Origin of the sequence: Cryptosporangium sp. NPDC051539, from assembly GCF_044454545.1 — a bacterium.
Classification (GTDB): domain Bacteria; phylum Actinomycetota; class Actinomycetes; order Mycobacteriales; family Cryptosporangiaceae; genus Cryptosporangium.
In genome coordinates, this window is record NZ_JBITDV010000005.1 from 57672 (window position 1) to 115342 (window position 57671).

At 71.8% G+C, this 57671-nt stretch carries 46 protein-coding genes and 1 pseudogene (2 of these 47 cut by a window edge); 17 read left to right on the forward strand and 30 right to left on the reverse strand.

Annotated features, from left to right (window positions below; translation table 11 throughout):
• From ACIBZJ_RS16780 to ACIBZJ_RS16810, 7 genes are all read right to left on the reverse strand, one after another.
• Nucleotides 1-435 carry the beginning of a lysine N(6)-hydroxylase/L-ornithine N(5)-oxygenase family protein gene (locus ACIBZJ_RS16780; protein ID WP_395930349.1) on the reverse strand. Its footprint begins 861 nt before the window's first position, so only the first 435 of its 1296 coding nucleotides appear in the window; the start codon lies at nucleotides 433-435; its stop codon lies off the left edge, out of view.
• Nucleotides 432-2195 (reverse strand): IucA/IucC family protein, encoded by a 1764-nt coding sequence (locus tag ACIBZJ_RS16785; RefSeq protein WP_395930350.1) that lies wholly within the window; start codon nucleotides 2193-2195, stop codon nucleotides 432-434. The genes ACIBZJ_RS16780 and ACIBZJ_RS16785 overlap by 4 nt, the downstream gene beginning before the upstream one ends.
• On the reverse strand, nucleotides 2192-3829 hold the full coding sequence (locus tag ACIBZJ_RS16790; RefSeq protein ID WP_395930351.1) for a pyridoxal phosphate-dependent decarboxylase family protein: 1638 nt from the start codon (nucleotides 3827-3829) through the stop codon (nucleotides 2192-2194). The genes ACIBZJ_RS16785 and ACIBZJ_RS16790 overlap by 4 nt, the downstream gene beginning before the upstream one ends.
• A gap of 31 nt (nucleotides 3830-3860) precedes the next feature.
• A complete protein-coding gene (locus ACIBZJ_RS16795; protein ID WP_395930352.1) occupies nucleotides 3861-5141 on the reverse strand; it encodes a glutamine synthetase family protein in 1281 nt (426 codons plus the stop codon).
• Entirely contained in the window at nucleotides 5138-6820 is a 1683-nt protein-coding gene (locus ACIBZJ_RS16800; RefSeq protein ID WP_395930353.1) for an IucA/IucC family protein, read from the reverse strand. The genes ACIBZJ_RS16795 and ACIBZJ_RS16800 overlap by 4 nt, the downstream gene beginning before the upstream one ends.
• Before the next feature lie 122 nt (nucleotides 6821-6942).
• A complete protein-coding gene (locus tag ACIBZJ_RS16805) occupies nucleotides 6943-8253 on the reverse strand; it encodes a diaminobutyrate--2-oxoglutarate transaminase family protein (RefSeq protein ID WP_395930354.1) in 1311 nt (436 codons plus the stop codon).
• A gap of 44 nt (nucleotides 8254-8297) precedes the next feature.
• Nucleotides 8298-9692, reverse strand: a complete 1395-nt coding sequence (locus tag ACIBZJ_RS16810) for a hypothetical protein (RefSeq protein WP_395930355.1) — start codon at nucleotides 9690-9692, stop codon at nucleotides 8298-8300.
• Between the two features lie 1444 nt (nucleotides 9693-11136).
• On the opposite strand from ACIBZJ_RS16810, the gene ACIBZJ_RS16815 reads away from it, so the two are divergent.
• Genes ACIBZJ_RS16815 through ACIBZJ_RS16825 form a run of 3 tightly spaced genes read left to right on the forward strand, consistent with a single transcriptional unit; the run spans nucleotide 11137 to nucleotide 13564 of the window.
• On the forward strand, nucleotides 11137-11478 hold the full coding sequence (locus ACIBZJ_RS16815) for a hypothetical protein (protein WP_395930356.1): 342 nt from the start codon (nucleotides 11137-11139) through the stop codon (nucleotides 11476-11478).
• Between the two features lie 11 nt (nucleotides 11479-11489).
• Nucleotides 11490-12242: a response regulator transcription factor gene (locus tag ACIBZJ_RS16820; protein WP_395930357.1), complete on the forward strand. Its 753-nt coding sequence runs from the start codon at nucleotides 11490-11492 to the stop codon at nucleotides 12240-12242.
• A complete protein-coding gene (locus ACIBZJ_RS16825) occupies nucleotides 12239-13564 on the forward strand; it encodes a histidine kinase dimerization/phospho-acceptor domain-containing protein (protein ID WP_395930358.1) in 1326 nt (441 codons plus the stop codon). Before ACIBZJ_RS16820 ends, ACIBZJ_RS16825 begins: the two co-directional genes overlap by 4 nt.
• Here the strand turns inward: ACIBZJ_RS16825 and ACIBZJ_RS16830 are convergent.
• From ACIBZJ_RS16830 to ACIBZJ_RS16855, 6 genes are all read right to left on the reverse strand, one after another.
• Nucleotides 13542-14321, reverse strand: coding sequence for an SDR family oxidoreductase (locus ACIBZJ_RS16830; protein WP_395930360.1), 780 nt, complete (start codon nucleotides 14319-14321; stop codon nucleotides 13542-13544). The two genes, ACIBZJ_RS16825 and ACIBZJ_RS16830, sit on opposite strands and share 23 nt — an antisense overlap.
• Nucleotides 14322-14347: 26 nt before the next feature.
• Complete coding sequence (locus ACIBZJ_RS16835; RefSeq protein ID WP_395931224.1) at nucleotides 14348-16213, reverse strand: hydantoinase B/oxoprolinase family protein; 1866 nt, start codon at nucleotides 16211-16213, stop codon at nucleotides 14348-14350.
• A complete protein-coding gene (locus ACIBZJ_RS16840) occupies nucleotides 16186-18210 on the reverse strand; it encodes a hydantoinase/oxoprolinase family protein (RefSeq protein WP_395930362.1) in 2025 nt (674 codons plus the stop codon). Before ACIBZJ_RS16840 ends, ACIBZJ_RS16835 begins: the two co-directional genes overlap by 28 nt.
• A gap of 87 nt (nucleotides 18211-18297) precedes the next feature.
• Complete coding sequence (locus ACIBZJ_RS16845; protein ID WP_395930364.1) at nucleotides 18298-19143, reverse strand: NAD-dependent protein deacetylase; 846 nt, start codon at nucleotides 19141-19143, stop codon at nucleotides 18298-18300.
• A 15-nt stretch (nucleotides 19144-19158) separates the two neighbouring features.
• The gene (locus ACIBZJ_RS16850; RefSeq protein ID WP_395930366.1) at nucleotides 19159-19860 is read right to left on the reverse strand and encodes a VOC family protein; all 702 of its coding nucleotides are present in this window, start codon (nucleotides 19858-19860) and stop codon (nucleotides 19159-19161) included.
• Nucleotides 19853-20350, reverse strand: coding sequence for an RNA polymerase sigma factor (locus ACIBZJ_RS16855; RefSeq protein WP_395930368.1), 498 nt, complete (start codon nucleotides 20348-20350; stop codon nucleotides 19853-19855). The genes ACIBZJ_RS16850 and ACIBZJ_RS16855 overlap by 8 nt, the downstream gene beginning before the upstream one ends.
• A gap of 81 nt (nucleotides 20351-20431) precedes the next feature.
• Here ACIBZJ_RS16855 and ACIBZJ_RS16860 point away from each other — a divergent pair, with 81 nt between their 5' ends.
• Nucleotides 20432-20872, forward strand: coding sequence for a nitroreductase family deazaflavin-dependent oxidoreductase (locus ACIBZJ_RS16860; RefSeq protein WP_395930370.1), 441 nt, complete (start codon nucleotides 20432-20434; stop codon nucleotides 20870-20872).
• 9 nt (nucleotides 20873-20881) lie between these two features.
• Here the strand turns inward: ACIBZJ_RS16860 and ACIBZJ_RS16865 are convergent, their stop codons facing one another.
• Nucleotides 20882-21490: a TetR family transcriptional regulator gene (locus ACIBZJ_RS16865; protein WP_395930372.1), complete on the reverse strand. Its 609-nt coding sequence runs from the start codon at nucleotides 21488-21490 to the stop codon at nucleotides 20882-20884.
• Nucleotides 21487-22320, reverse strand: a complete 834-nt coding sequence (locus ACIBZJ_RS16870; protein WP_395931226.1) for an NAD(P)H-binding protein — start codon at nucleotides 22318-22320, stop codon at nucleotides 21487-21489. Before ACIBZJ_RS16870 ends, ACIBZJ_RS16865 begins: the two co-directional genes overlap by 4 nt.
• 125 nt (nucleotides 22321-22445) lie before the next feature.
• Between ACIBZJ_RS16870 and ACIBZJ_RS16875 the strand changes: the two genes are divergently transcribed.
• Nucleotides 22446-23162, forward strand: a complete 717-nt coding sequence (locus ACIBZJ_RS16875; RefSeq protein WP_395930374.1) for a hypothetical protein — start codon at nucleotides 22446-22448, stop codon at nucleotides 23160-23162.
• 88 nt (nucleotides 23163-23250) lie between these two features.
• Here the strand turns inward: ACIBZJ_RS16875 and ACIBZJ_RS16880 are convergent, their stop codons facing one another.
• The 6 genes from ACIBZJ_RS16880 to ACIBZJ_RS16905 form a co-directional block, all read right to left on the reverse strand.
• Nucleotides 23251-24600, reverse strand: a complete 1350-nt coding sequence (locus ACIBZJ_RS16880) for a cytosine deaminase (protein ID WP_395930376.1) — start codon at nucleotides 24598-24600, stop codon at nucleotides 23251-23253.
• 96 nt (nucleotides 24601-24696) lie between these two features.
• Nucleotides 24697-25401: a carbon monoxide dehydrogenase subunit G gene (locus tag ACIBZJ_RS16885; RefSeq protein ID WP_395930378.1), complete on the reverse strand. Its 705-nt coding sequence runs from the start codon at nucleotides 25399-25401 to the stop codon at nucleotides 24697-24699.
• Complete coding sequence (gene cutA, locus ACIBZJ_RS16890; RefSeq protein ID WP_395930380.1) at nucleotides 25398-27797, reverse strand: aerobic carbon-monoxide dehydrogenase large subunit; 2400 nt, start codon at nucleotides 27795-27797, stop codon at nucleotides 25398-25400. Before cutA ends, ACIBZJ_RS16885 begins: the two co-directional genes overlap by 4 nt.
• Complete coding sequence (locus tag ACIBZJ_RS16895) at nucleotides 27797-28270, reverse strand: (2Fe-2S)-binding protein (protein ID WP_395930382.1); 474 nt, start codon at nucleotides 28268-28270, stop codon at nucleotides 27797-27799. The genes cutA and ACIBZJ_RS16895 overlap by 1 nt, the downstream gene beginning before the upstream one ends.
• Complete coding sequence (locus tag ACIBZJ_RS16900) at nucleotides 28267-29151, reverse strand: FAD binding domain-containing protein (protein WP_395930384.1); 885 nt, start codon at nucleotides 29149-29151, stop codon at nucleotides 28267-28269. The genes ACIBZJ_RS16895 and ACIBZJ_RS16900 overlap by 4 nt, the downstream gene beginning before the upstream one ends.
• A 74-nt stretch (nucleotides 29152-29225) precedes the next feature.
• A complete protein-coding gene (locus ACIBZJ_RS16905; protein ID WP_395930386.1) occupies nucleotides 29226-30704 on the reverse strand; it encodes a uracil-xanthine permease family protein in 1479 nt (492 codons plus the stop codon).
• A gap of 329 nt (nucleotides 30705-31033) precedes the next feature.
• Between ACIBZJ_RS16905 and ACIBZJ_RS16910 the strand changes: the two genes are divergently transcribed.
• Complete coding sequence (locus ACIBZJ_RS16910) at nucleotides 31034-31948, forward strand: DMT family transporter (RefSeq protein ID WP_395930388.1); 915 nt, start codon at nucleotides 31034-31036, stop codon at nucleotides 31946-31948.
• Nucleotides 31942-32415 (forward strand): OsmC family protein, encoded by a 474-nt coding sequence (locus tag ACIBZJ_RS16915; RefSeq protein WP_395930390.1) that lies wholly within the window; start codon nucleotides 31942-31944, stop codon nucleotides 32413-32415. Before ACIBZJ_RS16910 ends, ACIBZJ_RS16915 begins: the two co-directional genes overlap by 7 nt.
• A 39-nt stretch (nucleotides 32416-32454) precedes the next feature.
• Here the strand turns inward: ACIBZJ_RS16915 and ACIBZJ_RS16920 are convergent, their stop codons facing one another.
• The 3 genes and pseudogenes from ACIBZJ_RS16920 to ACIBZJ_RS16930 form a co-directional block, all read right to left on the reverse strand.
• Entirely contained in the window at nucleotides 32455-33153 is a 699-nt protein-coding gene (locus ACIBZJ_RS16920) for a peptidoglycan-binding protein (protein ID WP_395931228.1), read from the reverse strand.
• 1218 nt (nucleotides 33154-34371) lie between these two features.
• Nucleotides 34372-34575, reverse strand: a pseudogene (locus ACIBZJ_RS16925) (helix-turn-helix domain-containing protein); the annotation flags it as partial.
• Nucleotides 34576-34643: 68 nt separating this feature from the next.
• Nucleotides 34644-36284, reverse strand: coding sequence for a PucR family transcriptional regulator (locus ACIBZJ_RS16930; protein ID WP_395930392.1), 1641 nt, complete (start codon nucleotides 36282-36284; stop codon nucleotides 34644-34646).
• Nucleotides 36285-36368: 84 nt separating this feature from the next.
• Between ACIBZJ_RS16930 and ACIBZJ_RS16935 the strand changes: the two genes are divergently transcribed.
• The 5 genes from ACIBZJ_RS16935 (at nucleotide 36369) to hisC (ending at nucleotide 42426) form a co-directional block, all read left to right on the forward strand.
• Complete coding sequence (locus tag ACIBZJ_RS16935; RefSeq protein WP_395930394.1) at nucleotides 36369-37109, forward strand: DUF2877 domain-containing protein; 741 nt, start codon at nucleotides 36369-36371, stop codon at nucleotides 37107-37109.
• On the forward strand, nucleotides 37096-38598 hold the full coding sequence (locus ACIBZJ_RS16940) for an FdrA family protein (protein WP_395930396.1): 1503 nt from the start codon (nucleotides 37096-37098) through the stop codon (nucleotides 38596-38598). The genes ACIBZJ_RS16935 and ACIBZJ_RS16940 overlap by 14 nt, the downstream gene beginning before the upstream one ends.
• On the forward strand, nucleotides 38595-40004 hold the full coding sequence (locus tag ACIBZJ_RS16945) for a DUF1116 domain-containing protein (RefSeq protein WP_395930398.1): 1410 nt from the start codon (nucleotides 38595-38597) through the stop codon (nucleotides 40002-40004). The genes ACIBZJ_RS16940 and ACIBZJ_RS16945 overlap by 4 nt, the downstream gene beginning before the upstream one ends.
• Before the next feature lie 392 nt (nucleotides 40005-40396).
• Complete coding sequence (locus ACIBZJ_RS16950; RefSeq protein WP_395930400.1) at nucleotides 40397-41338, forward strand: RDD family protein; 942 nt, start codon at nucleotides 40397-40399, stop codon at nucleotides 41336-41338.
• Nucleotides 41339-41349: 11 nt separating this feature from the next.
• The gene (hisC, locus tag ACIBZJ_RS16955) at nucleotides 41350-42426 is read left to right on the forward strand and encodes a histidinol-phosphate transaminase (protein WP_395930402.1); all 1077 of its coding nucleotides are present in this window, start codon (nucleotides 41350-41352) and stop codon (nucleotides 42424-42426) included.
• Here hisC and ACIBZJ_RS16960 read toward each other — a convergent pair.
• From ACIBZJ_RS16960 to ACIBZJ_RS16970, 3 genes are all read right to left on the reverse strand, one after another.
• The gene (locus ACIBZJ_RS16960; protein ID WP_395930404.1) at nucleotides 42423-43469 is read right to left on the reverse strand and encodes a M20 family metallopeptidase; all 1047 of its coding nucleotides are present in this window, start codon (nucleotides 43467-43469) and stop codon (nucleotides 42423-42425) included. The genes hisC and ACIBZJ_RS16960 overlap by 4 nt on opposite strands.
• A 155-nt stretch (nucleotides 43470-43624) precedes the next feature.
• On the reverse strand, nucleotides 43625-47398 hold the full coding sequence (locus ACIBZJ_RS16965) for an ABC transporter ATP-binding protein (RefSeq protein WP_395930406.1): 3774 nt from the start codon (nucleotides 47396-47398) through the stop codon (nucleotides 43625-43627).
• A gap of 60 nt (nucleotides 47399-47458) precedes the next feature.
• On the reverse strand, nucleotides 47459-48400 hold the full coding sequence (locus ACIBZJ_RS16970) for an AraC family transcriptional regulator (RefSeq protein ID WP_395930408.1): 942 nt from the start codon (nucleotides 48398-48400) through the stop codon (nucleotides 47459-47461).
• Between the two features lie 240 nt (nucleotides 48401-48640).
• Here ACIBZJ_RS16970 and ACIBZJ_RS16975 point away from each other — a divergent pair, with 240 nt between their 5' ends.
• The 4 genes from ACIBZJ_RS16975 to ACIBZJ_RS16990 are packed head-to-tail and all read left to right on the forward strand — an operon-like array spanning nucleotide 48641 to nucleotide 54286.
• Complete coding sequence (locus ACIBZJ_RS16975; RefSeq protein WP_395930410.1) at nucleotides 48641-49495, forward strand: carbohydrate ABC transporter permease; 855 nt, start codon at nucleotides 48641-48643, stop codon at nucleotides 49493-49495.
• Nucleotides 49492-50313 carry a carbohydrate ABC transporter permease gene (locus tag ACIBZJ_RS16980; protein ID WP_395930412.1) on the forward strand — a complete coding sequence of 274 codons (822 nt, stop codon included), beginning with the start codon at nucleotides 49492-49494 and terminating at the stop codon, nucleotides 50311-50313. The genes ACIBZJ_RS16975 and ACIBZJ_RS16980 overlap by 4 nt, the downstream gene beginning before the upstream one ends.
• Before the next feature lie 2 nt (nucleotides 50314-50315).
• Complete coding sequence (locus ACIBZJ_RS16985) at nucleotides 50316-53003, forward strand: family 78 glycoside hydrolase catalytic domain (RefSeq protein ID WP_395930414.1); 2688 nt, start codon at nucleotides 50316-50318, stop codon at nucleotides 53001-53003.
• Nucleotides 53003-54286: an ABC transporter substrate-binding protein gene (locus ACIBZJ_RS16990; RefSeq protein ID WP_395930416.1), complete on the forward strand. Its 1284-nt coding sequence runs from the start codon at nucleotides 53003-53005 to the stop codon at nucleotides 54284-54286. The genes ACIBZJ_RS16985 and ACIBZJ_RS16990 overlap by 1 nt, the downstream gene beginning before the upstream one ends.
• A gap of 45 nt (nucleotides 54287-54331) precedes the next feature.
• Here ACIBZJ_RS16990 and ACIBZJ_RS16995 read toward each other — a convergent pair whose 3' ends face one another.
• Nucleotides 54332-54547, reverse strand: coding sequence for a hypothetical protein (locus ACIBZJ_RS16995; RefSeq protein WP_395930418.1), 216 nt, complete (start codon nucleotides 54545-54547; stop codon nucleotides 54332-54334).
• Between the two features lie 167 nt (nucleotides 54548-54714).
• Between ACIBZJ_RS16995 and ACIBZJ_RS17000 the strand changes: the two genes are divergently transcribed.
• Nucleotides 54715-56079 carry a GH1 family beta-glucosidase gene (locus ACIBZJ_RS17000; RefSeq protein WP_395930420.1) on the forward strand — a complete coding sequence of 455 codons (1365 nt, stop codon included), beginning with the start codon at nucleotides 54715-54717 and terminating at the stop codon, nucleotides 56077-56079.
• Here the strand turns inward: ACIBZJ_RS17000 and ACIBZJ_RS17005 are convergent.
• Both ACIBZJ_RS17005 and ispF read right to left on the reverse strand, forming a co-directional pair.
• Nucleotides 56054-57340, reverse strand: a complete 1287-nt coding sequence (locus tag ACIBZJ_RS17005; RefSeq protein WP_395930422.1) for an AAA family ATPase — start codon at nucleotides 57338-57340, stop codon at nucleotides 56054-56056. The two genes, ACIBZJ_RS17000 and ACIBZJ_RS17005, sit on opposite strands and share 26 nt — an antisense overlap.
• Before the next feature lie 54 nt (nucleotides 57341-57394).
• Nucleotides 57395-57671, reverse strand: partial view of a 2-C-methyl-D-erythritol 2,4-cyclodiphosphate synthase gene (ispF, locus tag ACIBZJ_RS17010; RefSeq protein ID WP_395931230.1) — the 3' portion only. The gene runs 272 nt beyond the window's last position; 277 of the gene's 549 nt are visible here — the last part of the coding sequence; its start codon lies off the right edge, out of view; the stop codon is at nucleotides 57395-57397.

Below are 57671 nucleotides of genomic sequence, written 5' to 3' on the forward strand. Positions count from 1 at the left end.
GGTCGTCGTCCGCGCCGTGTGCACCTCGTAGACCTCGGCGACGAACAACTGGGCTTCGGCGTCCCAGGTGACGGAGTCGACCTGACGGCCGAACCGGCAGGACGGCAGCGACTCCGACACCCAGCGGCAGTAGTCGTCGTACTCGGCCCGCGGCACGTGGAAGCGCTCGGCGAAGTAGAACGGGAACAGCCGGTCCCGCTCCTGCAGGTACGACAGGAACGACCAGCGGCTGCGCGGATCGATCAGCGTGACCAGATCGGCGAGGAACGGCACCTGCAGCGTCGCGCCCGGGATCATCATCCCGGGGTGCCAGGAGAAGCCCGGCCGCCCGTCGAAGAACACCGCGTTCACGTCCGGAAGCGGCTCGGCCAGCGCGGCCAGCGAAAGGTTGAACGGCCCGATCCCGATGCCCAACACGTCATACGGCTCGGTCACCTGTGTACCTCCCAGAGCGGATTGGGGATCCGGACATACACCGACTGGGTCTCCACCGGCCCGACCAGCTCGTCCAGCCCGGCGACCCGGGTGAGCAGGTTCGCCTTGCACGGGAGCTCCGGGGCGTCCAGCAGGGTGTTGACGAAGCCGTAGCGGTGCGATTCGAGCGCGGCCACCGCGGCGCGCAGCAGCACGGTTTCGGCCGCGAGCCCGGCCGACCCGACCGCACCGATCAGGCCGAGCAGGTTGTTCACGCCGACGTAGTAGGTCACCCGCTCGCTGATGACGTCGTCGGGGTTCGTCGCGTCGCTGTCGACGCCGAGGCCGGGCAAAAGCGCGCGCAGCGTCCCGGCGCGGCTGGGCGAGAGGTAGTAGCCCTGGTTGTCTCGGTACCAGCCGCCGACCGGCCAACCGGACCCGTCGAGCGTCACCAGGGTGTTCTGCTGGTGCGCCTCCAGACCCAGCCCGTGCACGCCGTGCAGCCAGGCCACCGGTGCGATCACCTCGTCCACGTACCGGCGGATCCATTCCACCGCGACCGCGGCGGCCGGGCGTCCGGTCGCGGCGGCCAGGCCCTCGATCAGCAGCGCCAGCGCCGAGCGGGGATCCCGCAGGTCGGGCCGCTCCGCGACCAGCCCGGCCATGCACGCCACCCGGGCGTCCGGGCCGAACGGGTTGTCCCGCAGGCTCACCGCGAGCGCGACCTGCCCGGACGGGTCCTCGGTCGGTAGCGGCACCGCCACCCAGGCCGGGTCCCCGAGGATCCGGAACCGCGGGTGCGCGTCCGCCAGCATCCGGCCGAGACCGGCCTCCACCAGGCGATACGCCTCCGCCCCGCGGATCAGTTCCGGTATCAGGTGTTCCCGCCGCGAGTTCGTGATCCGGACGCCGAGCGAGAGCTTGAGCATCAGCGGAGCGTCCGCACGGTAGACCGTCCGTACCGACGACGTGGACGACCAGGCCTGGCCGCACGGGCCGAGGTCGTAGAGGCGTCCGTCGCCGATCAGGTCCTGGACGTCGGCGCGGGCCAGCAGTGAGCGGGCCTGGCGGAAATGGGCCGGGACCAGCACGGTGCCGGCCGGTCGGTGCAGGCTCGGCGGCGCGAGCGTGGCCACCAGGTCCAGCGCCGACGTCCCGGTCGCGGAGCCGTGCCGGACCATCGTCCGATCCACCGCGAACCAGTGCAGTGGGGCGGCGCCGCGGAGCTCCGGTGCGGCGCCGAGTTCGTCCACGTCGGACAGGCCGGGCCGGCTCTTCGGAGTGGGGTGCAGCGGGTGGCCGGACACCAGCGCCTGCTCGGCCGCGAGGAACGGCGACGCCGGGTCGCCGTTCGGGGTGGCGGCCCGGGCCCGGACGTAACGGTCGAGGCGGCGGGTCGAATCGATGACCTGCTCGACGAGGTCGCTCGGCGAGCCGTGCGAGCCGGCCTCCGTGGCCAGCAGCGCCGCGAGCACGGTCGCGTCCACATTGGTGCCGGACGGGAAGCGGGCCGGTCCGAAGCGGTGCCAGCCGGTCGCCGACCGGTACCGCACCCCGGCCGCGACCGTGACGCCGGTGGCGTGCAGCGCGATCTCGAGCGTGTCACCGGCGTGTGCGACCGGGACCCGGGCCTCGCGGGTCCAGCAGCGCAGCAGAGCCTGGACGGCGAGCGCGTTGGCGACGCCGTCGGTGGTGGTGGCGCCGGCTCTGGGGGTGAGGGAGGGACGGCTCTGGTCGGGGACGTTCCCGAGTAGCCGGTTGAGAATGTCGGGTTCGGTCATCGCACCGCCTTCAGTTCCGCTGCTCCGGCGGCCACTACCGCTTCGAGCAGCCCGTCGACGTCGGCCGCCGTGGCGTCCGGGTTGAGGAGCGTGAGCTTGAGCCAGACCTGCCCGTCGATCTCGGTGCGGCCGATCACCGCTCGGCCGGACGTGAGCAGCGCCCGCCGGAGGCGGGCATTGACGTCGCCCGGGTCTCGGCCGGTGCCGGCCTCTGGGGTGCCTACCTCCCGGTGAGCCGCATCCGTCCGGCCCGCGGGGCGTCCGTTGGATGCGCCGCGGAGGGCGGCGGGGTCTCGGTAGCGGAAGACGACGGTGGTGAGGGTGGGTGGCTGGTAGAGCTCCAGCTCGGGACGGGCCTCGACCGACGTGGCGGCGTGGCGGGCCAGGTCGGCGCAGCGGTCGACCAGCGCACCCAGGCCGGTGCGGCCCAGGGCCCGGAGGGTGACCGCGATCTTGAGGGCGTCGGGCCGGCGGGTGGTGCGCAGCGAGCGGCCGAGCAGGCTCGTGTAGCCGGCTTCCTCGTCGTCGGCGGGGTTGAGGTACTCGGCCCGGCGGGCCAGCGCGGCGAGGTTGGTGGCCGCACGGGTCAGGAAGATGCCTGCCGCTACCGGCTGCCAGCCGAGTTTGTGCAGGTCGAGGCCGATGGAGTCGGCGCGGTGGAGTCCGTCCAACAGCGGGGCCAGGCGCTGCGAGAACAGCGCGCCACCGCCGTAGGCGGCATCGACGTGGAGCCAGGTCCGGTGTCTGCGGGCGACCTCGGCGATGGCCGGGAGCGGGTCGATCGCACCGAGGTCGGTGGTTCCCGCGGTGGCGACGATCGCGATCGGGGTCTCGCCGTTGGCCTTCGCGGTCTCCAGCGCCTCGTCCAGGGCGGCCGGGTCCAGGCGGTGGTCCCGGCCGGTCCGGACCGGGACGACCGCGTCCTCGCCGAAGCCGAGCAGGCCGGCGGCGCGGTGGACGGAGAAGTGCGTGACGGCGGAGCCGAAGATCCGGTAGGTGCCCGCGGGAAGCCCGGTGCGGACGACGCCGGGGATCGCCGTCTCGCGGGCGAGCAGGAGCCCGAGCAGGTTCGACTCGGAGCCGCCGGTCGTGACGACGCCGCTCGCGGTCGCCGGGTCGTATCCGGCCAGGTCGGCGAGCTCGGCGATGACCGCGGGCTCCAGCGTCGTGCCGATCGGGGCCTGGTCCCAGGAGTCCAGCGACGGATTCAGGGCCGAGGCCGCCACGTCCGCCGCTACCGCCACCGCCAGCGGAGGCGTGTGCAGGTGGGCCGCGCACCGGGGGTCGGCCGGGTCGACCGACCCGGCCGCGAACAGGCGGACCAGCTCCGACAACGCGTCGGCCGCGTCGCCGCGCGCGGATCGGCGGGACGTGGCCGGGCCGGCGGCCGCGGAGGGCGACGTGTCCCCGTCGAAGAGCGCGTGCCGCCAAGCGGCGTCCAGCGCGACCGGCGCGCCCGCCGGAGCGGGGCCGCCACGATCGGCCGCGCCCACGGCCAGCGCGCCCAGCACCACCTGCAGCAGCTCGCCGAGCGCGTCGAGGTCGCGACCGGCGAGCGCGGCCGGGTGCGCCCGGATCACCGCCGGGTGGTCGAGCGCTCCCACCGTCGTGTCCGCGGCCCCGCTCGGCGTCACCGTGGCACCCGGCGTGGCGGCAGGGCCGGGGTCAGAGGCGTTCGAAGGCACGTTGGCGCTCCCAGTCGGTTACCACGGCGGCGAAGGCGGACTGTTCGGCGTCGGCGGCGGCCGCGAGGTGGTCGACGACCTCGTCGCCGAAGGCCTTCCGCGCCACCGCGCTGTCGCGCCAGAGCCGGGCCGCCGACTCCAGCGTCCGCGGCAGCGGCTCACCCGATCCGCCCGGCGGCGGCAACGGCAACTTCCGCTCGACACCGTCGAGCCCGGCTGCGACGATGCCCGCCACCACCAAATACGGGTTGGCGTCCCCACCGGCGATCCGGTGCTCGAACCGCAGTGACGGTCCGGCGCCGACGACCCGCAGCGCCCTCGTCCGGTCGTCGTAACCCCATGCCGCCGACGTCGGTGCGAACGCGTCCGGCGCGAGCCGTTTGTACGCGTTGATCGTCGGGGCGCACAACAGCGTGAACTCCGGCGCGCTCGCCAGCACCCCGGCCAGGAAGTGCTCCCCGAATTCGCCCAGCTGATCGGCGTCCCCCAGAGCAGGCTGATCGGAGGAGTCCCGGAGGGACAGGTGGACGTGGCAGGAGTTCCCCTCGCCGGTGTCGTATTTGGGCATGAACGTGATCGCCCGGCCCGCGGCCTCGGCGATCTGCTTCGCACCGGTCTTGTAGAAGACGTGGCCGTCGCAGGCGGCGAGCGCGTCGGCGTACCGGAACACGATCTCGTACTGCCCGGGGTGCACCTCGCCGCGCGCGGACTCGACCCGCAGGCCGGCGTCGGTCATCCCGCGCAGCAGACGTCCCACGAGGTCGTCGAGCTCGCCGAGACCGGTCAGCGCGTAGTCCGAGTTGTGGCGCGACGCCGGGCGCAGCCCGCCGTACCCGGCGGTGAACGCTTCGCGGTAGGACTCCGAGAACACCAGGAACTCGAGTTCGGTGCCGACCAGCGCGGTCAGGCCCAGGGACGCGAGTTGATCGAGCTGCGAGCGCAGGATCTGCCGTGGCGCCACCGGCAGGTGAGCACCGGCCCGGTCGACGGCGTCCGCCAGCACCAGCACCGTCCGGTCCCGCCACGGCAGCGGCCGTACGGTGGCCGGATCGGGCCGCAGCACGACGTCCCCGTACGAACCGGCGTACGAAGCGAACGCCCGCATGTCGACGTCGGCCGACAACAGGTAGTCGCACCCGCCGTAGCCGGCCGCGGCCACCTCGGCGCGGAAGAAGTCCCCGGCCAGCCGGGTACCGACCAGCCGCCCGTACAGGTCGGGCATCGCGAGCACCACCTCAGCCGCGTCGGCCAGCCCGCTCACCCGTGCACCACCAACGGGTTCGGCACGTGACCGTGCACGATCTCGAACTCCTCCTTCTCGGCCCGGTCGTGGAACCCGCCGCCGGTGAGCTGTTCGCGGTTCAGACAGATCCGTTCGACGTCGGCCGAGGTCAGGCCGTACGCCTCGCGCCGGGCCGCGGCGGCCGGAACGCGCTCGAAATACGCGTCGACCTCGGCGCGCACGAGCCCCCAGAACTCCGGCTCGGGAACGGCGACGAGCACCGCCAGCGGCCGGAACACCCCGGCGAACACCGCGGTGACGATCGAGTGCGCCAGCTCCGCCTCCGACCACCGCGGCAGCAATCGATCCGCCTCGGCCGGCAGTCCCTCGTACGACCGCCCCGGCAGCAGGTTCACGTCCTCGGCGAAGTCCTTGAGCATCGTGCGGACCGGAACGTCGTCGGGGCCGAAGACCACCACGGTGTTCTCCCCGTGCGGGCAGAACGCCAGGTCGTGGACGTGCAACGCGTGCAGCGGAGCGGCCAGCACGACGCGCAGCAGCGTCCGCACCCACTCCCGCTCGGACCACCCGGAACGGCGCACCAACTCCGCCACCAGCGGCACGCCGTCCGAGCCGGTCACCAGTAGCGACGCCAGCGATCGGGCCCGCTCGCCCGGGTGCAGGTACGTCTGCACCGGCTCGCGCCAGACCGCCGCGAGCAATTCGTGGTACCGGTAGGGCGCGTCCGGGATCCGATCGAACAGCGGGTGCCGCACCGCGACCGACGCGACCTCGCCGAGCAGGTCCACGTGCGCGCTCAGGAACTCGTCCGATGCCCGCAGCGCGTGCAGCCAGGACGAGACCGCGGGCGCCCCGGCCGTCGGACCGGCCGGCAGCCCCCTCCACACCAGCGTGTTCCGGATCAGCAGCGGCACCTTGACGTTGCGTTTCGCCGGGTGGTCGACGTTCACCAGCGTGCGCACCGACGCCAGCGCCCGGTACCGGTCGGGCGCCTCGCCCAGCTCGACGATCCGCCCGTCGGCCAGGTACGGCGCGAACAACGTGCGCACCGCGGCGTCCAGATGGAAAGGGTGAACCGGGAGCCAGACGTACCCGTCCGGCGCTCGGGACGCGAACGCGGCCGTCGTCGCCTCGTCGAGCTCGTCCTCGAGCGGGACGCCGTGCGCGGAGGCCAGCGACGGGTGCACGGCGATCCAGGTCAGCCGTAGCGTCCGGGCCGCCTCCGGCGCGTACGCGGACGCGTCGGAGGCGGTGAAGCCGAGCCGTCCCTTGTTGAGGACCATCGCCGGGTGGCCGCCCTGAGCGGCCTCGAGCTCGACGTGGGACGCGTCGGCGAGCTCCTTGGCGGTCGGCAGCCGCCGGCGCAGCAGCGCGTCCGCCGACCAGGTCGCGACCAGCTCGCGCAGCGCCTCGGCGGTGGTCGGGCCGTCCAGGCCGAGCGCGCCACGGGCGTCGACCAGGAACTCCATCGGGTCGGACGCCTGCTCGCCGTTGCGCCGGATCGAGCCGGGGTCGATCCGCCAGCTCTCGAAGCCTCCGCGGGCCGCGCTGAACGTGTACTCGACGTCGTCCGCGAGCGTCACGCGGTACCGGCCGTCGCCGAGCGGTACGGGGGTGAGCATGTCCTCGTAGGACAGCTCGGCGAGCGCGCGCACGAGCAGCGCGTGGCCGGAGTCACGCCAAGCTCGATCAGTCATCGCATTCCTAGGGTTGGCGGAATAGGCCTGCCGCGTCGCAGGTCATCGCATGTGACGAGCGGCGCGGCGCCACTCCCTACACTCCCTCGCCACCACCCCGGTCTGGCAAGGGGTGATCGCGCTCACGCGCAGGCGCTCAGGGCGTCGGCGAGCCGATCGAGGACGGCGTCGGCTTCGTGATCGGTGATGGTCAACGGCGGCAACAGGCGCAGCACCGCGTCGTGCCTGCCACCGAGTTCAACGAGCAGACCGCGTTGTAGACACTCGTTCCGCACACGTTCGGCCAGCGCGGACGCCGCCGGGCGCGCGCCGAGGTGGTCGGGTTCGGCGTCCGCCTCGACGAGTTCGACGCCGAGCATGAGGCCGCGGCCACGGATGTCCCCGATCGCGGGGTGCCGGATCTGCTCGAGTCCGTCGCGGAGCCGGCCTCCGATCCGCGCGGCGCGCCGGGGCAGATCGTTCTCGCGGACGAACCGCAGCGTCGCCGCTCCCGCGGCCATCGCGAGCGCGTTTCCGCGGAACGTCCCCGCGTGCGCCCCCGGCTGCCAGACGTCGAGGTCGTCGCGGTAGAGGATCACCGCGAGCGGCAGTCCGCCGCCGATCGCCTTCGAGGCCACGATGACGTCCGGCACGATGCCGGCCCGCTCGTACGCCCACGTCGTCCCGGTCCGGCCGACCCCGGTCTGCACCTCGTCCACCACCAGGGGGACGCCGTGCAGCTGGGTGACCGTACGCAGGCGACGCAGCCAGTCGTCCGGGGCGGGGATCACGCCGCCCTCGCCCTGCACCGGTTCGAGCAGCAGCGCGGCCGGAAGCAGGACACCGCTGTTCGGGTCGCCGAGCAGGCGCTCCACGTAGGAGGCCGCGGCGTGTTCCCCGATGGTCCCGCCGAGTCCGAGCGGACAGCGGTACGGGTACGGATACGGCAGCCGGGTGACGTCGAGGTTCGTGCCGGTACGCGCGGCCACGCCGCCGGACGCGGACATCGCGGCCAGGGTCATGCCGTGGTAGGCGCCGGTGAACGCGGCTACGGAATGGCGGCCGGTGGCGGTCTGGGTGAGCTTGATCGCGGCCTCGACCGCGTCCGTGCCGGCCGGGCCGCAGAACTGGATCTTGAAGCCGTTCGGAATCGTCTCGAACAGTTCGGTGACGAATTCGTCCTTCTCCGGCGTGGCCAGATCGAGCGTGTGCAGCGGGCGTCCGGCGTCCATCGTCCGCCGGATCGCGTCGACGACCACCGGGTGGTTGTGCCCGAGTGCGAGCGTGCCCGCGCCGGACAGACAGTCCAGATAGGTCCGGCCGTCCGCGCCGTGGACCGTCATGCCCTCGGCACGCACCGGGACGATCGGAAAGTGTCTCGCGTACGTGCGGGCCGCCGACTCACGGGCGGTTTGGCGTGCGAGAATGCCGTCGACCCGGCTGAGCACGGTCATGTGGGGGGCTTCCTAGGGGTCGCTTCACTTAGGACAGCCTAACCTCATCGGAGATTGGTCACGTCGTCAACCCGGCTCGCCGGGCGGGGTCTCGGCGTCGCTCCCTCCGGACGGATCAGAGCAGTCCGCCACGCGGGCGGCTGCCCCAGGAACGCGGGCATCGCGAACTCGAACCCGTAGGCGCCCGCGTTCGGGAACAGCAGCAGATCCCCGGCCCGGACCGACTCGACCGTGACGTCGCGGGCCAGCACGTCCTCAGGGGTGCACAGCTCGCCGGAGATCGTGACCGCCGCCCGCTCGGCCGCCGGGCGGGGCAGGCCGACCGGCCAGTCGTCCACCGGGAGCACCGCGAAGTTGTGGCGGATCTCCCAGGAGGTCGGGAGCTGGAAGTGGTTGATGCCCCCGCGGACGACGACGAAGACCTCGCCGTACGAGTGCTTCACGTCCACGACCTCGGTCGCGTACCAGCCGATCGGACCGGCCATCCAGCGGCCGGGCTCGAGGATCAGTTCGGTGTTTTCGGGGACGGCCACCTGCCGGCCGAATCGGTGGACGTCGAATTCCGGTCCGGGTTCGAACGGGATCCCGAGGCCGCCGCCGACGTCGATCGTCCGGAGCTGCAGACCGTGCTCCTCCGCGGTTCGGACCGACCAGTCCACCACACCGCGGACGTAGTCCGCATGCAGGTCAGCGTCCATGTTCCCGCTCACCGCATGCAGATGGAAGCCACTGAAGCGGACGCCCGGCAACGAACCGAGCGCGCGCAGGACGCGCGGGATCTCCGGTTCGGGGATGCCGAACGGGCTGGGGAGCCCGCCCATCGTGAGGCCGGTGGACCGCTCGATCCTCAGCGGGGAGCGCCGAGGGTTGACCCGCAGAGCGACCGGGACCTCGCGTCCGGTGGCGTCGCGGCCGGGGGCGTCGCGGCCGGGGGCGTCGCGGCCGGGGGCGTGGCGGCCGGGGGCGTGGCGGCCGGCCGCGACGGCGGCGCGGGAGAGGCGGTGGAGTTCGAGCAGGCTCTCGACGTTCACCGTGAGCGCGCCGTCGGGGATCTCCGGGCCGAGGAGACCGGCCAGCAGCGTCGGGTTCTTGGCCGGGCCGGAGGCGACGATTCGCGGAGGCACGCCGGCCTCCCGGGCGGCGGCGAGCGCCAGCCGGGCCTCGGAGACGCTCGCGACCTCGAAGCCGTGGATGCGTTCCGCGAGGGCCGCGAGGAGCGGAGGGTACGAGTTGGCCTTGACCGCGAAGCAGACCCGGGCGCCGCCCGGTAGCGCGTCGACGAGGCCGGTGGCGCGGGTCTGGGCCGCGGCGAGGTCGTAGAGGTAGCCGCCGACCGGCTCGCCCGAGCCGCGGCTCGCGAGGGCCGCCGCACGGACGGTCGTCGGTATCGCGTCGATCGGCAGCGCGCCGGCGCCCTCGAACGAGCGGGGCAGGTCCACCGTGTTCCTCCCTCCCGTTGCGGGTTTGGACGGCAGGCTACGCGAATGACGACAGTTCGGACGTCCCGACGTCTGACGTGCGGGAGTGAGTCAGGATGGAGGGGTGAGCGCGAGTAACGCCGAAGTGCCGAGGTGCGGTGCGGCTACTGGTTCTGGCCGGCCGTGCCGGAACCGGGTTCAGCAGGTGGGCGACCGTTGCTCCCTGCACCAGGGTGCTTCGGCGGTTGCGGCCGCGGGCGCGACGGAACCGTCCCCGGCCGGGCCGGTGACGGCTGAGGCGGCGGCAGCCGGGGCGCCGGCGGCTGAGGCGGTGGCGGCTGGGGCGGGCCTGGACGGGGCGGAGTCGGCGGACGTGCCCGGTGGGTCGGCCCCGGCCGACCGGCCTCGGCGGCGGCCGGCGAAGTCTTCGCGCGCCACGAAGGCGGCGGCCGAGCCGCCGAGCCCGGCGAAGGCGCGCCCGACCACGTCTCGGGGGCGCAAAGCTCCCGCTGAGGCGCCGCGGGCCAGGGCGACCCCGGCTGAGCCGGAGTCCGCCGATGTGGCTTCGGCCCAATCGGTCGATGCCGAGCCGGCTCAGGAGGCTGTCGCCGAGGCGCCGACGACTCAGGGCGGTGTCGCTGACGCGGGGTCGGCTGAGGCGGGCGGGCCCAAGCGGGCTCGGCGCGCTCCTCAGCGGCCCGCCCGCACGCCTCGGCGGAACACGCGTCCGCGTGGCCGGTCTCGCTCTCCCGAGCCGCCGCTACCGGGCGCGGAGCCTCCCGGCCCTCCGGCCGCAGCATCGCCGGGGACAGAGACGCCGTCCGCCGGACCCTCCGCAGCCGAGGCGACCCCGCCGACCGCCGATGCCCCAGCCGCAGATGTTCCGGCCCCGAAGGCGCCTGCGGCCGAGGCGTCTGCGATCGAGCCACCACCCGCGGCACCGCCCGCGGCACCGCCCGCGCCGCCTGCCCCCGGAGCGCCCCAGACGGCTACGCCCCCTGCGTCAGCGCCGACTGCAGAGACGCCCCCTTCGGACCCGACCCCCACGAACCCATCCCTCGCGAACACGCCCCCCGCGGACACGACCCTCGCGAACACGACCCCCACGAACAAGACCCCCACGGACACGCCCCCCGCGGACACGACCCCCACGAACAAGACCCCCACGAACAAGACCGCCGCGGACGTCCCTGCGGCCATCATCGACGCGGATCCGGCCCTCGCGAACGCCGCAGACGGTACGGGCAGCGCGGGCGGCGGATCGGCCGCAGCGCCGGAAACCCAACCGCAACCCGAGCCCGAGCCCGAGAAGCGCGACCCTCGGCTCGACCGCGCCGCTCAGCGGTGTGCCACCGCCATCACCAACGGCGCGCTCGACGCCGTCGACAAGCTCGCGACCCCCTACCTCGGCGAAGCCGGCTGGCGCCAGCTCCAGGACGCCTGGCGCCGCGAGAACTGCGTCCTCGTGACCTCGGTCGCCCGCCAAGCGCTCCAGTCCCCCGCGAAACTCCACGACGCCGCGGGCAAGCTCGCCGCCCAGGTCTGGATCTGGCTGGGCCGCCCCTGGGTCGAGCAGATGATGATCCGCGAGGTCGTGAAGCGCCTCCCGATCCTCGGCGAAAGCCAGGTCCGCCCGGTGGCCCGCGCCGTCCAGCTGGCCGCGATCCGCCTGTGCCACCAGACCGACCACGACCTCACCCACTGCCCCGCCTTCGCCGACCTGGTCGAACACGAAGGTGAACGCCGCCCCAAGCAACTTCTCGACGCCGGCGTCAAGGGCTGGGACGCCCTGGGCCGCCTCCGCTGAGCGTGAGCGCCATGGTCGAGAGCGGCCTCGTCCTCGTCGCCGAGGACGAGCCCTCGATCGCCGACCTCATCACGCTCTACCTCGAGCGCGACGGCTACCGCGTGCGGGTCGAAACCGACGGCGCCACCGCCCTCCAGGAGATCCGCCGCCTCCGACCGGTCGCCGCGATCCTCGACATCGCGCTTCCGAGCCGCACCGGCACCGACATCTGCCGCGCATTGCGTGCCGAGAACGACTGGACCCCGGTCCTCTTCGTCACCGCCCGCGACGACGAGATCGACCGGATCCTCGGACTCGAACTCGGCGCCGACGACTACCTCACGAAACCGTTCAGTCCCCGCGAACTCGTCGCCCGCCTCAGATCGGTCCTCCGAAGAAGCCGAACGGCCACCGGCGCCAACCCCCGATCAGCCGGCCCCCTCTTCACCAGCACCCTCCCCACCGGCTCTCTTTCCACCGGCCCTCTTTCCACCGGCACCCTCACCATCGGCACCCTCCGCGTCGACCCCGGAGCCCGCCGCACCTGGGTCGGCGACACCGAGGTCCCGCTCACCGCGACCGAGTTCGACCTGCTCGCGCACCTCATGCGCAGCCCCGGCCGGGTACACACCCGCGAGCAGCTCCTCAGCGCGGTCTGGGGCTACGCCGCGGTGAGCGGCGCCCGCACCGTCGACGTGCACGTCGCCCAGGTCCGCGGCAAGCTCGGCCCGGCCTCCCCGATCCGGACCGTCCGAGGCGTCGGCTACTCCGCCGAACCCTCATGAGAGTCGCCACCCGCCTGACGATCCTCACCAGCGCGGTCGCCACCGTCGCGGTCCTCGTCGCCGCCGTGCTCTCGGCCGGCCTGATCCGCGGAGCCACCGGCGCGGAGAGCCGCCGCCTCCTGGCCCGCGAGGCCGACGCCGCCGCGAACAGCACCACGCCGCGGCCGTGGCTGGCCCGCGCCCTCCGGGCGCAGCAGGTCTCGGTGGTACAGGTCGACGCCGACCAACAGCTCACTACCGACGATCCGGACGCCGCGGCCGCAGCGAAAACCATCCTCCCGACGCTCGCAACCGGCACCAGCGTCTCGACGTCCCAGCAGGTCGACGGCCTCACCTGGCTCCTCGAAGGCCGCCCGGTCGGATCGGGTGCGGTCGTACTCGCCCAGCCCGCCGACGCGAGCCGGACGTTCGGCCGCCAGATCCTCGTCCGGACGAGCCTGTCGCTGGCCGTCGGCCTGGCGGTCGCGATCCTGGCCGGCCTGCTGCTCGCCCGCCGCTCCAGCCGGACGCTGCGCCGCACCGCGGTGGCGGCGCACCGGATGGCCGCCGGTGACCGGGACGTCCGGCTGCCGGTCGAGGGCCCGACCGAGATCGCCGAGGTCGCGGGGGCGTTGAACTCGCTGGCCGGTGCGCTGGACGCCTCCGAGAGCCGCCAGCGCGACTTCCTGCTGGGCATCTCCCACGAACTCCGGACGCCGCTCACCGCGATCAACGGGTTCGCGGAGTCGCTCGCGGACGGCGTGGTCACCGGTGACGACACCGCGGCCGTCGGCGCGACGATCCACGCCGAGGCGCAGCGCCTCGACCGGCTGGTCGGCGACCTGCTCGACCTCGCCCGCCTGGACGCCGTCGACTTCCCGCTCGACCTCACGGACGTCGACCTCACCGCGCTCGTGGCCGAGGCGGCGCGCGTCTGGGGGCCACGGTGCGCGGCCGAGGGCGTCGACTTCCGGCTCGACGTCGTCGACGAGCCACTGGTGCTGGAGACCGACCCGATCCGGGTCCGCCAGATCGTGGACGGCCTGGCCGAGAACGCCCTGCGGGTGACACCCGCCGGCCGCCCGATCGTCTTCGCGCTACGCACCGACGAGGCACACGCGGTGCTCGATGTCCGCGACGGCGGCCCCGGGCTCACCGAAGAGGACTACCCGGTCGCGTTCGACCGCATGGTGCTCCACACCCGCTACCGGGGCGTCCGCCGGGTGGGCACCGGCCTGGGCCTGGCTCTGGTCCACCGCCTGGCCACCCGTCTGGGCGGCACCCCGTCGGCTGGTCCGGCCCCCGAGGGCGGCGCGCGCTTCAGCGTCCGCTTTCCCGCCTGAGAACGGACGCGACCGACGTCGGTGTGCGCTCCAGCAGTGCGGCCAGCACGCGGGGATTGCCCACCAGCCCGTGGCGGTCGTAGTACAGGAACATCGAGCCCAGCGCATCTCTCGGGTAGCCCCGGAGCGGTGTGTCCAGGTACCACTCGTCCGGGTCCTCGCGCTCCGCGGGCACACCCAGCAGACGGGCGACGTCGGCGATCGAGAGGAGTTCCGGGCCGGCCAGCTCGTACCGGGCGTACGAGTGGCCCGGCTCGCTCAGGACCCGGGCGGCCACCGCGGCCACGTCCTCCAGGTCCACGAACGCGAACTTCACGTCGACCGAGTACGGCACGGTCAGGACGTCGGCCGGGCGGATGTTCTGGGCGTACGCACCGGGCTGCAGGATCGTCCAGTCCGTACCGGACGCGACGATCAGCTCCTCGGCGCGCGCCTTGGCCCAGTGGTGCGGCATCGCCTCGATCGCCGGGTGCAGCACCGAGTGGTACACGATCCGGCGCACACCCGCGGCGAGCACGTTCCCGACGATCGACGCTTCCTCCGCGTGCACGTTCGGCGCGATCACGTACACCGCGGAAACGCCGTCGAGCGCGTCGGCCAGTTGCGTGGCGTCCGCCAGATCGGCTCGAACGGTCTCGGTCGCACCGGCCTCGGCCCCACCCGGACGCACGACCGCACGGGTCGGGACGCCGCGGGCGGCGAGCGCCGCCAGCACGGCACGTCCGGTCTTTCCACCTGCACCCGTGACCGCGATCATGGCGAAGGCCTACCCCGCGCGACCGTTCACAGAACGTCGACCTCGGCGAACGTGCGGCCGCCGGCCAGGGCCGGGTAGCCGGGGCCGCGGTCGAAGAACGCCTCGGAGGCCGAGGTCCGCGACCCGCGCAGCGCCTCCGACGCGGCCTCGTCGACCGTTCCGTCGGACGCGACCACGACCCCGTAGTCGTTCCGCGCGCCGGTGACCGAAATCTTGCCCCAGGCCAGGTCCCGCGCGACCTCCTCGTACGGACGCTCGAGCGGATCGCCCCAGCCGCCGCCACCGGTGGTCCGGATCCGGATCACCTCGCCGGCCCGCACCGGCTCGGCGTCGGCCAGCGCGTCCACGACCCGCTCGTTCGGCCCCTCCGGGTCGATGACGACCTCGAACGGACGCCCGGCGCGACCGCCCCTGACCCCCCAGCAGGCCAGCAACGACCGGTCGGCGATCGACATGAACGACGCGTCCCGCAGCATCCGGATCCGCTTCTCGTACCCGAGCCCGCCCCGGTACCGCCCGGCGCCCCCGGAGTCGACCGCCAGCCCGAGCGACTCGACCACGAACGGCCACCGCGACTCGGCGAACTCGACCGGGATGTTCCGCGAGTCCGGCACGACGTGGATCGTGTCCTCGCCGTCGGCGTAGTACCGGCCGCCGGACCCGCCGCCGAGCACTTCGCGCATGAGATACGGGTCTCCGGAAGCGTCGGACCCGTAAACCCCGGTGTACCGGATCGTCTCCTGGTCGGCGGGCATCCGGCCGTCGACGGCCTTCGCCACCACGCCGGCCAGCACCCCGAGCAGACGCAGGATCACGAACGTCCGGGCATTCGTCGGCGCCGGGAAGATCGGCGTCAGCAGCGTCCCGGGCGGCGGGAACTTCATCTCGATCAACGGGATCACGCCCTCGTTGACGTCGAGCTCGGCTGCCCGTTCCGGCGAGTCGGCCAGGTTGCGCAAGATCGGCGCCAGCCATTTGGCCAGGAAATTGCCGTCGGAATAGTTCGCGCAGTGGTTGATCGGGCCCTTGGCCTGCGGTGACGTCCCGGTGAAGTCGAGGATCAGCTTGCCGTCGGTCACCCCGTCGCCGGCCGAGACCTTGGTCAGCGTGATCCGTTGCGCGTGCAGCTTGGGCTCGTCGACGCCGTCGTGCTCGGCGTAGTCCTCCCAGACGTACGTCCCGTCGGGAATCTTCGAGAGCAGTTCGGCCCGGAACACCCTGGTGGTGTTGGCCAGGATCGCGTCGAAACACTCCTCGACCATCAACCGGCCGTACCGGGTGAACAGCTCACCGAGCCGGCGCGCGCCCATCAGGCAGGCCGAGCACTCGGCGTCCAGGTCGGCGGCGAGCGAGTCGGGCATCCGCGAGTTGCGGGTCATGATCTTGAGCGCGGCCTCGTTCGGCACGCCGGCGTCCCAGAGCCGGATCGGCGGGACCATCAGGCCCTCTTCGAACACGCTGGTCGCCGCGGACGGCATCGACCCCGGAACCGCGCCGCCGATGTCGTCGTGGTGCCCGAACGCCTGGACGAACGCCACCACGTCCCCGTCGTGAAAAACGGGAACCGTGACGCAGAGGTCCGGCAGGTGACCGATCCCGCCCTCCGACAGGTAGACGTCGTTGTGGAAGAACACGTCCCCCGGGCGCATCGAGTCCAGCGGGTAGTCCCTGGCCACCGGCTGCACGAGTGCCGAATACGACCGGCCGGTGAGTTTGCGCAGCTTGCGGTCGTGGATGCCGGCCCGGAAGTCGTGCGCGTCCCGGATCATCGGTGACCGCGCGGTGCGCCCGATCGCGGTCTCCACTTCGAGCTCGATCGCCGCGAGCGTGCCTTCGACGATTTCCAGAACGATCGGGTCGACGCTCACTTGGAGATCACCAGGTTTCCGAATCGGTCGACGACAGCGGTGAAGCCCGGGTGCAGCGGCACGGTCGAGCCGTACTCCTCGATGATCGCCGGGCCGTCGACGCGGTTGCCCGGCGAGAGGTCGGGCCGCCAGTAGATCGGCGTGTCCTCGTAACCGGCGTCGAACCACACTCGTCGTGTGCCGGTGGGCGAAGGCGGTCCGCCGGGCGAAAGCGGCACCAGCTCCGGACGGCGGATCGGGCCGACGCCGGTGACCCGCAGGTTCACCCACTCGACCTGCTGCTCCGGCTTGTCGCGGAAGCTGTATCCGTAGGTCTGTTCGTGCGCCGCGTGGAACGCCTCCCGGGCCTGGTCGAGGTCGACGCCGTGCACCGGGACCCGCACCTCGAACGCCTGCCCGTAGTACCGCAGGTCAGCGGTGCGCACGTACTGCTGCTCGGCGCGCGGGAAGCCCTCGCCGTCCAGAGCCTCGGCCGCCGAGGCCTCCAGTGCCGAGTACACGGAGGCGACCCTCGACGCGTCCAGGGACGAGTGCCGCGCCACCAGCGTCTGCACGTAGTCGTTCTTCACGTCGACGGTGAGCAGCCCGAACGCCGACAGGTTGCCCGGATCGCGCGGCACCAGCACCGACGCGCACCCCAGGATGTCCACCAGCCGGCACAGCAGCAGCGACCCCGAGCCGCCGAACGTCACCAGCGTGAAGTCACGCACGTCCAGCCCGCGCTTCACGGTGACCTGCCGCAACGCGTTGGCCTGGTTCCAGGCCGAGATCTCCAGCACGCCGGCCGCGACCGAGGGCAGGTCCAGCCCGAGCGCGTCGCCGAGCTCTTCCAGACCCGCGGTGGCCGCCGAGACGTCCAGCGGCACCTCACCGCCGAGCAGGTGCGGAGGGATCCGCCCGAGCACGACGTGCGCGTCGGTCACCGTCGGCTCGGTGCCCCCGCGTCCGTAGCAGAGCGGTCCCGGGTCGGCTCCGGCCGATCGCGGCCCCACCTTCAGAGACCCCTCGCGCGAGAGCCACGCGACCGACCCGCCGCCCGCGCCGACCGTCACCACGTCGATCATCGGAATCTTCGACGGGTACACGCCGACGGTCCCCTCCGTCGTCAGCGTCGGCTCACCGCCCAGAACCACGCTGACGTCGGTCGACGTGCCACCGCCGTCGCACGTGAGCACACGTTCGAACCCGGCCGCACCGGCCACCAGGGCCGCGCCGAGCGCACCCGCCGCCGGACCGGACAGCACGGTCGTGATCGGCTGGTGCACGACCTCCTCCGCCGAGAGCACCCCGCCGTTGGACTTCATGACGTAGAACGGGGTTTTCTCCGGCAGTTTCGACGCGATCCCCCGCACGTAGGCGCCGACCCGGGGCTTCACCGCGGCATCCACCAGCGTGGTCATCGCCCGCTCGTACTCGCGGTATTCGCGGAGCACGTCACTCGAGAGCGACACGACCGCTCCGGGGTGCTCGGCCGCGAGAACGTCCCGCATTTTCCGCTCGTGGGTGGCGTCCGCATAGGCGTGGAGGAAACAAACGCCGAGGGTGTCGACGCCCTGCTCGCGGAACCACCGCGCGACCTCGCGCGCTTCGGCCTCGTCGAACGGACGGATCTCCGCACCGGTGTGGTCGAGCCGGCCGCCGACGGTCTTCACCAGGTCGGCCGGCACGATCCGCGGTGGCTTGACCCAGAAGTAGGAGTTCCCGTAGCCGTCGGGAACGCTCTGCCGGGCGATCTCCAGGAGGAAGCCGAAGCCCTCGGTCGTGATGAACCCGAGGCGGCCGACCTTCCCTTCGAGCAACTGATTCGTGGCGACGGTCGTCCCGTGCACGAACGCGGTCACCTCCGCGTCCGCACCGATCAGCGACAGAACCTTGCGGACGCCGTCCAGGAAGCCTTCGGCGGGGTCCGACGGGGTCGAAGGCGTTTTGGTCGTGACGAGGCGACCGCTCTCCTCGTCGATCGCCACCACGTCGGTGAACGTGCCACCGGTGTCGATGCCGATCCGCAGCCGTCGCGCCATACGAGAGCCTCCCTGATGGTTCCTACCCGAATTGAACGGGCAAGATCCGCCAGGTTCGCCGTCAAGTTCTGCTAAGGCAGCGACCCCTCAGGTGGTGGCCGCTGCCAGCGCGGCGAGGGTCGGGCCGAGAGGTGAATCCAGGCGGACCGCGGCACATTCGTCGCCGCGGGTCGGGCCCTGGTTGACGATCGCGACCGGGATCCGGGCCTTGGTCGCCTGCATCACGAACCGGCGGCCGGAATACACGGTCAGCGAGCTGCCCAGCACGAGCAGTAGACCGGCGCGGTCGACGGTCGCGTGGCAGTCGACGACCCGGTCCTTCGGCACGTTCTCGCCGAAGAACACGACATCGGGCTTGAGGACGCCACCGCAGTTCACGCAGTCGACGACCGCGAACCCGTCGAGCAGTTCCTCGGCCAGGTCGACGTCGCCGTCGGGGTTGACGGTCTCCGGGTCGGTTTCTCCCCCGAAATGCGGGTTGGCGCCGCGGAGACGGTCGTCGAGCTCCAGGCGTCCGGACAGGTCGCCGCAGTCGAGGCAGATCACGCGGTCGAGCGAGCCGTGCAGCTCGATGACGTCGTCGGCGCCACCGGCCTGGTGCAGGCCGTCGACGTTCTGGGTGATGATGCTGTCGACCAGGCCGTTGCGCTGGAGCCGGGCCACCGCGCGGTGACCGTCGTTGGGGGCGGCACGGCTGATCGTGCGCCAGCCGAGGAAGCTGCGCGCCCAGTAGCGGCGCCGGGCGGTCTGATCGCGCGTGAACGCCTGGTAGGTCATCGGGGTGTGGTTGCGGGAGTAGGCCCCGGACGGCCCGCGGTAATCGGGGATCCCGGACTCGGTGGAGATACCGGCGCCGCTGAGCACGACGACGCCGCCTCGTCGGACGAGGGCCGTCAGCTCGGCGAGATCCGACTCGGGGAGCGCAAGGGTCACGGGCTCAATCGTGCCTCAGCGCGGCTCGAACAGCAGGAACCAGCGGTGGCCCGAGGGGTCGATGATCGTTCCGGCGCGCCCGTACGGGCCGTCGGCGACCTCGCGGTCGAGCGTGGCACCGGCCGCGACCGCACGCGCCACTCCCGCGTCCACCTCGTCCGGCGTCTCGAGCGACAGGTGCAGCGTCACGCTGACGCCGCCGGCCCGGGCCGGGGCGACCAGCCCCATCTCGGGGAACTCCTCCGCGAGGAACAGCCGGATCGGGCCGATCTGCAGGGTCGCGTGGCCGACCTTGCCGTCCGGCATGATCACCGGCTCGCCGATCAGCACGGCGCCGAACGCGGCGACGTAGAAGTCGATCGCGCGACGCCCGTCGGCGACCGAGAGGTATGGGGTGAACTGCTTGATCCGGAGCGGAGTCGAGGTGGGAGTGGTCATCGGAACCTCCAGGTCGGTCTCGAGCGTGATGTCGACGATCTCGTCGGTGTCGAGCAGACGCGCGAGTTCGTCCGCGGTGAGCTCGTCGGGGTCGATGAAGCCGGGGTCGATGAAGCCGGGGCGGCCCGGGATCGGGCCGTGGTCGGCGGGACGGCCGTAGCGGGTCGGCCGGGGACGAACGAGCGCCTGCTCCAAGCGGAGGCGGAGAGCCGCGGCGAACATCGGGTCGGGTGTCTCGTCGGGGACGGGGTCGCGAAGGGCGTCCAGCGGGTCAGTCATCGCTGCTCCCTTCCTCGTACGCGGCGCGGAACGCGGCTCTCGCCCGGACGATCAGCGCTTCGGTGGCGTGCCGGGTGCGGCCCAGCAGGCGGGCCACCTCCGGCACCGGCAGGTCGTCGACGTAGCGCAACGTGAGCGCGGCCCGGTTCTGCGGTCCGAGCCGGTACAGGACGTCACGCGCGCGGAGCACGTCGAGCCGCACGTCCCAGGGGTCGTGCACCTCGGGCTCCACGACGTGCAGCGAGCGTTGCTCCCGGGCTTCCCGGCGCCAGTGGTCCACGAGCTTGTTCCTCGCGACGGTGATCAGCCAGGCCACCGTCGGCGCCTTGCCCTGGCGGACCGCGGTCACCGCGGCGAGGAACGTCTCACCGGTGAGGTCCTCGGCGAGCGCGGTACTGCCGCACCGCGACCGCAGGTACCCGTAGACGTCCGGGAGCGCGCGGTCGTACAACGCCAAGAGGTCGGCGCTGCGCTCCGGGTCGCTGCTCATACCTGTTCATCGCTCGACACGTGCGAACTCCGACGGTCGGGTCCCGGAATAGCCCCTGTCCGGCTGCTAGTTGACTGAAGCATGCCACTCACCGGTGAATACGAGCCGAGCCCCTCCGACTGGGCGCGCAAGCAGGCCGAAAAGTTCGAGGCGAGCAACGGCGCCGAGGCCAACGAGCTGCGCGGCGTCCCGATCATTCTGCTGACGTCGGTCGGCGCGCGGAGCGGAAAGCTGCGGAAGACGCCGCTGATGCGGGTCGAGCACGAGGGGGAGTACGCGGTCGTCGCGTCCAAGGGCGGGGCGCCGGAGAACCCGGTCTGGTTCTACAACCTGGCCAAGAACCCGCACGTCGAGCTGCGTGACGCCGACCAGGTGAAGGACTACGAGGCGCGCCAGGCCGACGGCGACGAGTACGAAGCCTGGTGGAAGCGGGCGGTCGAGGTATGGCCCGACTACGCCGAGTACCAGAAGAAGACCGACCGGAAGATCCCGGTCTTCGTGTTGACGCCGATCGAGGCATGAGCCCGGCGCTCAACGCAGGAGCGTGAACGCCGTGTCGGCGGCGGTTACGGCCTCGGGGTAGAGGTCGTCCGCCGACCGGCCGGCGGAGAGCTGCCGCCAGTTGTCCCTCGCGAGTACGCGTTGCACCGCGAGTACCTGGGCCGCCCGCAGCGCCGCGACGAGGTCGCTCCGCGTGGCGCCGCCGTCGGTGGTGGCGGCGAGGGCTCCGGCAAGGGCTTTCTCGTCTTCGTCGATGAAGGCCGTGCGGCGCGCGCTGAGCGCCGGGGTCTCGAACACCAGACGGTGGAACGCGAGGACCTCGGGCACGTCGTTCAGCCCGGTCACCGGGTCGCGCCGGGCGAGACCCTCGACGAAATGGGCGTGCAGCGCCTCGATCGGGTCGGTCGTGGCGTCCCGGACCACCCGCGCCGCCTCGCCCAGGTGATCGCCGATCCGGTGCAGTACCAGGTCTTCCTTCGACGGGAAGTAGCGGAACAGCGTCGGCTTCGAGACCTCGGCCGCCTCGGCCACGTCGGCCACCGAGACCGCGTCGAATCCCCGCTCCAGGAACAGCCGGATCGCCGTACCGGAGATCGTGTCGTGCGTCCGTTGCCGCTTGCGTTCCCGCAGCCCGCTCATGGCTCCACAGTCTCCTGGACGTACTGCCGGAACGTCCGCGGTGCCGATCCGAGCACGTCGGACACCGCCGGGGAGACGAACGCCGGCCTCCCCAGCGTGGCGGCCCACGCCGCGAGCAGCATGTCCACGACCGGGCCCGGCCAGATCCCTGCCGTCTCGCGGCGGAACTCGTCCGGCGTGAGCTCGTCGAACGTGACTTCCCGGCCCAGGACGTCGCCGATGATGCCCACCTGCTCGGCCTGGGTCAGCGATTCGGGGCCGGTCAGCACGTAGTCGTCGTGGCCGCCCTGGATCAGGGCCTGCGCTGCTACGGCGGCCACGTCGCGGTCGTCGACCGGTGCCGTCTCGGCCGACGCGTAGGGCCACCGGACCGCCTCTCCGGCCCGGATCGCGGGGATCCACCAGGCCAGCGCGTTCGACGCGAACATCCCGGGCCGGAGGATCGTCGACTCGAGCCCGGCGTCCGCGATCCGCTGCTCGATCTCGGCGTGCAGCCCGGCCATCGGATTGGGTTGCTGGAAGAACGGGTGCGGCGTCCGGTGCGGCGAGGAGAGGAACACGACCCGACGGGTCTGCGCGGCGAGACGCTCGACCACCGCCGGGACGGTCGCGGGCGCGGCCGTCCACACCAGGAAGACGGCGCTGACCCCGCGCAATGCGGCGTCCAGCGATTCGGGCACCGTGAGGTCGCCGGTGACGACCTCGACGCCCGGCGGCAGCGTCGTCGGCGCCTCGGCGCGGTGGGTGAGGGCGCGAACCGGCACGCCGGCCTCGGCCAAGAGGCCGGCGACCAGGCTTCCGACCCGGCCAGTGGCTCCGGTGACTAGCACTGTCATTTTTTGTCCCTCGGTAAAGTTTGTTACCGAGTAACATTATCAGAGCACTTGCGCTCCCGGCACCGCCCGTGCTCATCGTTGTTCTCGCCCAGAGTCACGCGTCCCCGGAGCGGAGAACCATGGCCGACATCAACTTCTACTTCGACCCGATCTGTCCGTTCGCCTGGATGACCAGCAAGTGGATCCGGATCGTGCAGACGCAGCGCAACTACACCGTCGACTGGCGGTTCATCTCCCTGCGCCTGATCAACTCGCATCTGGACTACGACACCCACTTCCCCGCCGACTACGACGTCCAGCACACCGCGGGGCTCCGCCTCCTGCGGGTGGCCTCGGCCGCGCGCGAGCAGCACGGCCGCGAGGCGATCGGCCCGCTCTACGCCGCTTTCGGCGCGCGCATTCTCGAAACGAGTCCCGACGAGGGTCGCGTCCCCGGCTGGCAGGGCACGCCCGATCTCGCCGCCGACGCGCTCGTCGAGGCCGGGCTCCCGGCCTCGCTCGCCGACCACCTCGACGACAGCGCCCGCGACGCCGAGATCCAGGCCGAGTCCGACGAGGCGTTGTCGCTGACCGGCAAAGACGTCGGTACGCCCATCGTGCACTTCGAGCCACCGGACGGCGTGGCGTTCTTCGGGCCGGTCATCAGCCGGCTGCCCGACGACGAACAGGCCGGCGTGCTCTGGGACCACGTCGTCGGTCTGGCCCGGTTCCCCGGGTTCGCCGAACTCAAGCGCAGCCTCCGTGAGCAGCCGCAGCTCCCGTCGTTCGGCGTCGAGGCCCGGGAGGCCGGCAAGGTCGAGGACTGGCACGCCGGGAGCCGCCGGCTCAAGAAGTAGTGCTGCAACCGTTCGGCGGGTGGTCCGCTGTTCTTCGGCCGGCCGACGCTGGTCGACGATCGGGCGCGCCGGGCCGCGCCCGGCCCGATCACCCGGGTGGGGTCGCCGCTCGTGTCAGCGTCGTGGTCGTGACGGTCTCGGCGACGACGGTGCCGTTCGAGACCACCCAGCGCGGGGCGGCGTGGCGTCGCAGCACGTCGACGACCCGGTCGGCGTCGTGGACGACGAAGTTCGCGGGCGCGTCGTCGGCGAGCACGTGGCCGTGGTGGCCGAGCACCGTGGCGGCCTCGGTGGTGACCAGGTCGAGCAGCGCCTGCTGGGCCGGCCCGGTGCGGAATTCGAGCAGGTGGGCGGCAAGGAACGCGACTTCCCAGAGGTTGGCCCGGCCGAACGGGTAGTACGCGTCCTCGATGTCGTCCTGCCCGAGCGCGACCGGGAGACCCTGTTCGCGGAACAACGCCACCGGCAGGTGCAGAGGCCCGGTCTGGGGATCGCTGACGAAGCCGAGGCGCGCCTTCTTCGCCAGCCCGGCCAGGCGGAGCAGCGACGGCCGGGGATACAGCGCGAGAGCGCGGGCGTGGCAGGCGACACCGCGGCCGGCCAGACCGTGTTCGAGCATCGCGGTGGCCAGCATTTCCGTCGTGCGCAGGTTCGGGTCGCCTGCGTCGTCGGTGAGCATCGCGACGCGCTTGCCGGTGCGGGCGGCCAGCGCGCAGGCCCAGTCGACGTGCGCGCGGGCGTCGGCGTCGGTGTGCTCGATCCAGGGAATGCCGCCGACGACGTCGGCCCCGAGGCGGAGAGCTTCCTCGCAGAGCTCGGCCGCGCCCGGATCGCGGAGGACGCCGTCTTGCGGAAACGCCACGATCCGGACGTCGAGCACGCCGTCGAACTCCGCGCGGGCCGTGTTGACGGCGGCGAATCCCTCCAGGCCGGCGGCCGTGTCGACGTCGACGAAGGCCTGGAGGTGCAGGGTGCCGTGCCGGACGGCCTCGGTGAGCGCCCGCCGGATGTGCGGGAGCGCGTCCTCGCGGCGGTAACCGGTCTTGACCGCGCCGGCGAGCTCGATCGACGTCTGCGCGCCCGCCATCCCGTCGTCGGTGTACGCGGAGAGCGCCGCGTCGCCGACCCGGTTCAGCGTGTGGACCTTGTCGAGGTGCAGGTGGCAGTCGACCGCGGACTCGGTCACGAGCCGCCCCTCCGCCGCGAGCACCCGCGGACCGGCCGCCCCGGCCACGCCGGCCGCCTCGGCCGCCTCGCTGGTGGCGGACGCCCCGCCGGTGGCGGCCGCGTCGCTGGTGGCGGACGCGTCGCTGGTGGCGGAGGCGCGCAGGGCGGCGCGTGCTTCGGTGCGTGGGAGCACTCGCAGACGGCCGGCGTCGACCACCAGGTCGACGACCCGCCCGTCGCGCAGCCGCGCGTCGGTGACGACGAGGTCCATTCCGCCTCCCTCGGGCGGCGAGGACGCCGCAACTACTCGGGGCGCCCGGACCAGCCGCCCCGCCGGAGCAGCCGTCCGGCCGGATCCGGTGCCGGGCTAGGCGCGTCGCCGGCCGACCAGGCCGCCGACGAGCACGCCGAGCAGGGCGATTCCGGCCCCGAACAGCGCGCCCTGGACGAAGCCGCCCGCCAGCACTTCTCCGCCTGCCGGAGCCGCCTTGGCCGGAGCCGTGAACACACGGGCGCCCGTCGCACCCACGCTCACCACGTCCGCGGCCGCGGCCGCGGCCGCGGTCGCCCCGGCCACCTCGGTGGCCCCGGTGGCCCCGGTGGCCTCGCTCGGGCTCACCGCAGCCTCTGCCGGAGCGTTCAGCAGCGAGTCGACCGCCGCGAAGAACTCGCCGGCCGTCTTCTTGGCGACGCCGGACAGCACTCGCTGACCGACACCCCCCACCGCCCCGCCGACGACGGCGTCGGCCGCGTACGACAGCAGCGTCGTGCCGTCGGCCCCGCCCTCCAGCGTCACCAGCACGTCGGCCGACACCGTCCCCGGCGCCCCGGAGCCCTTCGCCCTCAGCACGAACGACGTCGGCTGCTGCTGATCGGTCAGCCGCACGTCGCCGACGTACGAGCCCTTGATCGACGCGACACCCGCCGTCACCGTCATCCGGTACGCGTCGTCCCCGACCTGCTCCAGCTGCTGACAGCCGGGAATCGTCCGCACCAGCACCGACGGATCGTTCAGCGCCGCGTACACCCGCTCCACCGGAGCGTTCAGCGTGGCCTTGCCGTTGACCTTCACTTGGTTCCCTCCAAAGCGTGCTGCTGCCGCAAAGCCCACAACTCCGACGGCGAGATCGGCATCCGGGTCACGAAGAAACCCTCCGCGTCCGAGATCGCCGACGCGAACAGCGCCGCCGACGGGATGACCCCGGCCTCGCCGGCCCCCTTCACCCCGAGCGGGTTGAGCGGGGACGGCGTCTCGAGGTGGTCGGTCTCGATCTTCGGCACCTCGGACGCGTACGGGATCAGGAAGTCCATGTACGAGGCGTTCTGCGGCTGGCCGTTCTCGTCGTAGACGATCCGCTCGTACAGCGCACCGCCGACTCCCTGCGCGACGCCGCCGTGGATCTGTCCCTCGACGATCCGCGGGTTGATCAGCACACCGCAGTCGTGCACCACGCAGTAGCGCAGTATCGTGATCTCCGCGGTCTCCGGATCGGTCTCGACGACCGCCGCGTGCATGCCGCTGGCGAACGTCGAGCGGAGCGGCGAGTAGTAGTCGGTCGCCTCCAGGCCCGGTTCGTCGTCTTCGTCGATCGGCGGCTTGTTCGGGTCGGCGGTACCGGCGAACTGCGTCGCCCGCTTGGCCTCCTCGTCGAACGCGTACCGCAGCGGGTTCGACAGCACCGCGACCGTGCGTAGCGGGATCCCGCCATCGGGAACACCTTTGATGCGCACGACGCCGTCGACGATCTCCAGGTCCTTCGGGTCGGCCTCGAGCGCGTCACCGGCGATGCGCAGCGCCTTGGCGCGCACCTTCCGGGCGGTCAGCGCGACCGCGTTGCCGCTCATCACCGCGGCCCGGGACGCGAACGTGCCGACCGCGTACTTGAACCGCCGGGTGTCGCCGGTGGTCACCGAGACGTCGTCCACCGGGACGCCCAGCTCCTCGGCCGCGATCTGCGCGAACACGGTCTCGTGCCCCTGGCCCTGGGTGGTCAGTCCGGTCGCGACGACGACCTTGCCGGTCGTCTCCACCCGCACGAACGCACCCTCGTATGGCCCCGGCCCGGTGCCCTCGACGTAACAGGCCAGCCCGATGCCGACCCGCCTGCCCTCCGCCCGGGCCTCATCGCGAATGCGCTCGAACGAATCCCACCCCACCAGCGCCTTGATCTTCTCCAGCGACGTCGGGTAGTCGCCGGAGTCGTAGATCAGCGGCCGCCCGTCCTGGAACGTCAGGTGGTGGTCGTACGGCATGTCGTCGACCTGGATGAAGTTGCGCGAACGCACCGCCGCCCGATCCAGCCCCAGGTACGAAGCGATCGCGTCCATCGTGCGTTCCATCGCGAACACGCCTTGCGGACGACCGGCCCCGCGGTACGGCGTGACCGTCACCGTGTTCGTGTACAGCGACCGGAACTCGACCCGGTACGCGCCGGGCTTGTACGGCCCGAGCAACTGCGTCGACGTGACGATCGGGACGATGATGCCGTAGGGGGTGTAGGCGCCGTTGTCGTGCCAGAACTCGACGTCGAGCCCGAGCACGTGCCCCTCGTCGTCGAACCCGACCGTGACCTTCTGCAGTTGCCCCCGCTCGTGCGTCGAGCTGATGAAGTGCTCGCGCCGGTCTTCGACCCACTTGACCTCGCGGTCGAGCTTCACCGCGGCCCACGGGATCAGCACCTCTTCCGGCCACGGGTGCACGATCTTGACGCCGAACCCGCCGCCGACGTCGGGCGCGATCACGTCGATCCGGTCGACCGGCAGGTCGAGTTTCGCGGCCAGCGCGAACCGCACCGACGTCGACGCCTGCGTCGACGTGTAGACCCGCAGCGACCGGTCGTCGGCGTCCCAGCGGGCGTAGACGCCCTTGCCCTCCATCGGCATCGAGGCCGACCGCTCGATGTCCAGGTCGAGGCTGAGCGTGTGCGGAGCGGCGGCGATCGCCGCCCGTGCGTCCCCGACCTCTTGCACCAGGTGCGCCGACACGTTGTCGAGAACACCTTCGTGGACGTGGTGCGCGGCCTCGATCGCGGCCGGGATACCGACCACGGGCGGCAACGTCTCGAACTCGACGACGATCCGCTCGGCCGCGTCTTCGGCGACGTACCGGTCGGTCGCGACGACCATCACCACCGCTTCCCCGACGTGCCGTGCCACCCCGTCCGCTAGCGGGGTGTTGACCCGGGGCGCGTGCAGCGCGGGGTGCGGTATCAACAGCGGCAGCGGCTCGGACACCCGGGGGTTCGGGTCTTCGGCCAGGTCTTCGTACGTGTAGATCGCGACCAGGCCCTCGACCTCGAGCGCCCCGGTGACGTCGACGTCGACGATGCGGGCGTGCGCGTGCGGGGAGCGGACGAACGCCACCGCGAGAGCGCCGGCTCCCAGATCGTCCAAATAACGACCGTTACCGGACACCAGACGCGGGTCTTCGCGGCGGGTCATCGGGACCCCGAACGCACGGGTCACCATTACGCGGTCTCTTTCTGCAGCTCAGCAGCCCGGAGGACGGATTTCACGATGTTCTGGTAGCCGGTGCACCGGCAGAGGTTGCCGCCGATCGCCTCGCGTGCCTCTTCCTCGGTCGGGTCGGGGTTCTCGCGGAGGTACGCGGTGATCGTCGTGACGAAGCCCGGGGTGCAGAAGCCGCACTGGAGGCCGTGACAGTCGACGAACGCCTGCTGGACCGTGCCCAAACCGCCGTCTTCGGCCCGGCAGCCCTCCACGGTCGTGACCTCGGCCCCGTCGACGCCGACCGCGAACAACAGGCAGGACCGCATCGGCGAACCGTCGACCAGGACCGTGCAGGACCCGCAGACGCCGTGCTCACAACCCAGGTGGGTGCCGGTGAGCCCGAAGTCGTGCCGGAGCGCGTCGGCGAGCAGTCGGCGGGGCTCCACGTCCGCCGTCCGGGGCACGCCGTTGACCGTGAGCGTCACCTTCACGCCGGTACCTCCGTTCGAGCCACCGCGTGCGCGGCAGCGGCCTTCAGCGCCCGCCCGGTGAGCACACCCGCCAGGTGGCGGCGGTACTCGGCGGTCGCGTGGATGTCTTCCTCCGGTTCGACGGCTTCCTGGGCGAGCCGCGCCGCGTCGTCCCAGTCGGCGGAATCGTAGGAACGGCCTACGACAGAAGCGGTGAAGTCCACGCTCACCGGCGTCGGACCCATCGAGACGTAGGTGGCTCGCGCCGAGGCGATCCGCAGGTCCTCGTCGAGCGTGACCAGCGCGCCCAGGCCGCACATCGCGTAGTCGCCGTGCCGGCGGGACACCTCGAGCCAGGCCGTCCCGGTGTGCCCGGACGGGATCGGGAACGTGACGCTCGTGGCCAGCTCACCGGCCCGGGTGGCCGACTCCAGCGGAGCCAGGAAGAAGTCGGAAGCCGACACGGTCCGGCTGCCCGACGCCGAGGCCAACTGCACCGACCCGCCGAGCAGCACGAGAACCGACGGCATCTCACCGGCCGGGTCGGCGTGGACGATGCTCCCGACCGTCGTACCCCGGTTGCGGATCGTCGGATGGGCCACGTGGGCCAGGGCCTGCCCGAGAAGCGGCAGGGCACCCGCCGCCTCCCAGTGACGCTCGACCTCGGCGTGCCGGGCGATCGCGCCGACCGTCACCGCGTCCGGCGTGACGTCGATCCGGGTCAGCTCGGCGAGCCGGTTGATGTCGACGAGATGCGCGGGCGCCGCCAGTCGCATGTTGAGCAGAGGTACCAGGCTCTGGCCCCCGGCCAGCACCTTCCCGTCGTGCCCGAGCTCGGTGAGTACATCGAGCGCCTCGGTGAGCGTTTCCGGCCGGTGGTACTCGAAGGCCGATGGTTTCATTCCGCGATAGTCCCTCAGTGCGGTTGCGGACGCCCCTTTGTGAAAGCCGCGCCTTCACAAAGGGGCTCGGCCTCTTACGGCTCCTTGTACGCGCCGGGCTCGTCCACGACCAGCACCGCGCCGCCGGCGTCCCTCCCGGCCGCGGTCTCGGTAGCACCCTCGTCGTCCTGGTCGGGCCGCGGTGAACGCTCGGCCAGCCAGAGTTCTTTGAGGTGCGGCGGGGCGATCGCCTTGGCCAGGTGGAAGCCGAGCACGGTGATGATCGTGCCGAGCGCGATACCCGACAGCGAGAAGTCGTCGGTGAAGACCAGGCTGACGCCGCCGATGCCGATGATGATGCCCGCGGCCGCCGGGACCAGGTTGATCGGGTTCGAGAAGTCGACCCGGTTCTCCCGCCAGATCTTCGCGCCGAGCAGGCCGATCATGCCGTAGAGCACGACCGTGATGCCGCCGAGCACGCCGCCCGGTGTGGCCGAGACGACCGCGCCGAACTTCGGCGAGAACCCGAACAGGATCGCGACGATCGCGGCCACGTAGTAGGCCGCGGTCGAGTAGACGCGGGTGGCCGCCATGACGCCGATGTTCTCGGCGTACGTCGTGGTCGGCGAGCCACCGACGGCGGACGCGATGACCGTGCCGACACCGTCGGCGGCGATCGCGCGGCCCATCACCGGGTCGAGGTCGTCGCCGGTCATCTCGGCGACGGCCTTCACGTGCCCGGCGTTCTCCGCGATCAGCGCGATCACCGCGGGCAGCACGAGCAGGATCGCGGCGACCGAGAACGACGGCGCGTGCCAGCCGACGACGTCACCTTCGGTGTGCGGCGGGAAGCCGAGCCAGTCGGCGGCCTTGACCCCGGCCCAGTCGACCCGGAAGTGGGTGGTCTCCTTGGCGGCGGCGGCGCTGTACGAGGTGATCTGACCGAAGATGCGGTCGAAGATCCACGACAGGACGTACCCGAACACCAGCGCGAGGAAGATCGCGATGCGGCCCAGGAACCCTCGCACCCCGACCGCCACCACGATGACGAACAGCATCGTGAGCAGCGCGATCCACTGGTCCTGCGGCCAGTACGTGCCGGCGACGACCGGGGCCAGGTTGAACCCGATCAGCATGACGACCGCACCGGTGACGACCGGCGGCAGCACCGTGTAGATCGCCCGCGAGCCGACGAAGTGGATCAGCACACCGACCAGCGCGAGCACCACGCCGGCGACCAGGATCGCCCCGGTGACCTCGGCCGAGTCGCCGCCCTGCGCCCGGATCGCGGCGACCCCGCCGACGAACGAGGCCGACGTGCCCAGGTAGCTGGGTACGCGACCGCTGACGATCAGCAGGAAGATGATCGTCGCGATACCGCTCATCATGATCGCGAGCTGCGGGTTGAGGCCCATGATCAGCGGGAAGACGAACGTCGCTCCGAACATCGCGACGACGTGCTGAGCGCCCAGGCCGATCGTCCGGGGCCACGAAAGCCGTTCGTTCGGCCGGACGACCTCACCCGGCGGTGGTGCCTTGCCTCCGTGTACGACACTCCATCCAAAGAGAGCCATCGACCGCACCCCTTCTCCACCGCCCCGCGATGAGGGCGGTCCGGTGCCACCCTCAGGATGACGACGAATATCCGGCCCGAGTGACCTGGGTCTCATGGTCAAGACAGCACCGAGTCGGCGGGGTGCCGTTGGCGATAGCTGCCGAGACCCTGGTCGATCCGTCAGTAAATGTCGCCCGCGTGATGGAACCGCAACCTGAACGACACCCGACGGACCGACGCGCCGCCGATTCCTGCCTAGTCACAGCGGTATCAGCGGAACCGCGAATACGACCTAGCGTTCTTCCCACTATGGGTATTACCGGACGCGCGCCTCTCGTCCGGCTGGCAGTGCTCGCAGCGCTGTGGGGTTCGAGTTTTCTCTGGGCCGCCATCGCACTGCGCGGCCTCCCGCCGGGCGTCCTCACCGTGGTCCGACTGGCGCTGGGGTCCGCCCTCCTGCTCGCGTTCTGCCGCCTGCGGGGGATCCGGATCCCGGCGGAACCGCGCGTCTGGGTGCACCTGGCCGTGGTCGCGGCGATCGGCAACGTCATCCCGCTGCTGCTCTTCGCGTACGCGGTCCGGTCGATCGACTCGCACGTCGGCGGCATGCTCAACGCCACCACTCCGCTGTGGACGGTGTTGATCGGCCTCTGCACGGGGGTGACCGGCCGGATCCGCGGCCGGTACGTCGCCGGGCTGCTGGCCGGCCTGGTCGGCACGCTGCTGGTCGTCGGCACCTGGCCGCCAGGGACGGGGCTACCCGCAGTGCCGACCATCCTCGGACTGTTGGCGGCCGCGAGCTACGGCGCGAGTTACGTCTACATCGATCGGTACATGTCCCGGATCGACCGGCCTCCGGTCGCGCTGGCCGCCGGCCAACTGGTGGCCGGCACCGCGCTGGCGCTGCTGGCACTGCCGGTGACCGGCCCACATTCACTGGACGGCGTCCGGCTCGGTCCCGAGGTCATCATCGCCACGATCACACTCGGGGCGTTCTGTACCGGTTTGGCCACCGTGCTGAACATCAAGCAGGTCGCGGAAGTCGGCCCGGCCGCGTCCGTCGTGCTGTACCTGTTGCCGATCGTCGCCGCGATATTGGGTTGGCTCGTGCTGGGCGAGCAGATCACGCTGGGCACGATCGTCGGCACCGCCGTCGTCCTGGTCGGGGTGGGACTGACCCGGATGAAGCGGCCGGAGACCGCCGACCGCGGCGGGTCCCCACCGACACACAACGTCATCAGAGGAGAGAGCAGCAGGTGGTAGCGCTCCACAACTTCGAACTGGCCCTGGCCTGGACCGGCAATCAGGGCACCGGCACCAGCGCCTACCGGGCGTACAGCCGGTCACACGAGGTGACCGCTCCGGGTCGGCCGCCGCTGCTCGGGTCGTCCGACCCCGCGTTCCGCGGGGAGACCGACCGGTGGAATCCCGAGCTCCTCCTGGTGGCCGCCCTGTCGGGCTGCCATCTGATGTCGTACCTGCACGTCTGCGTGGAGGCCGGTGTCACCGTCACTGCCTATGCGGACGCCCCGACCGGGGCGATGACGCAGACCCCGGGCGGCGGCGGACGCTTCACCGAGGTCGTGCTGCGGCCGCGGGTGACGCTCGCGCCCGGCAGCGACGTCGCGCTGGCCACCCATCTGCACGCGGACGCCGCCGAGCGCTGTTTCATCGCGAGCTCGGTGAACTTCCCGGTCCGGCACGAGCCGGTCGTCGACGTCGAGGGTTAGCCCGTCGGCCGTCGAAGTCAGCTCGTCGGCTGTCTAGGGTCAGCTCGTCGGCTTCGGTGCCGGGGAGAGCGGGAACGCCTGATCGCAGTACGGCCAGTCGAACCGGAAGCCGTGGTGCATCCGCCACAGTTCGCGGGCGGCCCAGATGTTCCAGTCCGGGTCGAACGCGCGGCGGGGCGTGCCGTCGAGCTCGCGCAGGCGGCGGTCGGAGATCTGGAAGATGCCCCAGTTGCGGCTGGTGTCGACGTTCGGCAGCACCCAGAACGGGTCGAGCGTCGACTGGCATTTCGCGATCGCGACCGCGCGGTCCGGCTCCTCCGGGAAGACCTCGCGGATCCGGGTCTCCACCTGGGCGGGTGACCAGCTGTGCATCGAGACGCCACCCGCGTACAGCGCGCGTTTGGTGTTGTCGTCGACGACGCCCTTGACCGGTAAACCGGCGAGAACCTGAAATGCCGTCACGCGGCGGAGCGTCTCGGGGCCGAAATCGGCGTCGACGCCGATCTTGGTGCCCGTCTTGGCGAGGAGGCGCTGTACCTCTTCGACGCAGCTGTCGTGCTGGCCCATGCTGATCGGGCCTTGGCAGGCCTCGGAGAACAACAGCCCGGTGTCCTTGGGAGCGGTCGCGCGGTCGGGTTCCGCGGCCGAACGCATCGCGAACCCGGACGCCACCAGCACCGCGACCAGCGCGACCCCCGCCGCCACCAGCCACCCCCGTCGGCGGTCGGACGATCCCATGACCTCAGCGGCCGACGCCCCCGCCGTGGCACCGCGCCCGGCCGGCGCCCCCACCTCGCCGGACGGCTGAGCCTCGCCGGACGACTGAGTCTCACCAGACGGCCGGGCGACGGCGGAGGGTTGAGCTTCACCCGATGGCCCGGGGCCGCCGGACAGCCCCGCCATGGCAGACGCCGCCGATTCGGCCGACGCCCCCGCCACGGCAGACGACCCCACCGAGCCGGAGGGCTCGGCCGCAACAGACAGCCCCGCCACGCCGGAGGGTTCGGCCGCAACAGACAGCCCCGCCACGCCGGATGGCTCGGCGGTGGCGGACAGCTCCACCGCAACAGACGGCCCGGCCGCAACGGACGGGCCGGTTGCAGCGCGCAGCCCCGCGGCGCCGGAAGGCTCGGTTACAGCGTGCAGCCCCACGGCCGCAGACGCCTCCATCGCGGCAGGCGACGCCGTCGCTACTGACGGCCCGACCGCAGCAGACGGCTCGGTCGCAGCGAACAGCCCTGCCGGCGCAGATGGCTCCGTCGCGGCAGACGGCTCCGTCACGACAGACGGCCCCACCGCGCCGGAGGGCACAGTCGCATCGGACAGCGCCGTGGCCGCAGGCGATTCCGCTCCAGCGAACGAATTCATTGCGGCCGGCGCTACCGCCTGAGCAGGCGACCCCACTCCGGCCGACGACCCCGCCGCAGCGGACGGCCCGACCGCAGCAGACGGCCCCGCCACGGCCAGCGGCTCGGCCACCGCACCCGCCCCGGTCCCCGCCACGACGGACGGCCTCGCCATGACGAACGGCCCCGCCAGGGCAGACGGCCCGACCGCAGCGCCCAACCCCCCCACGGCGGACGGCTCCGGTTCGCCAGGAGACCCAGCCCCCGCAGAGGCGCCCGCCACTACACCCGGACCCACAACCACAGACGGCCCCGCCACTACAGACGGCCCCGCCACCAAAGACGGTCCCGAACCAGCAGACGAGCCCGCCACCGCAGCCTGCCCCGCAGCAGACGGTCCCGCCACCCCAGGAAGCCCCGCCGCAGCCGGAAGCCCCGCCACCTCAGGAAGCCCCGCCCTCTCAGACAGGCCCGAACCCGCAGACGGGCCGCCCGACCCGGCCACGCCGGCCCGCTCCGCGTCGGCGCGCGTTCCGTCCGAAACAGCCAGCCCCGCCACCACTACCGGATTCCGCGGATCCGCCGACCAGAGCGCCTGCAAGGACCGAAGCTCGTCCGCGGTGGCCCCGCACGCCACGGCAAACGCCCGAACCACCCGGAAATCCAGCGGGAACTGCTCCCCGGAGCAGTACCGGTGGAGCGTGGAACTCCCGACACCGGCCCGGCGCGCCAACGCCTTGTAGCTCAGGTTCGACCGAGCCTTCAGCCGGCGAAGATACATCGCGACCTCGGCCGCTCCTGCGACTGACCCCATCTGCACTCCCCGCCTCGAAGCAAGGAGATTCTTTCCTATGTGGTCAACTCAGACCTAATTGGATATAACTACAATCCGCGGATTTCCAGCACACGCAGCGCCAGCGCCAGGTCCAGGCGCAACGCCGCGTCGTCGGTGAACGGACCGACCAGCTTCTCGAGCTTCGTGATCCGGTACCGCAACGTGTTGTAGTGGAAATGCAGCCGCCGAGCCGCCTCCGCGACCGTGCAGTTCGTCTCCAGCAGCACCGCGAGCGTCCGCCGCAGGTCCGTGTTCTCCGGGGTGTCCGCCGCGAGGTCACCCAGCACCTCCTCGACGAACCCCCGCAGCTCGGACGTGTCCGGGATCAGCGACAGCAATCGGTGGACCCCGAGCCGGTCGAAGCTCGCCCGGGCGCCGTCGCCGTGCAGCCGCCGCCCGATCCGCACCGCTTTGCGGGCCTGCTCGTACGCGCGGGGCAGCTCCTGCGGGGTCAAAGCGGGCCGGGAGATCCCGAGCGAGAACGAGCGTCGCCCTCCCCCGCCGTCGCCGACGACCTGCCGCACCAGGTCGTTCACCGACCGCTCGATCACGTCCGCCGATGCGCCCGAGGCCGGCAGCCCGAGCAGAACCACGACCTCCTGGTTGAAGTTCACCACTGGCGCCCGAGCATCGCGCCAGCGCACGACCGACTGCCAGGCGGTCGCGAACCGCTCCTGCACCGGGCGGAGCTCGGGGACGGCCGGCGCGGTCACCGGGTCCAGTTCGGCCACCACCGCGACCAGCGGACGCTCGACGTCCCAGCCCAGCGTCCGGGCGTGGGCGACCGCGGTCGGCACGTCTTCGATGCGGCCGGTGAGCAGGTCGCGAAGGAAGTCCGCCCGGTACTTGCCCTCGACGGCGTCGATCGCGAGCTGCTTGGTGACCGCCAGCGCCGCGACGGTGGCAGCCCGTTCCAGCGAATAGACGTCGGCCGCGTCCAGCGGATCAGTGGAGAACGCGACGATCCGCCCGTGGTCGATGCGCCCGGCGACGACCGGCACCGTCGTGTGGAAACCGCCCTCGTGCGGGCGGACGCCGGTCGGCTCGTCGTCCACCCGGAACCGGCCGGTCGGGTCGAAGCAGCCGTACCCCTGCAGGTCGGGCATCGCGTCCGCGCCGGCGATGACCCGGCCGTCCGGCGTCGTGACGACGACCGGCCCGTCGAGGATCCGGGTCAGCTCGGCCGCCAGGTCGTCCAGTCCGCCGCCCTCCAGGACGACGCCTACCAGCGCGCGGTGCACCTCGTCGGAGCGGGCGAGCACCGAGGCCTGGCGGTGCAGCAGCGCGCTCAGCACGTCGTTGAGGATGTCGTCGAAGCCGATGTCGGCGGTGACCTCGATGATCGGGAAGCCCCGGCGATCGGCCTCGGCCAGCATTTCCGGCGGCAGCTCGTCCAGATAGCGGTGCGGCTTCACGGCCAGCGCGGCCAGCCCGCGCTCGTCGAGCTCACGAAGCAGATCGGCCAGCGAATCCGGATAGTGCCGCAGCGGATAACCGGTGGTGAGCAGCAACTCGTGCGGCTTCACCCAGGGCAGAATGTCTGGTACCTCCATGACGTTGAGGCGTTGGACCACCCGGTCCAGACCGGCCTCGCCCGCCAGCACGCGGGAGCCGGTCAACGAGGCCGCCTCGAGCACGTCACGTACTGGCAACCCGACCGGAGATGCCGTCAAGTTAGCCGAAGCCACCCGGCCATCCTTGGCAATTCTTCCCATGCCGACCACCGTAGACGTGGACTTACGTTCTGCTCGGACGAAGGGGGTGGCCCAGACGTGCAGACGACGCTGTCCGGCGCTGCCTCCGTCTCGGTTGCCCCGATTTTGAGCGGTCCGGTCCGGGCGGTACCGGTGATCGCGTCGCTGCCGACGGCTCTGTGGGCCGGTCCGGTGTGTCTGGCGTCGGCCGGGGCGGTCCGGGTTCCCTGCGCGCTGGTCCTCGGGCCCGGCGTCGCGGTACCCGCCGCCGCGGTGGGGAGCACCGCCGAGATCGGCGCGGGCCACCTCAAGGTCGGCGACACCTCGGTCGCGGTCACCCGCTGGTGGCGGCCCTCCCGGCCCGTCCTGAACCACGACGATCTGGACGCCCGGCAGCGCGCACTCCGCTCCTCGGGAACACGGACGGCCACCGAGATCGACGTCCCGGAGCTGGACGTGAGGACGCTGCTGGGACGTGGTGAGGGGCTGACGCCGCTGGGCGACGACGTGCTCGCGGGTGCGCTGGTCACTCTGGTCGCCGCTGCCCACCCGCACGCGGCCGTACTGGGCTCGAGGGTCGCCGAGGAGCTGGCCGCCCGCCCGGGTGCCACCACCCCGATCTCCGCCGTGCTGCTCGCCCACGCGGCCCGCGGCGAGTGCATCCCCCAGCTGGCCGCGGTGCTCACCGACCCCGTCGACCGGCTCGAACCCGCGATCACCGCCCTGCTCGCGGTCGGGCATTCCTCGGGTGCGGGCCTGCTGAGTGGCGTCCGGATGGGCTTGACGGTTCTGGAAGGCGGACAGAGTGAAACACATTGAGCTGCGGCGGGGCACCTACCGCGACTCGGTCCAGTTGTTGCAGGTCAGCCAGGCCGTCGGCGGCCTGGCCGGGGTGACCGGCGCGATGGTCGCGATGGGGACCGAGCTGAACCTCGAGCTGATCGCGGGCATGGGCTTCGACCTGCCGGTCGACGCGACCGCCGGAGACATGGTCGTCGCGATCGCCACCGACGACGAGCCGACCCGGGACGCGGCGATCGCCGCCGTCGACTCGGCCCTGGCCGCGAAGGCGCCGCGCACCACCGGCGACAGCACCCTGCCATCGCCGCGCACCCTCGGCGCGGCCGTGGACACCGCGGGGGCGACGCTGGCACTCGTCTCGACGCCCGGCCGGTTCGCGTTCGCGGACGCGATGGACGCACTCGACGCCGGTGCGTCCGTGCTCGTGTTCAGCGACAACGTGCCGGTCGAGCAGGAGATCGCGCTCAAGGACCGGGCCGCCGAGCGCGGCCTGCTGGTGATGGGCCCGGACTGCGGAACGGCCGTCGTCGGCGGTCTCGGCCTCGGCTTCGCGAACGTCGTGCGCCCGGGCCCGGTCGGGCTGGTCGCCGCGTCCGGCACCGGGGCCCAGCAGGTGATGACGCTGCTCGACGCCGCCGGCGTCGGCCTCTCGCACTGCCTGGGCGTCGGCGGGCGCGATCTGTCCGCGGCCGTGGCCGGCCGGTCGACGCTGGCCGCGCTCGACGCGCTGGACGCGGATCCGGCGACCGAGGTGATCCTGGTGGTCTCCAAGCCGCCCGCTCCCGAGGTCGCCGAACGGGTCAGGGAGCACGCGGCGAAGCTCTCCACGCCGGTCGTGTTCGGGCTGCTCGGCGGCGGGCGCCCGGACCTGACCGCGGTCGTCACGCAGGTGCTGGGGACGCTGGGCCGGCCGGTGCCCCGCTGGCCTCGCTGGCTGCCCTCGGACGAGAGCCCCGACCTGGTCGCTCCGTTCGGATTCGGCACCGGCAACCTGCGCGGCCTCTACAGCGGCGGAACGCTCTGCGACGAGGCGATGGTGATCGCGTCGGCGGCGCTCGGGCCGATCGCGTCGAACATCCCGCTCGATCCGTCCTGGACGATCGGCGCGGATCTGAAGGCCGACGGGCACGCGATGCTCGACTTCGGCGACGACGCGCTGACCGCCGGGCGTCCGCACCCGATGATCGACGGGACGCTGCGCCTGGCCCGGCTGGCCGAGGAGGCCGCCGATCCGGACTGCCGGGTGGTGCTGATGGACGTCGTCCTCGGCCACGGTGCCCACCCCGACCCGGCCGCCGAACTGGCCCCCGCCATCGCGTCCGCGCTGGTGGCGGCGGATCGCCCGTTCGACGTCGTGATCGCGCTGATCGGCAGCGACGGCGACCCGCAGGGGGTGCGCGGGCAGGCCGCCGAACTGCAGGGCGTCGGCGCGCGTGTGTACTCGTCCAACGCCGAGGCCGCCCGCGAGGCCGTGGCCATCCTGAACCCCGCCGAGGTGACCGAATGAGCACGTTGAACGGCCTTCTCGACGGCGAGCCGTCGGTCGCCACGGCCGGAGCCGAACTGTTCGCCGACGCGCTGACCGCGCAGGCCGCCGCAGTGACGCCGGTCGACTGGCAGCCGCCGGTGGGCTCGGCCGACGCGCTGGTCCGGGTGATGGCCGATCCACGCCGGGTCAGCGCGAACGCCACCGCACTGCAACGGATGCTCGCCGCAGGCGCCACGCTGGTCGACGTCCGCCGAGCCTCGGACGTGGTGGGGCTGCAGGCGGGTCAGTTCCGGCACGCGGGCCCGCCGATCACCTGGGAGCGGGCCTCCGGGCCGATGCGCGGAGCGCTGATCGGCGCGGCCCTGTACGAAGGCCTGGCCGCGGACGCGGAGGCGGCGGAGGCCCTACTGGCCGGCGGAGGCGCCGAGTGGGCGCCGTGCCACGCCGGGGGCGGGGTCGGGCCGATGGCCGGGGTCGTGTCGCCCTCGATGTGGGTGTTCGTCCTGCGCGACGAGGCGCACGACCGCACGTCGTGGTGCTCGCTCAACGAGGGCCTGGGCAAGGTGCTGCGCTACGGCGCGTACGGGCCCGAGGTGATCGAGCGGCTGCGCTGGATGTCGGCCGTGCTCGGCCCGTCGCTCCAGGCCGCGGTGCGGGAACACGGTCCGGTGGACATCAAGGGCATCATCGCCCAGATGGTCCAGATGGGCGACGAGGGCCACAACCGGAACCGGGCCGGGACGCTCATGCTGCTCCGGGACCTGCTCCCGGCGATGATCGACGCCGGGGTGGCCTCGCACGAGGTGGCGTCGGTGGCGCGATTCATCGGAGGAAACGACCACTTCTTCCTGAACCTGGTCATGCCCGCCTGCAAGCTCCAGACCGCGGCGGCCTCCGGGATCGACGGTTCGACGGTCGTGACGACGATGGCGCGGAACGGGACCGACTTCGGAATCCAGGTGTCGGGCACCGGCGACCAGTGGTTCACCGGGCCGGCGAACACCCCGCGAGGTCTGTTCCTGGGCTCGTACGGGCCGGAGGACGCGAACCCCGACATCGGCGACTCGGCGATCACCGAGACCGCGGGCATCGGCGGGTTCGCGATGGCGAGCGCTCCGGCGATCGTCCGGTTCGTCGGCGGGACCGTGTCCGACGCGCTGCGGACCAGCCGGGAGATGTACGGGATCACGACCGGCGAGAACCCGTCCTACGCGCTGCCGATCCTCGACTTCCGCGGCGCGGCGACCGGTATCGACGTCACGAAGGTCGTGCGTACCGGGGTTTTGCCGCAGATCAACACCGGTATGGCGGGACGCGTGGCCGGGGTCGGCCAGGTCGGCGCCGGGCTCGTGACGCCACCGATGGAATGCTTCGTCGGCGCTCTCGACGCGCTCGGCGCAGCCGCGCCGGGGCTGGGCGGGTAGCGGCCTGGTTGCAGGTCGGTGGCGTGCCCGAAAAGCACTGCGGGCCGCCGGTGCGGGGTCGATATCTCGGTTGCGAGGGTCGCCCCCCGCACCTGCGGGCCCCCCGCACTGCAGGTGAACGGACCCCCATGGGCGGCCCTCGCATCGAACTCCGGCTCGGACGACGCCCCCGCGTGCCCTGGCCGGCCCCTGGTTCGGCGCGGCTCGACCCCCGCAGCCACCCGAGCCGTGACGCCGCCGTTCCGTGTGCCGACGACCCCCGCAGGCACGCGGAGCGGCGGCTCTGCGTTGTCCCCTGTGTAGTGGGCCCTGTGTGGTGGGCTCCTCCGTACGGCAGTACGGCAGGATGGACGCTGGACAGGACAACAGTGGAGTAGGTGTGAGGTGATCCGGTGACCCCGATCCCCGGTTGGTATCCCGACCCGGCGGATCCGGAGACGCAGCGCTACTGGGACGGCGAGCAGTGGCTCGGTACCCCGCTGCCGGTCGGTGCCGTGCCCCCTGTCGGCCCGCCACCCACCGAGCCCGTCGCGGCGACCGCGCCCGGCGCCGTCAACGCACCGGCCGGATCGGCCGACCCGACTGCGCCGTCAGCGCCCGGGAGCCGCCAGGCCGGTTGGACGCCGTCCTGGCCGTCGCCGCCTACCGGCGCACCACCCAAGACGGACGCCCCGCCGCAGGGCGACGCCAAGCCTTCGCGCTGGGGTCAGCCCGGCAAGCCTCCGCCGACGCTGCCTCCGGTACCTCCCGGCCACATCCGGGTCCCGGGCTCGACCGCCACGATGCCGCTCGACGTCACGAAGCTGGCCCCGCTCAGCCTGCGCGTCCTGGCCCGGGTCATCGACATCGTCGCGGTGTTCCTGCTGTGCCTGGTCGTGAACGGCTACTTCTTCTACCAGTTCGCGGAGGCGATCGGGCCGAACGTCAACGACGTGCTGCTCGGCCGGGAGGCGGTCTCCTCCGAGGCCAGCCGGCTGAACTGGATCATCATCATCCTGACGATCGGCCTCTGGTTCGCCTACGAGGTCCCGGCCACCGCCAACAGCGGCCAGACGCTCGGCAAGCGTCTGGTCGGCATCCGGGTGGTCAAGGTGGTCGACGACAGCTCGCTGACGTTCGGCCAGTCGATCCGGCGCTGGCTGATCCTGATGCTGCCGAGCCCCGCGGGCAGCTTCCTGTGCGGGTTCCCCCTGCAGCTCGCCGACTTGCTGTGGTGCATCTGGGACCGACCGGCCCGCCAGTGCCTGCACGACAAGGCGGTGACGTCGATCGTCGTCCGGTCGAGCATGGTGCCGGTCCCGGTCAAGGTCGCCAAGAAATCCGATTCGGAGTAGGAGCACCACCGATGCCGCTGACCCGTCCCGACCTGGAGACGATCCCCCGCTACGTGGCCGGGAAGAACCCCAGCGACGTGGCGCGCGAATCCGGGATCCCGGAAGCGGTGAAGCTCGCCAGCAACGAGGTGCCGTACGGGCCGCTGCCCGGCGTCGTCGAGGCGGTCACGAGCGCGGTCGCGAACACCCACCGTTACCCCGACCCGGGGGTCGTCGCGCTCCGGAAGCGCCTCGGCGAGCGGTACGACGTCGACCCCGGCCGGATCGTGGCCGGCTGCGGATCGGTCGCACTGGCCGAGCACATCGTCCGGGCGGCGGTGCTGCCGGGCGACGAGGTCGTCTACTCCTGGCGCTCGTTCGAGGCCTACCCGATCGTCACGACGTCCTGCGGCGCGACGAGCGTCCAGGTGCCGAACACCGACACCCACGCGCACGACCTGGACGCGATGGCCGCGGCGGTGACCGAGCGGACGAAGGTGGTGTTCGTCTGCACGCCGAACAACCCGACCGGGACGGCCGTTCACGCCGGCGAACTCGACCGGTTCCTCGACCGGGTCGGCCCGGACGTGCTGGTCGTGATCGACGAGGCGTACCGGGAGTTCGTCCGTGACCCGGCAGTGCCGGACGGGCTGGTCGCGGCGAAGGACCGGCCCAACGTCGTCGTGCTGCGGACGCTGTCCAAGGCATGGGGCCTGGCCGGTATCCGGGTCGGCTGGCTGGCCGCCGATCCGTCCGTGGCCGACGCGATCCGCAAGGTCGTGACGCCGTTCTCGGTGAACCACGTGGCCCAGGCCGCCGCCCTGGCCGCGCTCGACGCCGAGGACGAGATGAACCGCCGGGTCGATCTGGTGGTCGCCGAGCGCACCCGGGTGCTCGACACGATCACGTCGCTGCGCGCCGACGTGCCGGACACGCAGGCGAACTTCCTCTGGCTCCCGCTCGGCGACGACGCCACCGAGTTCGCGGCCTCGTGCGAGAAGCGCGGTGTGATCGTGCGGCCGTTCGCCGGGGACGGCGTCCGGGTGACGATCGGGACGCCGTCCGAGAACGACCTGTTCCTCGAAGCCGCAGCCGAGCTCCTCGCCTAGCGGAGCGCGACCTTGTCGAGATAGTCGCGCAGGACCGGGACGAGGAGTTCGAGGGACGCGAGGTCCACCCACTCCTCGTCGCCGTGGTGGCCGCCGCCCCGCGGGCGGGTCACCGCGCACGGCACCCCGACGGCCGCGTACTGGGCGGCGTCGCTGGAGCCGAACGAGAGGCACCCACCGCAGGGAGTGCCGACGACCTTCTCGACGCTGCGCGCGAACTCGGCCAGCAGCGGGTCGGTCAGGTCGTGCCGGACCGGCGGGAACAGCACGAGCAGCTCGAGGTCGGCACCGTGCCGGCGGCAGATCTCGGCTACGTCCCGCTCGGCCGCCGCCAGTTCGTCCGGGCCCATCACCCGGATGTCGAGCACGGCTTCGGCCTGGTCGGGCAGCTGGTTCGGCGCGGTGCCGGCCCGCAGGAAGCTGACGTTGAGCGTGTCGACGTGCGGCTCCTCGACCGGGAACCGCTGCCGGATGTCGGTCAGCAGGTCGAGCAGCTTGAGCGAGGCGCTCTGCCCGCTCCACGGCCGGGAGCCGTGCACCGCGACGCCGTAGGTGCTCACCCGCACCCGCCAGGCGCCCTTCGCGACCTCTTCGAGCTGCCAGTCGTCACCGCCGTCGGGCAGCACCGCGACCCGCGGCCGGTACCCCTCGCCCTCGAGCAGCATCTTGACGCCGAGGTCGCGGGTCTCCTCGTCGGTCGTGATCATCACGCCGAGGTCGTAGCGGTGCAGCTCGGGCCCGAGCTCGTCGATCAGCACCAGGTAGGCCGCGATCGCTCCCTTCATGTCGAACACGCCCCGGCCGAGGACCCGGTCACCGTCGCGCTTCAGCGTGAACAGGTGCTCGGGGCCCGGGACGACGTCGAGATGGGCGGTGAGCATGACCGCCGGGGAGAGCGTCGGGCGCACGGTCGCGACCAGCGCACCGAACCCGTCCTGGTCGAACCGCCGGACGATCAGTCCACGCGCGGCCAGGAAGTCGCCGATGAGGTCGAGTCCTTCCTCCGACGCGGCGCGGTTGCCGGACACGGTCGGAAGCGCCACCAGGCACTCCAACATCGACGCCAACAGTTTCGCGCCGGTCACTCCGGTCTCAGAAAACACGAAGCCCCTGTTCGTCGCATGGCCGTCGGCTGAGCCCCGATCGTCGCATGGCCGTCGGCTGAGCCCCGATCGTCGCATCCCCCTCCTGCCCGGCTTCAACCCACCGGGTCGACCTCGCCGCGTTCGAACAACTCGGCCTCGAGGGCGGCGGCGCCGTCTTGCGCCCACAGGCGTGCGTACACCCCGTCGGAGGCGATCAGTTCGGCGTGCCTGCCCTGCTCGGCGATCTCGCCGTTGTCCATCACGATGATGCGATCGGCCCGGGCGGCGGTGGCCAGGCGGTGCGCGATCACGACCGTCGTCCGGCGACGGGACAGCGCGTCACCGGCGGCGAGCACCACGGCCTCGCTCGCCGGGTCGAGCGCCGCGGTGGCCTCGTCGAGCAGCAACAGATCGGGGTCGACGAGCTCGGCCCTGGCCAGCGACACCAGCTGACGCTGCCCGGCGGACAGGCCGCCGCCGCGCTCGGACACCGGGTGCCGGAACCCACCCTGGATCGACCCGACCATCCCGACCGCGCCGACCGCCCTGGCCGCACCCTCCACGACCGCGGGAGGCGAGGCCGGCCGGCCGTAGCTGATGTTCGAGGCGACGTCGCCGGTGAACAGATGCGGCTCCTGCGGCACGACGCCGAGCCGGGCCCGGTAGTCGGCCAGCCGGTACTGCCGAACGTCGACGCCGTCGATCAGCACTGCCCCGCCGGTCACGTCGTAGAAGCGGGCGAGCAGTTTCAGCACCGTCGACTTGCCCGCGCCGGTCTCGCCGACCAGCGCCACGGTTTCGCCCGGTTCGATCACCAGCGAGACACCGCGCAGCGCCTCGGTGTCGGCACCCGCGTACCGGAACCGAGCGTTACGCAGTTCGACCCGGCCGTTCAGCCGGTCGGGGATCGCGGCCGGAGTCTCGGCGTCGACGACCGACGTCGGCGTCCGCAGCAGATCGCCGATCCGGCTCAGACCGATGCGGGCTTGCTGATAGCCGTCGAACACCTGGGAGAGCTGCTGGATCGGCTGGAAGAACAGGGCGAGGTAGAGCAGGAACGCGGTCAGGATGCCGGGCGTGACCCCGCCCGACGCGATCCGGTGGGCACCGACCGCGAGCACCGCGGCCTGGCCGAGGTCGGACAGCAGCCCGACGAACGGGAAGAACGTGGCGATGTAGGTCTGCGCCCGCATGCGCGACCTGCGGTACGCGTCGCTGCGCCCGGCGAAGTCGGCCGCGGACCGCGCCTCCCGGACGTAGGCCTGCGCGACCCGCATGCCGGAGACGTTCTCCTGGAAGTCGGCGTTGACGACGCTGACCCGCTCGCGGGCCTCTTCGTACGCGAGCGCCGACAGCCGGCGGAAGATCAGCGTCGCGACGATCACGACCGGCAGTACCGCCAGCGCGATCAGCGCGAGCCCGGCGTCGGTCAGCAGCAGCGCGGCCGTGACCCCGAGGATCGTCAGGACGCTGACCACCGCGGTGGCCAGGCCGGTCTGCAGGAACGTCGAGAGCGCGTCGACGTCGGTGGTCATCCGGGTCATGATGCGGCCGGCCAGCTCGCGCTCGTAGTAGTCGAGCCCGAGCCGCTGCAGGTGCGAGAAGCTGCGGATCCGCAGCAGGTAGAGGACCTTCTCGCCGGCCTGCGACGCGGTCACGGTCTGGGTGCGCACGGCCAGCCAGTCGACCAGCACCACGAGGACGCCGATCACGGCGGTGACGAGGAGCGCGCGCTCCGAGCCGCCGACCACACCGGCGTCGATCGCGTGCTGGGCCAGCAGCGGGAACGCGACCGTGGCGGCCGCGTCGAGCGCGATCAGACCGATCGTCGCCCACAGCAGCCAGCGCACCGGGCGCAGCAGACGTCCGAGGCGGAACTGCGGGTCGGGCGCGCGCGGATCGATGTCGATCAGCGTGGGTTCCTCGGTCGCCGGCGGCAGCGCCCGGACCGCGGCCAGCAGCTCCGGCGTCGCCGGCGTACCGCCCTGGTCGAAGTGGCCACCGGCCGGTGCGCTGCGCTGGGCCCGGGACGAGACCAGCGGGTCTTCGTCCGCCTCGACCGCGGGCCACAGCGCCGGCGTCACGACCTCCGCGCCGGCGACGGGCGGTGTGCCCTGCGATCCGGCCGGAGTCCGGAGGGAATCCGCCTCGTCGGCGGCCTCGTCCGGCCCGGCCAGCAGCGACCGGAACAGCGGGGAACGCTCGGCGAGTTCGGCCTGGGTGCCGACGTCGACGACGCGGCCGCCGTCGAGCACCGCCACCCGGTCGGCCAGCGCCAGCGTCGAGCGCCGGTGCGCGATCAGGATCGTCGTCCGGTCGGCGGTGACCTGGCGCAGCGTTGCGTGGATCGCGGCCTCGGTGACGTTGTCGACCGCCGACGTCGCGTCGTCCAGCAGCAGCACGCGCGGGTCGGTGAGCAGTGCCCGGGCCAGCGCGATGCGCTGCCGCTGACCGCCGGAGAGCGTCAGCCCGCGCTCGCCGACCAGCGTGTCGTACCCCTCCGGCAGCGCGCGGATGAAGCCGTCGGCCTCGACCGCGCGGGCGACCGCCTCCACCTCGGCGTCGGTGGCGTCCGGACGCCCGTAGGCGATGTTCGCCCGGACCGACGCGGAGAACAGGAACGCTTCCTCGAAGACGACGCCGATCGCGCCGCGCAGCTCGGCCAGGCGCAGTTGCCGCACGTCGACGCCGCCCAGCGCCACCGACCCGCCGCGGACGTCGTAGAACCGCGTGAGCAGCAGCGCGAGCGTCGACTTCCCCGACCCCGGCGGGCCGACCAGCGCCAGCGTCTCGCCGGGCGTGACCTCGAGTGAGAGCCCGTCGAGCACGGTGTCGTCGGACGCGTACCCGAACCGCACGTCGCGGTAGCGGATGCCGAGCGGGCCTTCCGGCAGCGTCCGCGGCTCGGCCGGGTCGGTGACCGAGGGCTCGCTCTCGATGACGTCGTAGACGCGCTCGACACCGGCCCGGGCGAGCTGCCCCATCGTCAGCAGGCCGGACACCACCCTGGTCGCGCCCGCGAGCGTGGCCAGGTAGGCCGCGAACGCGACGAACGTGCCGATCGTGATGCGGTCGGTGAGGGCCAGCCAGCCACCGAGCGCGAGCACCGCGACCTGGCCCAGCTGCGGGAGCGCGGCGAGCGTCGGCGTCAGCAGCGCGTTGATGCGGGCCGCGCGCATCCGGTCGGCGAACAGCCGCCGGGCCGTGGTTTCGAGCGTGACGATCTCGCGGGTCTCCTGGGCGAAGCCCTTCACGACCCGGACGCCGGTGACCGCCTCCTCGACCCGCTCGGCCACCTCGCCGGCGCGCTGCTGGGCCGACCAGGTCGCCGGGAACAGCCGCTTGCGGCTGCGGACGGCGGCCCAGGCGACCGCGGGCGCTACCGCGAGTGAGACCAGCGTCAGCGGCACCGACAGCGAGAACATCGCGACGACGGCGATGACGAACAGCACCACCATGCCGAGCGAGAACGGGATGAACGCGAGGATGCCCTGCACCAGTTGCAGGTCGGAGATCGCCCGGGAGACGACCTGGCCGGTGCGCAGCGCGTCTTGCCTGCGGCCGTCGAACCGCTGGAGCGTCGTGAAGACCCGGTTGCGCAGATCGTGCTGGACGTCGAGCGACAGCCGCCCGGCAGTGTAGCGACGCAGGAACGTGGCGCCGAACCGCAGGACGCCCAGCCCGGCGAGGATGCTGACGATCAGCGTGACCCGATCGACCCGGCCGCCGACGGCGTCGTCGATCGCGGTGCGGGTGAGCAGCGGGGCCACACCTTCGAGCAGCGTCGCACCGAACGAAGCCACGAGTACGCCGACGACCAGCTTCGGGTGGGTCCAGCAAGCAGAGAATAGGAGGCGGATCCATCCGCGAGACTTCGACTTCGGCACATTCGGAGGTTACTTCGGGGCGCCGACAATCTGCCGGACCACAGATTTCCTATGGGCTTACTAGCACTGGCCCTCTTCGGTGTGCGGCCGGATCTTGAGCTGGGCACGGTTCTTCGCGAACTGGGCCCGGTAGGCGGTGGCGGTCACCCCGAAGTGCGCCTTGAACCGCCTGGCGAAGTAGTTCTGGTCGGGCCAGCCGACCGACCGGCCGATCTGCGTCACCGGCTCGTCGGTGTCGAGCAGCAGCTCAGCGGCCTTCTCGACGCGATGCCGGGCCAGGTACGCCATCGGCGGCAACCCGGTCGACGACTTGAACAGCCGCACCAGGTACCCCGGCGTGAGGTGCAGTTCGTCCGCCAGCTCGGGGAGCGTCCAGGGGTGCGCCAGACGGTCCTCCAGTAAGCGCATCGCGCCGAGGACCGCCGCGTGGGTGGGACCGGACACCTCCCGCACGAACGCCGCCCGGGCCACCACGCTGAGCGAGAGCGTCAGCCGGGCGACCATGTCGCCCCGGTGGGTGAGGAACGACTCCGACCCCAGCTCGGCCAGTGCGTCCAGGTGTTCCATGGCCTGGACGAGAAGGCCGTCGGGCAGGGCCGTGCTCAGCACGCCGCGCCGCTGCGCCGCCATCGGGCCGGTCCGCAGCAGGTACCCCAGCCCCGGGTCGGCCTGAGCCCAGGCCAGCTCCCGGTTCAGCACGTCGGCGCCGAAACAGAGGTTATACAGGCGCAGGTCCCGGCACTCCTCGTACCCGTGCCACACGCCGGGCCGCAGCACCACCACGTCACCGCGGCGGATCGGCTCGCGCCCGGCCGGCGAGACGTGCAACGCCTCCCCGTCGAGGACGAACGCCAGCTCGAAAAAACTGTGGGTGTGCGTCTTCTGCGTCGTCGAGTGCAGATACCGGACCGCGTAGGTCTGGACGCCTTCGCGCAGGTAGAGCAGGCCCAGCTTGGACTCGCCCACCGGGTTCTCGCGCACGACCGGCACGGTACTCGCCACGAACCGGGAAGTTAATTTCGTGCTACCGCGGGCGCATCCAAGCCTATCGACGGCGCTGTGACGTAGCGCATGCTTCTGCCCCAAGAACGGCCGATGAAACGTTCCAATCGGCTCCCGGCGACACTGCTGTCCGCCCCCGGAGGTGAGTTCATGCCTGCGCGTACCCGCACCCGGCCCGCGCCAGAAGCGCCCGCCGCACCGAAACCGGCGCCGGCGCGCACCCGAAAGCGCCGGAGCACCATGTGGTTGTTCCTCGTCCCGGCGCTCGCGCTCTACGCGTTCGTCGTGCTCGTCCCGAGCGGGCGCGGCGCGATGCTCGCGTTCACCGACTGGGACGGGCTGAGCCCCGACCGCGCCTGGGTCGGCCTCGGAAACTTCACCGCGATCTTCGACGACGCCGACGCCCGGGCCGCGGTCGTCCAGACACTGCTCGTCGCGGTCTCGGTGACGATCATCCAGAACGGCGTCGGGTTGCTGCTCGCGCTCGGCGTCAACAGCCGGATCAAGAGCCGGAACGTCCTGCGGGTGTTCCTGTTCGCCCCGGCCGTGATGACTCCGGTCGTCACCGGCGCGCTCTGGAAGAACCTGCTGGCCCCGGACGGCGCGGTCAACTGGACGTTCGACGCGGTCGGCCTGAGCGGCCTCAAGCAGGACTGGCTCGGCGACCCGAACATCGCGCTCTGGTCGATCGTCGGCGTCGTCGTCTGGCAGTACGCCGGCTACTCGATGGTGATCTTCCTGGCCGGCCTGCAGGGCATCCCGCAGGACGTCCACGAGGCCGCCGAGGTCGACGGCGCCGGTCCGGTCCGCCGCTTCCGGTACGTGACCTTCCCGCTGCTCGCACCGGCCACGACGATCAACCTGATGCTGTCGATCATCGGCGGCCTGAAGCTCTTCGACCAGGTCTGGGTGATGACCGCCGGCGGTCCGGGCCACTCGACCGACACGCTCTCCACGCTGATCTACAAGGACGCGTTCCAGTTCGGCGAGTTCGCCTACAGCATCGCGCTCGCCATCGTGCTGACGATTTTCGTCGCGATCATCTCCAGCGGTCAGTACTGGCTGCTCCGCCGCCAGGAGGAGAGCACCCGATGAGGTCCTACACCTGGCGCAGCTTCCTGCTCGAGCTGGTGATGCTCGTGGTGACGGTCGCGTTCGCGTTCCCGCTCTACGTCCTGGTGAACCTGTCGTTGCGCGCACCGCACGACCCGTCGTCCGCGGCCCGCCTCACGATGTCCCCCACGCTCCAGAACTATTCGGACGCCTGGCAGCAGGCCGGTCTCGGCGGGGCGATCGCGAACAGCGCGCTGGTCACGATCGCCAGCGTCGTCGTCATCGTGATCGTCTCGTCGCTGGCGGCCTACCCGCTGGCCCGGGTGACCGCGGCCTGGTCGCGGGCCACGTTCCTGCTGATCATGCTCGGGCTGCTGCTGCCGTTCCAGCTCGCGTTGCTGCCGCTGTACCAGACCGTCCGCGACCTGCACCTGCTCGGGACGCCGTGGGCGCTGGTGCTGTTCTACAGCGGTCTGCAGGTGCCGTTCGCGACGTTCCTGTACGTCGGGTTCCTGCGCGCGCTGCCCCGCGACTACGAGGAAGCCGCGCTGCTCGACGGCTGCACGCCGTTCCAGGCGTTCCGCAGCGTCGTGTTCCCGCTGCTGCGACCGATCACCGGCACGGTCGTGATCCTCAACGCGGTGCTGGTCTGGAACGACTTCCTGACCCCGCTGCTCTACCTGAGCGGCAGCACCCAGCAGACGATCCCGGTCGCGATCTTCGGCTTCCTGGGCCAGTACGTCTCGCAGTGGGAGTTGGTGTTCGCCGGCCTGGTCATCGGGTCGCTGCCGATCCTCTTCGTCTATTTCGCCATGCAACGCCACATCATCAAGGGCTTCGCCGGAGGGCTGAAGGGTTGAACATGCTGACCCCGTACGCACTGAGTACTGACGGCCGTGCGACGCCGCTGGGCATCGACGAGACGACGCCGTTACTGTCCTGGCGCCTGGCGTCCGGCCGGAACGGCGACGTGCAGACCGCGTACCGCATCCAGGTCACCGAAGACGGCCTCCCGCGCTGGGACACCGGCCGGGTCTTTTCGTCCGAGAACGCGAACATCGCCTGGGACGGACCGGCGCTGAGGTCCGGCACCCGCTACCACTGGCGGGTCACGGTCTGGAACGCCGACGGCGAGGAGTCCGGCGGCGCCGACTCCTGGTTCGAGACCGCGCTGCTGCACCCCGACGAGTGGGCGGGCGTCTGGATCGACCGGAACCCGGACGTGCACCCACCGTTCGACCCGCCGGTGGTCGACGACCTCACCGACCGGACCCGGCACCTGCCTGCCGTCCCGCACCTGCGCCGCTCGTTCACGGTCTCGGAGGCACCGACGAGGGCCCGGCTCTACGCCACCGCGCGGGGCGTCTACGAGGCCTCCCTCAACGGAACGAAGATCGGCGACCGCGAGCTCGCCCCCGGCTGGACCGAGTACGCGACGCGGATCCTTTACCAGACCTACGACGTCACCGACCTGCTCACCGCGGGCGAGAACGTCCTCGGCGCGGTCGTCGCCGACGGCTGGTGGTCGGGGTTCGTCGGCTTCGACAGCCGGCACCAGGCCCAGCACTACGGCGACGCACCGCAGTTCCTGGCCCAGCTCGTGCTCGAGTTCGCCGACGGCTCGACCCGGACGATCGCCACCGACGCCGGCTGGGTCGAGCATCCGGGCGCGATCCGTTACGCGGACCTGCTGATGGGCCAGTACGAGGACGCGTCCCGGGCCCTCTCCGGCTGGGACACCCCCGGCTACGACGCGAGCGGATGGCTCCCGGTCCGGGTCCACGGACGTCCCGACAACCTCGTCGCCGAGCCCGACGAGCCGATCCGCGTCACCGAGGAGCTGCACCCGGTCTCGATCACCACGCTCGGCGACGGACGGCACCTGGTGGACTTCGGCCAGAACATGGTCGGCCGGGTCCGGCTCACGATCCGCGGAGCGAAGACCGGGCAGCGGATCCGGCTGCGCCACGCCGAGGTGCTCGAGGGCGGCGAGCTCTACCTGGCGAACCTCCGCACGGCCGAGGCGACCGACGTCTACCTGGCGGCCGGCGGCGCGACCGAGGTGTTCGAGCCCCGGTTCACGTTCCACGGGTTCCGGTACGTCGAGGTCGTCGGCTATCCCGGGCTCCTGCACGCCCAGGACGTCGTCGGGAGGGTCCTGCACAGCGACACCCCGTTCACCGGCACGTTCGAGTGCGACGACGAGACCGTGAACCGGCTGGTCGGCAATATTCGCTGGGGCCAGCGCGGCAACTGGGTCTCGGTGCCGACCGACTGCCCGCAGCGCGACGAGCGGCTCGGCTGGCTCGCCGACGCGCAGATCTTCGCGCCGACCGCGATGCGGAACGCGGACGTGCAGGCGTTCTTCGCCCGCTGGCTCGCGGACGTGCGGGCGGCGGCCACGTCCGAAGGGGCGTTCCCGGACATCGCCCCGAAGGTCGCCATGCTCACCGAAGGGGCTCCGGCCTGGGGCGACGGCGGGGTGATCCTCCCGTGGCTGCTCTACCAGGTCTATGGCGACCTGCGGACGCTCGAGCGCTCGTACGACTCGATGACCGCCTGGGTCGATCACGTCCACCGCCACAACCCCGACCTGATCTGGCGCCACCGGGCCGGTAACAACTACGGCGACTGGTTGCAGGTGGACGCGGAAACGCCGCGAGAGCTCCTGGCTACCGCGTATTTCGCACGGAGCGCAGCGCTGATTGCCCGCGCGGCACGCGTCATCAAGAAGGACCCGACACCGTACGAGGAGCTGCACGCGCGGATCAAGGACGCGTTCAACGAAGCGTTCGTCGAAGACGACGGCCGGGTCGTGGGTGACACCCAGACGGGTTACCTCCTCGCGCTCGCGTTCGACCTCCTGCCGGAGCACCTGATCGAGTCGGCGGCGGCGCGGCTGGCCGACGACGTGGAGAAGCGGGACACCCACCTGACCACGGGTTTCGTCGGAGTCGCGCTGCTCTGCCCGACGCTGGCCGAGCACGGGCGGGCCGACCTGGCCTACGGGTTGCTGCACCAGGACACCTATCCGTCCTGGGGGTACTCGATCGTGCACGGCGCCACCACGATCTGGGAGCGCTGGGACGGCTGGACCGCCGACCGGGGCTTCCAGGCGGCGCAGATGAACTCGTTCAACCACTACAGCCTCGGGTCGATCGGCGAGTGGCTCTACGGCGGCGTGGCCGGCATCGGCCAGGCGCCGACGTCCGCCGGCTACCGGAACCTGGTGCTGCGCCCCACCGTGGGTGGCCGCCTCGGGTTCGCCAGGGCCACCCAGGAGACCGTTCGCGGACGGATCGCCTCGGGCTGGCGCCTGGCCGGCGGCGAGGTCGTCGTCGACGTCGAGATCCCACCGGGCTCGACCGCGGACCTGCTGATCCCGACGGCGGACCCGGCGTCGGTCCGGGCGGCCGAGGGTGCGGACGGCGTGACCGGCCCGGCCATCCGCGACAGCGAGCCGACGGCGGGCGGTCTGCTCGTCCGGCTCGGCTCCGGAACGTACCGCTTCACCGCTCAACCCCCCACCCCCAGCAGGAAGGGACACTGATGTCCACCAGAAAGCGCTTCCTAGCGACCGTCGTCGTCGCGGCGAGCGTGGCGCTCACCGCGGCCTGCGCGGGCGGCACGAACGCGGCCGGCGACAACGGCGACGACGGCAACGGCGGCACGATCAAGCTCTCGTCGGTCGCCAGCGACAAGGTCGGCGCCGAGGCTCTGATCGCCGCGTTCAGGAAGACCCACCCGGACGCGAACTTCACCACGTCGTACGCCGACACCGACCAGTACCAGGGGACGCTGCGCACCCAGCTGGCCAGCGGTACCGCGCCGGACGTGTTCTTCGCCTGGCCGGGCAACGGCAACCCGGGCGCGATCGAGGTGCTCGCGCCGACCGGTTACCTGATGGATCTGTCCGACCGCCCCTGGGTCAAGGACATCCCGAGCGGCATCAAGCCGGTCACGGTCGTCGACGGCAAGACCTACGTCGTTCCGGAGACGTTCGCCGGGATCGGCGCCCTCTACAACAAGAAGGCGATGACCGACATCGGCGGCCAGGAGCCGACGACCTACACCGGGATGCTGGCGCTCTGCGACACCGCCAAGGCCAAGGGCAAGGTGCTGTTCGCGCTGGGCAACCAGACGAACTGGGTCACCCAGCTCGCCGACTACGCGCTGGCCTCGACGCTCGTCTACGGCAAGACGCCGGACTTCGCACAGCAGATGACCGACGGCAAGACGACGTTCGCCAAGTCCGAATGGAAGGCGACGCTCGACAAGTACCTCGAGATGAACAAGCGCGGCTGCTTCTCGGCCAACCCGCTGGGTACCTCGGTGGAGAACGCGATCTCGCAGGTCGCCGGCGGCAAGGCGGTCGGCATGATCTACGTGACCTCGGGCTTGAACCAGCTGCAGTCCGAGGCGCCGAAGGGCACCGAGTTCGGGATGTTCGCGGTGCCTGCCACCGACAACGCGTCCGACACCCAGCTTCCCGGCGCGGCCGGTGGTTCCTACGCGGTGAACGCGAAGACCAAGAACAAGAAGCTGGCGCTGGAATTCATCGACTTCCTGGGGACTCCGGAGGCGATCAACGCGTACGCGACCGCGACCGGGAACCTGCCGGGTATTCCGAACGACCAGTTCAAGGTCGACCCGGCTCTGCAACCGTTGCTCGACGCCCAGAAGGCGGGCAAGACGGTTCCGTTCATGGACCAGCTCTGGCCGAACCCGAAGGTGCAGAACGTCCACTTCGCGGCCATCCAGGACATGTTCGCCGGTAAGACTTCACCGGACCAGGTCCTGACGCGCATGGACGAGGCCTACAAGGCTGGCTGAGTTGTGGCTGGGCGGGGCGGCCCTGGTGAGGGTCGTCCCGCCGGGTCAGTTGGTGGTGAGCCCGAGTGCCCACCGCATACGATCGGCGGCGATTTCCGGATGTTCTCCGTACTCCGCCGCGAGCCAGCAGGCGCAGCCGGACGGGCCGCCGAATTCCCGCAGGCTGTCATCGATCGCAGCTTCCACTTCCTCCGGGCTGGGGTGCTCGGAGGGTTGCAGCGGACTGACGAACAGCGCCTCGGCCGCCACAGCAAGCGACATCTAAATCACTTCCTTCCTTCCACCTCAACTGTATGACTATCGACACACCTGGCGCTAACCGGTGGACAATTCAGGTTGCAAGCCACTCATTACTACCTTAATGTGGACGAAACAACGGCTCTAACTCGCGTGACGATCGCATCCGATTCGGCGGCTAAGCTGCCCCCGTGACGGGACCCGCGCAGTTCCCTCAGTTCCCCTCCGACTTCGTGTGGGGAGTAGCCACCGCCTCGTACCAGATCGAGGGCGCGGTAGCCGAGGACGGGCGCGGTCCGTCGGTGTGGGACACGTTCAGCCACACGCCGGGGAAGACCCACAACGGTGACACCGGCGACGTCGCGGACGACCACTACCACCGCTATCTCGACGACTTCAATCTGATGGCCGGTCTGGGCGTCGGCGCCTACCGGTTCTCGATCGCCTGGCCCCGGATCCAGCCGACGGGCGAGGGTCCGGCCAACCCGCTCGGTCTCGATTTTTACGACCGCCTGGTCGACACGATGCTCGCCCGCGGCATCAGCCCGGCGGCGACGCTCTACCACTGGGACCTCCCGCAGGCGCTGGAAGACCGCGGCGGCTGGATGCAGCGGGACATCCCCCAACGGTTCGCCGAGTACGCGGCGGTCGTCGCCGAGCGCCTGGGCGACCGGGTCAGCTACTGGATCACGCTCAACGAACCGTTCGTCGTGACCGCGTTCGGCTACGCGCTCGGCACCCACGCACCGGGGCACCGGCTGCTCGCGGGTGCGTTCCCGGTCGCGCACCACCAGCTGCTGGGGCACGGGCTGGCGGTGTCGGCGTTGAAGAGCGCGAGCGTGGCCGGCCAGATCGGCATCACGAACGCGATGGCGCCGGTACACCCGGCCTCGTCCGACCGGGCCGACGTCACCGCGGCCGCGGTTCTGGACCTGCTGCACAACCAGACCTACGGCGATCCGTTGTTCGCCGGCCGGTATCCCGACGAGTTGGCCGCCATCTACCGGGGCGCCGACCTCTCGGTGATCCGCGACGGCGACCTGGCGCTGATCTCGACGCCGCTGGACTTCCTCGGGGTGAACTTCTACAACCCGCACCGCGTGCAGGCCGGCGGTCCGGAGCAGCTGGGCACCGAGATCGTCGAGTACCCCGGGGTCCCGACCACCGCGATGGGCTGGCCGGTGGTGCCGGAGGCGTTCACCGAGCTGCTGACCGACCTGGTGGCGCGGTACGGACCCGCGCTGCCGCCGGTCTACATCACCGAGAACGGCGCCGCCTACGACGACCGGCCGGACGCGGACGGCCGGGTCCAGGACGACGACCGGATCGCGTACCTGGACGCACACCTGCGGGCGGTGCACGCGGCGATGGCCGCCGGGGTCGACGTCCGGGGGTACTTCTGCTGGTCGTTCCTCGACAACTTCGAGTGGGCCGAGGGCTACGACAAGCGATTCGGGCTCGTCCGCGTCGACTACGACACGCTGAAGCGGACGCCCAAGGCGTCGTACGACTGGTACCGCTCGGTGATCGCTAAGTCTTCCGGCGGTGCGCTCTGAGGTAGGCGTGCAGGTCCTCGTAGCTGCCCTCGGAGGGCCCGGCGGCGGCACGAGCGAGGTCCAGCCAGACCCCTACGCTCGGCCGCACCCGGCGGGCCGCCGCGGTGAGATCCGCTTCCTCGATCGGACGCGCCTGACCGGCCCGCAGCGAGTCCGACAACGCCGAGTCGACCGCCGACTCCACGACCCGCCTCAGATCGGCCGCCGAGTATCCGGCGGTGGCCTCGGCGATGTCGCCGAGATCGAAGTCGGCAACCAACCGGTTCCGCAGCTGGTACCGCAGGATCGCGCTGCGCGCCGAGACGTCCGGTGGCGCGACCAGCACCATCCGGTCGAGCCGCCCGGCGCGGCGCAGGGCCGGATCGAGGTCCCACGGGCGGCTGGTGGACGCCACGACGAACACCCCCGAGTCGGCCCGGGCCAGCGAGTCGAGCTCGAACAGCAGCTGGTTGACGACCGTCCGCAGCGGGCTGGGGTTCTGCAGCCGCGACCGCTTCGGCCCGATCGCGTCGACCTCGTCGAGGAACAACACGCACGGGGCGCTGCGCCGCGCGGTCGAGAACACCGCACGCAGGCGTCGCTCGGCGGCCGAGCTCGACGCCATCAGCGCCGCGGTGGGCGTCGGCCGGTCGAGCACGTCGGCCCGCCCGATGCGGTAGAAGTTCGCCCGGAGCTCGCCGGCGATCGCGCGGGCCAGGAACGCCTTGCCGCAGCCGGCCGGCCCGTAGAGCAGCACGCCGCCGGTCGTCCGCATGCCGAACGCGCGGGCGAACGCCGGGTTGCGCACCGGTGCGATGGCCCGCTCGATCCGCTCCTTCGCGTCGATCGCACCGGCGACGTCGGCCAGCGTCAGGTCGGTGACGACCACCCCGTCGACGTCACCGGGGCCGACCGGGTCGGGCAGCCCGTCGGGGACCTGGTCGGTCTGCGGTAAGTCTTGGACCTGGGCCTCGGCGGCGTCCCAATCGAAGCCGGAGCGACCGACCATCGCGGGGTCGGCGCTGGGCCGGTCGGCGGCGATCCGGCTGCCCGGACGCGCGGCGCCGAGCTCGGCGGACGCGCGGCGCAGCAGCGCGATCGCTTCCTCGTTGGCCGGGTCGGAGCGGAGCACTGTGGAACAGTGCTCGAGGGCCTCGGCGGCGCGCCCACGGTCCAGCAGCAGGCCGGCGACGTGCAGCCGTAACGGGACGTCGTTCGACGCGGCCGTAACCGCAGCGAGCAAACTAGCCAGGAGCGGATCGTCCTCCGACCGGGGCGTCACCCCCGCACCCTACCGTTTCTTGGTGGGCGGCCCGGTCAGACCTTGTCGGTTTTGTCAGAGGGTGAGGATCAGGGCCGTTGCTATGGCGGCCAGGCCTTCGCCGCGGCCGGTGAAGCCCAGGCCGTCGGTGGTGGTCGCGGAGATCGAGACCGGCGCGCCCAGCACGGTGCCGAGCGTGCCTTCGGCTTCCGCCCGTCGCGGGCCGATCTGGGGCGAGACGCCGACGAGCTGGATCGCGACGTTCCCGACCAGGAATCCCGCCTGCCGGACGCGCCGCGAGGTCTCGGCCAGCAGCGTGACGCCGGACGCACCCGCCCACTCCGGACGATCG

Bases quoted from the DNA above. Each gene is read 5' to 3' on its own strand.
- ACIBZJ_RS16785 (WP_395930350.1), bottom strand. From the start codon at position 2,195: ATGACCGAACCCGACATTCTCAACCGGCTACTCGGGAACGTCCCCGAC.
- ACIBZJ_RS16800 (WP_395930353.1), bottom strand. From the start codon at position 6,820: ATGACTGATCGAGCTTGGCGTGACTCCGGCCACGCGCTGCTCGTGCGC.
- ACIBZJ_RS16805 (WP_395930354.1), bottom strand. From the start codon at position 8,253: ATGACCGTGCTCAGCCGGGTCGACGGCATTCTCGCACGCCAAACCGCC.
- ACIBZJ_RS16820 (WP_395930357.1), top strand. From the start codon at position 11,490: ATGGTCGAGAGCGGCCTCGTCCTCGTCGCCGAGGACGAGCCCTCGATC.
- ACIBZJ_RS16825 (WP_395930358.1), top strand. From the start codon at position 12,239: ATGAGAGTCGCCACCCGCCTGACGATCCTCACCAGCGCGGTCGCCACC.
- ACIBZJ_RS16830 (WP_395930360.1), bottom strand. From the start codon at position 14,321: ATGATCGCGGTCACGGGTGCAGGTGGAAAGACCGGACGTGCCGTGCTG.
- ACIBZJ_RS16840 (WP_395930362.1), bottom strand. From the start codon at position 18,210: ATGGCGCGACGGCTGCGGATCGGCATCGACACCGGTGGCACGTTCACC.
- ACIBZJ_RS16850 (WP_395930366.1), bottom strand. From the start codon at position 19,860: ATGACTGACCCGCTGGACGCCCTTCGCGACCCCGTCCCCGACGAGACA.
- ACIBZJ_RS16855 (WP_395930368.1), bottom strand. From the start codon at position 20,350: ATGAGCAGCGACCCGGAGCGCAGCGCCGACCTCTTGGCGTTGTACGAC.
- ACIBZJ_RS16860 (WP_395930370.1), top strand. From the start codon at position 20,432: ATGCCACTCACCGGTGAATACGAGCCGAGCCCCTCCGACTGGGCGCGC.
- ACIBZJ_RS16865 (WP_395930372.1), bottom strand. From the start codon at position 21,490: ATGAGCGGGCTGCGGGAACGCAAGCGGCAACGGACGCACGACACGATC.
- ACIBZJ_RS16875 (WP_395930374.1), top strand. From the start codon at position 22,446: ATGGCCGACATCAACTTCTACTTCGACCCGATCTGTCCGTTCGCCTGG.
- ACIBZJ_RS16880 (WP_395930376.1), bottom strand. From the start codon at position 24,600: ATGGACCTCGTCGTCACCGACGCGCGGCTGCGCGACGGGCGGGTCGTC.
- cutA (WP_395930380.1), bottom strand. From the start codon at position 27,797: ATGGTGACCCGTGCGTTCGGGGTCCCGATGACCCGCCGCGAAGACCCG.
- ACIBZJ_RS16900 (WP_395930384.1), bottom strand. From the start codon at position 29,151: ATGAAACCATCGGCCTTCGAGTACCACCGGCCGGAAACGCTCACCGAG.
- ACIBZJ_RS16905 (WP_395930386.1), bottom strand. From the start codon at position 30,704: ATGGCTCTCTTTGGATGGAGTGTCGTACACGGAGGCAAGGCACCACCG.
- ACIBZJ_RS16920 (WP_395931228.1), bottom strand. From the start codon at position 33,153: ATGGGATCGTCCGACCGCCGACGGGGGTGGCTGGTGGCGGCGGGGGTC.
- ACIBZJ_RS16945 (WP_395930398.1), top strand. From the start codon at position 38,595: ATGAGCACGTTGAACGGCCTTCTCGACGGCGAGCCGTCGGTCGCCACG.
- hisC (WP_395930402.1), top strand. From the start codon at position 41,350: ATGCCGCTGACCCGTCCCGACCTGGAGACGATCCCCCGCTACGTGGCC.
- ACIBZJ_RS16975 (WP_395930410.1), top strand. From the start codon at position 48,641: ATGTGGTTGTTCCTCGTCCCGGCGCTCGCGCTCTACGCGTTCGTCGTG.
- ACIBZJ_RS16980 (WP_395930412.1), top strand. From the start codon at position 49,492: ATGAGGTCCTACACCTGGCGCAGCTTCCTGCTCGAGCTGGTGATGCTC.
- ACIBZJ_RS16985 (WP_395930414.1), top strand. From the start codon at position 50,316: ATGCTGACCCCGTACGCACTGAGTACTGACGGCCGTGCGACGCCGCTG.
- ACIBZJ_RS16990 (WP_395930416.1), top strand. From the start codon at position 53,003: ATGTCCACCAGAAAGCGCTTCCTAGCGACCGTCGTCGTCGCGGCGAGC.
- ACIBZJ_RS16995 (WP_395930418.1), bottom strand. From the start codon at position 54,547: ATGTCGCTTGCTGTGGCGGCCGAGGCGCTGTTCGTCAGTCCGCTGCAA.